Below are 56,766 nucleotides of genomic sequence, written 5' to 3'. Positions count from 1 at the left end.
GGTCGAGGTCGGTCCCTGGCGCGCCAACCCGCTCGGCGGCTCGCCGGATGCCGATCCCTATTCCCGCGCGGTGCTCGCCCGCATCGGCAATCTGACGCTCGGCGGCGGCGAGGGAATCAGCTTCAGGGCCATCGAGGACAGCACCGGGCGCCCGCTCGAGCGGCAATGCACCTACGTTCTGGCCGGCCAGACGCCGCCGGCGCGGGTGTGGACGCTGGCCGCCTATTTGCCGGACGGTCGCCTGATCGATCCGGGCGAGGGCCGGCCGGGCTGGCTGGTGTCGCGCAGTCTGCTCCGGGCCGAGGACAACGCCACCCAGATCACCGTCGGCCCTGCCGCGGCGCCCGGCAACTGGCTCTCCGTCACCGGCCGCGGCAGCTACATCCTGGCGCTGACGCTCTACGACACGCCGGCCAGCACCTCCAGCGGCCTCGGCCGCCTCGCTCTGCCGAGCCTCACGCGCGGAGCCTGTGCCGATGGGTAGGTTTCTCCTCGCCGTGGGGACCGGGCTCGTCGGCGCGGTGATCGTCCACATCGCCGTCATCTTCGCGATCCCGCCTCTGGCCGACAACAATGCCTGGGGGCGTCTCAGCCGCATCGCCGGCATGGAGACGGTGGTGCGCATCGACTCGCAGCGCCAGGCGCCCGGCGAGGCGACGCTGCGGCGCGACGGCCCTGGCGCGCACGACTTCGCCTTCATCGATCCGGCCTTCGTCACCGCCGCCTGCCGCTTTTCCCTGGAGGACGGCCTGGTGCGGGTGTCGACGCCCGCGGCGACGGATTTCTGGTCGGCCTCGATCTATTCCCGCCAGGGCGACAATCTCTATTCGATCAACGATCGCTCGGCGGTGAACGGCCGCTTCGACCTCCTGCTCGGCACGCCGGAGCAGCTCGTCGATGCCGAGGCCAACAGCGTCTCGCAGGACGAGACGGCGATTCCGGTCGGGCTCGACATCGCCGAGGGCTATGTGACGCTGCGCGTCCTGGTGGACGACGAGACCCAGCGCCCGGCGGTGGATGCCTTCGTGCAGTCCTTGCGCTGCCAGAAGGTGGACGCGGCGGGCCTTGCCGATGACACCGATCGCCGGCCCGCGGATCCCCGCCCCGCCGGCTGAAGGCCCTCCGTCGGACCTGTACCAGTTCCAGCTTTACGCCTTGAGCAGCACCGGCGCGTCCTGCCGGGCCTCGTCCGCCGGGACCATGGCCTCGCGCCGGATGCAGGGCAGGATCACGATCGTCGCCGTCGGTGCGTCGTCGCCGACGCGCCGGTCCACCTGCGGATCGGCCCTCGATCGGGGGGGAAAGCGGAGCATGACTGCCATGGCAAAGCCCTATCAGCGTCGGTCTGTCCGGCGGACTATGCCGAGCGCACCTTTCGCGAAGCTAGAAAAGCCGATCAGGGTTAATCGCTTGCTAAGACATCTTAGCTAATTCTTTCGATCGTCGGCAATGACGATCGAACTCCCGGAGCCCCATGAAGGACGACAGCCCGCGCCTCTTTAGAGCCCTAGAAAAGACCGCTGGCCGCGACGGATTCGATACCATCGTCAGCGCCGCCGTCGCCAGCTACGGCTCTCTTCGCTCTCCCGGCGACAACCAGGCGCGCGATTTCGGCCGCCTCGTCGTTCCGCTCTGGGACAAGATCCAGCCGGAGACCCGCCGGGCGCTGGCCGCCGCGCTGTCGCACAGCCCGCGCGTGCCGCGGCCGATCGTCGAGCTCTTGATCGCCGAGCCGCTGGAGATTTCGGCGCCCTTCCTGATGTCCAGCCCCGCGCTCGGCGCCACCGACCTCCTGGCGCTGCGGACCAGCCGTGACCGCCGCCTGCGCAAGATCATCGCCGGTCGAGCGGCCTCGGGCGCGACCGCCTCTGCAGATGCTCCCGCGCCCGATGCCCCCTCGCCCCAGGCACCGTCCGCGACGGCGGAGCCGGTCGCCGCCGTGCCGGCAGCCGCCGCCCCGCCGGCGCCCGCAGCCGCCGCACCCGCGACGCCAGCCGTCCCGGCCGGGCGCGTCGCGCCGGAGCAGCCGGTCGCGGCCCGCCCGTCGGAGACGAGCCCCGCCAGCGTCAGCCCGCCGGAGGACGACGTTCCGGCGCCTCTGCCCGCGCCGACCGGCGCCGCCGACCTGATCCGCGAGACCCTTCGGCGGCTGGCTCTGCCCGGCGGCCGCGACCGGGTCGCGCCGACGCTGCACGAGCTCGTCGCCCTCGCCGTCCAGCAGGACGGCGCGCGCTTCTACGAGGGCCTGCGCCAGGCGCTCGATCTCGCCGACGAAGTTCTGCAGAAGATCGCCGACGACGAGAGCGGCGAGCGCTTGGCCGTGGCGATCAAGGCGCTGGGCGCGACCCCCGCCGACGCGCTGACCATTCTGATGATGCTGAAGCCCGACATCGGCCTCGACGTGGCGAAATTCAGCCTGATGACGCGCTTCTACCGCGCCCTGAAGGCGGAGGACTGCGCGGCGCTCGCCCGTGGGCCGCGGGCCCGCCGGACCGTCGCCGCGCCGCGGCTGGAGCCGCAATACGAAGACCTGCAGCCGCTGCCGCGAACGGCGCCGCCGGCCGATTTCGGTCGCCGCGTCCAGCGGCCGTTCGGCGAGCAGAAGGGTTTTCGCTCGGGCTGAGGCCCGGCGGATCGCCGGCGACGCCGGTGCGTCCCCAGGCAGCGCAGCCCGCGGGGCTTGGCCCTCGCCCCGCTCTCCAGGCACCGCTCCGGTCCATTCAGCACCGACGAGGGTTCCCTCGCGCATCGACGGCGAGCGAAGGAAGTGTCACCCGGCCGGCGCGGCGTGAAGACGGGCCGGCCCGGCCGGCTCAGCCGTCGACGATGTCGAGATAGGTTTCCGGCGCCGCGGTCTCGATCTCCACCACCCAGAAATCGGGATCGAAGCGGGCCTCGCGGGCAAGGCGCCGCTCCAGCGCGTCGGCATCGGCGAGCGCCTCGCGCATGAAGCGCCGGCCGCCATCGTCGGCAGAATGGGTCTGGCTCGCCGGGCTGAACAGCGTCACCTCTCCGTCGCGGGCGCGCACCAGCACGAAGATCGCCCCCGCCGCCTCGGCGCCATGGCGTTCGACGGCGGCAAAGCCGCCATCGGCAAACACCCGGCGCAGGAGCTGGGAGACGAAGAGGTCGCTGGTCACCCGCATGGCGCGCTCGCCCCCGTCACGTCACCGCGCCCCGTCACTTCACCGCGCCCCTGTCACTTCACCGCACCGATGGCGATGAGGTGGTCGAGCAGGCGCTGGTCGGGCTGGCCGGTGACGTCCATGCCCTCGAGCGCCTCGAAGGTGCGGATCGCCGCCCGCGTCTGCTCGCCGACGAGGCCATCGGCCTTGAGTTCGGCGACGTCGGCATTGGCCAGCCCGCTCTGGATCCGCCGCACCAGCTCCCTCTCCGACAGGGCCTCGGTCGCCGCCGGCACTGCCTTCCCGGTCGAGCCGGTCGAGCCGGTCGCCGAGGGGTCGGCCGCGGCGCGACCGGCGCCCGGCTCCGCCGCCGGCTCGAAACTGGCCATGCGTTCGGAAATCTCGGGCCGGGCCGACGGGTTGGGCGCCGCCGCGGCGATCTGACGGATCTGCGACAGCAGCAGCGGCGAGGGCTCGCCGTCGACGCGCAAGGCGTTCTCGGTCTGGAAGGCCCGGATCGCGGCCGCCGTCGCCTGTCCCGGGCGACCGTCCGGACGGCCGGCATAGTGACCGGCGGCGGCCAGCGCCTCCTGCACCTCGAGCACCAGCGGCACCGGCTGCAGGGTCGGCTCGGCCGCGGCGGACTGGATAGCCGCATCCTCGGCCGACAGCGCGCGCGTCGTCATCATCGGCCGGGGATGGCGGCCCGGCTGGGCATAGATCGCATTGGTGGAAACGACGGCGAACAGCACCGCGACGCCGGCGATGCTGCCCGACAGAACCGGCCGGGCCACGACCGGACGGCCGATCGCGCCGAGCATGGCGGCCGAGCCGTTCAGCACCGCCCGCGCGGCGCTAGGCCGTGCGACGGCCCGACCGGTCTTTCTCGGGATGGGTTTCTGTCTCTTTGCAGGCATCGGTCAGCGCCACGATCTTATTTCTGGAGGACTCTGCTTCGGCGATTGCGGCCATGCTGTCGAGAGGAAGGCGAACGGTGACCGTGGTTCCCCGGCCGAGTTCGCTGGCGATCTCCATCGTCCCGCGGTGGAGCGCGGCGAGGCCCTTGACCAGCGAAAGGCCGAGCCCGGTTCCCTGGTAGCGCCGCGCAATCCCCTGGGAGAGCTGGGTGAAGGGCTGGCCGAGGCGCGGCAGGTCCTTCTGGGCGATGCCGATTCCGGTGTCGGTCACGGCGAGGACCAGCATGCCGCCCCGGGCGTCGGCGCGCAATGTCACGGTGCCGGCATCGGTGAACTTCACCGCATTGGCCAGAAGATTGAGCAGGATCTGGTGGCAGGCCCGGCGATCGGCGATCACTTCGGGCAGGTTCGGGGCCACCACCGCGTCGAGCGTCAGTCCCTTGCGCTCGGCCTGCGGACGGATGACGTCGGTCGCCGCGCGCAGGGCTCTCGGGACGTCGAAGCGCTCGACCTCGATCTCGTAGCGGCCGGCCTCGATCTTGGAGATGTCGAGCAGGCCGTTGACGACCGAGAGCAGGTGCTCGCCCGACTGGCGGATCAGCCCGACATATTCCTTCTGCCGGGGATCGTCGAAACCACCGAAGAGCTCCTGGTGGAGCACGTCGGAAAAGCCGATGATGGCGTTCAGCGGCGTGCGCAGCTCGTGGCTGACGGCAGCCAGGAAATGGCTCTTGGCGTCCGAGCCCTGTTCCGCCGCGGCCAGAGCGCGCGTCAGCTCGGCGGTCAGCGCGCGCTCGGCGGAGACGTCGCGGGCGATGGCGAGAATGGCGTGCAGCTGCCCGGCACCATCGCGTACCGACATGAACTTGAACGCCACGTCGCGGAAGTGCTGCGCCTGGCTGGCGGCCGACTGGACCTTGACCTCGACGACGACGGCATCGGCGCCGCCCCTCAGATCGCCGAAGGCCTTGAGATAGCGGACGCGGTCGGTGACGTGGATGGCGTGGAAGATCGCCTTGTCGCTGAGCGGCGGCACGGAGGTCTCGAACAGGCCGGCGGCGGCGGCCGAGGCCGAGAGCAGCCCGCCTTCCGGCGAGAAGCGCAGCACCGCCTCGCAGAGGCCGTTCTCGATCAGCAGCGCTTCCGTTTCCTGAAGCCCCCGGGCGATCACCGTCTTTTCCCGGCTGCGCCACAGCCGCAGCGCCTGCCAGGCGCCGTAGAGCAGGCAGAGGCCCGCCGTCAGGGCGCCATCGAAGGCAAAGCTCTGCGCCGACGCCAGGCCCAGCCACTGCGCCAGCGCCACCGCGCCGAGCGCGAGGCAGGCAATACCGGTGGCCGAGGCGGCGAGCTGCCGCCGCCCGGTCAGCGCCGCTTCGATCGGCGCCAGGAGAAGCAGAAACAGGACGGGCGAGGACAATCCGCCGCCGGCCAGGGCGACGGCCCCGACGAGCGCGGTGGCGCCGGCAATGGCGAGGAGGAGTACGAGCGTCAGGCGCCCGCTCGAGGCGAGAAGGCCGGCCAGCGCGAGACACGCGCCGGCGACCACCGCCGGCAGCGCCACGCCGCGCATGCCGATATCACCGAGGCTGGCGAAGGGCAGGACGAGCGCCGCGGCAAGGCCCATCGAAACCAGCCCGGCGAGCGCGCGACGCTGGCGCGCGCGCTCGTCGGGCTCGTCGATCCTGGGCGAGACCAGTCGCTCGAACGTGCCGGACAGCGCCGTCGCGAAGGTGCTGGAATCCAGCCCCGATGCGCTTCCGTCTGCCTCGCTGATATGCGTCATCCACAACCCGCATCTACCGTCGATGCCAGGCGCGGCCGACCGAATCTGTCCGGGCGGCCCTCTCTGGCTTGGTCTCCATCATCGCCTTAACCCTTTAAGGAAGGCATAAACGGCGGCTCGTCCGGCCGGTCCGCGGGCGACACCACAGCCGGAGGCGCGCCGTCGGCACCGGCTTCGACGGGAATCGCGCCACCGCGCCGGCCGCATCTCTCGGAGAGACTGCCGACTGCCGTACGGAGAAGGCAGGGTCTTTCGTCTGTATCCCAGGGTATTTTTTCCGCCCGGCATCGACCCGTCGGCCGATCGATTGCATTTGAGTCAAATTCGACGACAAGTTTGAACCGGGTCTTCGTGCCTTTCGGGCATGGTGCGGATCAGGCAAGGAGTGAAGGGAAGCGCCCGGCGCTCCAGGCCTCACCCGGCACGGGACACCGTGCCACAGCAACAGCCGCGCCACGTCGCAGGAGCAGGCAGCATGCGTTTCATCCTGAAGGCCGCCTTCTGGCTCGGTCTCATCGCCTTCTTCATGCCCTTCGGCGGCACGCCGAAGGAGACCTCGGCCCATCTCAGCGTCGTCGGCGCCTTCGTCGGCGCGCAGGAGGCGATCGCCGATCTCAGCGGCTTCTGCACGCGGGCCCCGCAGGCCTGCGATACCGGCCGCGAGTTCGCCGTCTTCGCCGGCGAGCGCATCGGCGACGGCGTCGCCATGGCCTACAGCCTCGTCCAGGACCGCGTCGCGCCCGCCTCCCCGCCCCCCGCCGCCGCCCCGGCCCCGGCCACGGCCACCGCCATCGCCGCGCTCCCCACCCCGACCGATCCCGTGATGACCGGCGCCGTCGATGCCGCCCCGCCCGTGCTGCGCGGCCCAGCCGCCTATCGCCCGCCGCAGCGCGCCGTCGAAACCGCGTCCGCGGTGCCGGCCGATCCCGCGCCGCTGCCCGTCGCGACCGCCCACCGTCCCGCTCTGGCGGTCCCGACCCCGGCGCCGCGGTTCTGAGTCACGCGGAGGCGCACGGCGCGACGCGCGACCTGACAAGTCCGGCCGGCGCCCCTATATCCGTTCCGAAAGCCGGCGGGCGCCATGCCCGCCGAAAGGCCATGGCGGGACGGCAATGACGACGATCGACGACATCGAGACCAATTTCGAGCTGCTCGACGACTGGGACGATCGCTATCGCTACCTGATCGAGCTCGGCCGGGAGCTGCCGCCGCTGCCCGAGGGCACGCAGAACGACACGACCAAGGTTCCCGGCTGCGTCAGCCAGGTGTGGCTGGTCAGCGACATCCTCCCAGGCGCGCCCCCGCGCCTGACCTTCGCCGGCGATTCCGACGCCCATATCGTTCGTGGCCTCGTCGCCATCGCGCTGTCGCTGTTTTCCGGCCGCACCGCCCCGGAAATCCTCGCCATCGACGCGGAGGCGACTTTTGGCCGCCTCGGCCTCCAGGAACACCTGACGCCGCAGCGCTCCAACGGTCTGCGCTCCATGGTCGGCCGGATCAAGGAAGACGCGCGCCGGGCGATGGCCGAGGCTTGAGGCTTGAGGCTTGAGGCCTGAGGCTTGAGGCCTGAGGCCTGAAAATCAGGCGGAAACCCGAGGCGCCGGGCGCCGATTGCGATCCGGCCTCGCCCTCTCAGCCCAACCCAAACCGCGCTTCAGCCGCCGCCGATCGTCGGCCGATAGTCCGGCGTCCCCCAGCGCCGCAGGCGTGCCGCGCCGCCGACGGCCTCGGCGCCAAAACCGTAGTGCCGGCCGAGCGCGGCGAGCCCCGTCTTTAGCATCAGCTTGGCCGAGCGCACCGGCCACTGCCGCTCGCGTTCCACCTGCTCCAGCCCCTTCAGGAAGCAGCAGACGTCGAGGAGCACGCCGGACAGCTCGGGGCCGACCGCCGCCAGCGCCGCGTCGACCCGCCGGCGCGCATCGAGCGCGCTGTCGCTGAGGTCGAAGCCGCCGCGGCCGGTGCCGCCGCCGCGCGGGGCCGCATCCCAGCGCTGCGTCAGGGTCGGCGCCATGCCGGCCCGCGTGAAGTCGGCCCGCAGCCGCTCGCCGGCCAGGGTCTCGGCCACGCCGAGATAGGCCTCTCCGTCCCGGCCGCCGCGCGTCGCCAGCCGGCCGAGCGGCGATTCGTCTGCATTGAAGCCCGGCAGGTCGGGCCTTGAGCCCGCAGCCTTGCGCGCGCCCGCCATCAGGCGAGGCCGCGGCGTTGATCGAGCAGCGTGCGGCATTGGCCGGCCAGGACCTCCAGCCGGGTCAGCTGCGCGTCGAAGTCGGGCCGGTCGCGCTGGTCCTCGACCCGCCTGATGGCATGCGCGACGCTGGTGCGGTCGCGGCCGAAATCGGCGCCGATGGCGGTCAGCGGCACCTGGAAGATGACATGGGCGAGATACATCGCCACATGCCGCGCGGTGCAGATCTCCGCCTCGCCGCGGTTCGCCCGGCCGATTTCCTCGAGCGGAATGGCGAGGACGGCGCTGGCGATCTGGCGCGACAGCAGGCAGCCCTCCCGCTCGGGCGACAGCGCCGCGGGATCGCGCGGCTGCGGCGCGGCGAGCGCTTCGGGAGGCGCCTTTCTGCCGCCGCCCTCTCGCGGCCGCGTGCCGTTGCGCACCCTGTGCTGCGTGAACAAGACCACTTCCGACATATTGCCTCTCCTCGGTGCCCAGCCTCTGCCCCAAGCCTTACCGCATGAGGAGCATGATAGGAAATCTTTCCTCCCCCAAGAGATCCTGACCCGGTCGCTGAAGCCGCGATATGAGGCCCAGAGGGCCAGTCCCACCGCAAGCCGCAAAGGATTTTTTTCCTCTACCAACTCCCGCGGCCCATCTTCGGGGAAATCCCCGGGGAGAATGACGCCATGGATGAAACCGGATCGGATGCGCTGGAGGCTGCCCTGCGCGCGGCGGTCGCGCGGCACAGGCGGCAGCTGCAACGCGAGGCCGACCAACGAACCGAGGCTTTCGAGCGGCGTTTTCTACTCGCCCGCCTCGGCTTCCCGCCCTGTGACCTCGATGCCGCGGCAGCCGTCCCGGCGGCCGCCGCCCTTCCGCCGGAGCTCCGGCGCCGCATCGAACAAAGGCTCACAACCGAGGCGGAGCGCCTCCTGCGCCTCGCCCGGGCCGGCAGCGCCCGCTACGACCTCAACCGGCACATCGCCGTGCACCGCAGTCTCGGCTGGCTCCAGGGCCGGCCGCCGCAACGCCACGACCGGCCGGGCGACGATCGCCAGCCCGGCCGCGCGGTCAACGCCCAATTCCGCCGCCCGGGCCGCCCGCGGCGCCGGACTCCGCGTTCCGGTCCAGGCGAGCACGCAGCTTCCTGACCCGCCATTTCCGAGATCGCACCGGCGGCCGTGCGGCGCTCTCATCCTTTCGGCGGAGCGCGCCGGACTCCTCAGGCTCCCTGCTTGACAGTCTTTGTTGCCGTGCCGCACAACTTCGTCCGAACAAGTCGCCGGGGTGCTTTCTGGGAGGGAAGTGCTCGTGTTTTCCGAGCGTCGTTTCGAATCTGGGAGGATTCACCTTATGCGCCACCACGCCCTCATTCTCGCCGCCTCCGCCGCGGCCATCGCGCTGACGCCTTTCGCCGCCATGGCGCAGGAAATCTCCGACGACGTCGTCAAGATCGGCATCCTCAACGACCAGTCCGGCGTCTACGCCGATTTCGGCGGCAAGTGGTCGGTCGAGGCAGCGAAGATGGCGGTCGAGGATTTCGGTGGCACCGTGCTCGGCAAGCCGATCGAGATCGTCGACGCCGACCACCAGAACAAGGCCGACATCGCCTCCAACATCGCCCGCGAATGGTACGATGTGCAGAAGGTCGACGCGATCATGGAGCTCACCACCTCCTCCGTCGCCCTCGCCGTGCAGGGCCTGTCGAAGGAAAAGGGCAAGATCGACATCGTCACCGGCGCGGCCTCGACCGAGCTCACCGGCAAGCAGTGCAGCCCCTACGGCTTTCACTGGGCCTATGACACGCACGCGCTCGCCGTCGGCACCGGCGGCGCGCTGGTGAAGGCCGGCGGCGACTCGTGGTTCTTCCTCACCGCCGACTACGCCTTCGGCTATTCGCTCGAGCAGCAGACCGGCGATTTCGTCAAGGCCAATGGCGGCTTCGTCCTCGGCGCCGTGCGCCATCCGCTCGCCACCACCGACTACTCGTCCTTCCTCCTCCAGGCGCAGGCCTCCGGCGCCAAGGTCGTCGGCTTCGCCAATGCCGGCCTCGACACCGCCAACGCCATCAAGCAGGCGGCCGAATTCGGCATCGTCGCCGGCGGCCAGCAGCTCGCCGCCCTCCTCTTCACCCTGGCGGAAGTGCACGGCCTCGGCCTCGAGGCGGCCAACGGCATCAACCTCACCGAGGGCTGGTACTGGGACCAGAACGACGAGAACCGCGCCTTCGGCGAAAAATTCTTCGCCCGCACGCAGCGCATGCCGAACACCATCCAGGTCGGCACCTATTCCGCCGTCTTGCAGTATCTGAAGGCGATCGATGCCGCCAAGACCGACGAGACCAAGGCGGTTGCCGCCAAGCTGCACGAAATGCCGGTTTCCGATGCCTTCACCAAGACCGGCAAGGTCCAGGCCAATGGCCGCATGGCCTACGACATGTACCTCTTCCAGGTGAAGACCCCGGCGGAGTCGACCAAGCCCTTCGACTACTTCAAGGAGATCGCGACCGTGCCGGCGGCCGACGCCTATCTCTCGGTCGAGGACAGCGGCTGCGACGTCTCGGCCTTCCCGAAATAGGCTCCGGCCTTTCGCCCGCCGGCGGGCGCGATCTTCGACTGACCGGAAGGCCCGCGGCTGCTGCGCCGCGGGTCTCTTTCCCAGCCGATCCGGCCTTGCCGGCGGCGCCTGACGACGACCGGGAGAGCAGCATGGCGCCCTTGCACCATACCGCCACGACTTCAATGCCTGTAACGCCCGCCGCTCTGACGGCCATGGTGCCGAGCCACACGGGCGACGAGCTGCGGCCCGCCCGCGCCATCGCCGCGGATGCCGAGGCCGGGCGATGAGCGCTGCTGCCGCGTCGCCCGCTGCGGCCCGCGGCGAGGTCATCCTCTCCGCCCGCGGCCTCACCAAGGAATTCTTCGGCTTCAAGGCCGTCAGCAATGTCGATCTCGACGTCCGCAGCGGCACCATCCACGCCCTCATCGGCCCGAACGGCGCCGGCAAGACGACGGTCTTCAACCTCCTCACCAAGTTCTTCGCGCCGACGGCGGGGACCATCACCTTCGACGGCCGCGACATCACCCGCACCGGGCCGGCGGAAGTCGCCCGGCTCGGCCTCGTGCGCTCGTTCCAGATCTCGGCGGTGTTTCCGCACCTCACCGTCCTCGACAATGTCCGTGTCGCGCTGCAGCGCCCGGCGAACCTCGCCACCCAGTTCTGGCGCTCCAACCGGCTGCTCGACCGGCTCGATGCCCGTGCGATGGAGCTGATCGAGGCGGTGAATCTTGCCGACAGCGCCCATCTCCAGGCGGTCGAGCTCTCCTATGGCCGCAAGCGCGCGCTGGAGATCGCCACGACCCTCGCCCTCGACCCGCCGGTGATGCTGTTCGACGAGCCCATGGCCGGCATGGGCGCCGAGGACATCGGCCGCATCTCCGCCCTCATCCGGCGCATCGGAGAAGGACGCACGATCCTGATGGTCGAGCACAATCTCTCCGTCGTCGCCGACCTCTGCGACGAGGTGACGGTGCTCGCCCGCGGCGAGATCCTGTCGCAGGGCAGCTACGCCACGGTCAGCGCCGATCCCCGCGTCAAGGAAGCCTATCTGGGGTCCGAGCATGAATAGCGCCGCGCCAAAACCCCGGACTGACCGGCCGCTTCTCGAGGTGCGCGATCTCAACGGCTGGTATGGCGAGAGCCATGTCCTGCACGGCGTCTCGCTGGATCTCTACGAGGGCGAGACGATCACCCTCGTCGGCCGCAACGGCGCCGGCAAGACCACGACGCTGCGCGCCATCATGGGCCTGCTTTCGCGCCGCGAGGGCACGATCAAGATCTCGGGCCGCGACATGATCAAGGTCCCCGTGCACAAGACCGCGCATGCCGGCATCGGCTACGTGCCGGAGGAGCGCGGCATCTTCGCGACCCTGTCGGTCGAGGAAAACCTGATGCTGCCGCCGAAGGTCGCCGAGGGCGGCATCAGCGTCGAGGAGATCTACCACCTCTTCCCGAATCTGGCCGAACGCCGAAACTCGCCCGGCACGAAACTGTCCGGCGGCGAGCAGCAGATGCTGGCCCTCGCCCGCATCCTCAGAACCGGCGCCCGCATCATCCTTCTGGACGAGCCGACCGAAGGCCTCGCCCCGGTCATCGTCCAGCGCATCGGCGACGTCCTCCTGGAGCTGAAGAAAAAGGGCATGACCCTCCTCCTCGTCGAGCAGAATTTCCGCTTCGCCCGCAAGGTCGCCGACCGCTTCTTCCTGATGGAGGACGGCCACATGCTCGAAAACTTTCCGACCGCCGACCTCGATTCCAAGATGGCGCGCCTGCGCCAGGTCGTGGGGGTCTGAGATGCTCAGGATTTTTGTCGAGCAAGGCAGCAACGGCCGACACAGCTTCTTCTCCCCTCCGGGGAGAAGGTCGCGGCAGCGGGATGAGGGGCCGCCGCAGGCGGACACCCTCAAAGGATCAGTCACGACGCTGAACAGCGCTTCTGCATCTCCGTTCCCGTCCGCGCATCCCCCTCTTCCGGCCGTCGCTTCGCGCCGTCCACCTTCTCCCCCCAGGGGAGAAGAATGGCACCAGGTCGTCTGCCGCTCTCACGATGACGAGCCTGCGCCAGACCATGGGGGGCTGATGAGGCGCCGGAGCAATGCGACCTTGAAGAACGGTCGCGGCAGCAACGCTGCATTCTTCTCCCCTCCGGGGAGAAGGTCGCGGCAGCGGGATGAGGGGCCGCCGCAGGCGGGCACCCTGAAAGAACGGACCAGCGCTTCTGCGTCTCCGTTCCCGTCCGCGCATTCCCCTCTTCCGGCCGTCGCTTCGCGCCGTCCACCTTCTCCCCCCGGGGGAGAAGAATGGCGCCAGCTTGTCGGCCCGGCTCACCCAGTTTCATCGACAGGGCACCCAGTTCTGACGGGGGAAGCCAGACTATGACCATGATCCTTGGCATCCCGCTTCCCGCCCTCGCCGGCCAGCTGCTGATCGGGCTCATCAACGGCTCGTTCTACGCCCTCCTCAGCCTCGGCCTCGCCGTCATTTTCGGCCTCCTCCGGGTCATCAACTTCGCCCATGGCGCGCAGTACATGCTGGGCGCCTTCACCGCCTATCTCCTGCTGCAGCACGGCGGCATCGGCTTCTGGCCGGCGCTGATCGTCGCGCCGATCATCGTCGCCGTGGTCTCGGCGCTGATCGAGCGGACCATGCTGTCAAAACTCTACGGCCTCGATCCGCTCTATGGCCTGCTCTTCACCTTCGGCCTGGCGCTGATCCTCGAAGGCGTGTTCCGGTGGCAATTCGGCGCCGCCGGACAGCCCTATGCGCCACCGGCGCAGCTCGCGGGCGGCGTCAATCTCGGCTTCATGTTCATGCCGATCTATCGCGGCTTCGTCATCGTCGCCTCGCTCGCGATCTGCCTCGCCACCTGGTTCCTGATCGAGAAGACCCGGCTCGGCGCGTATCTGAGGGCCGCCACCGAAAACGCGCCGCTCGTCCAGGCCTTTGGCGTCAACGTTCCGCTGCTGCTGACGCTCACCTACGCCCTCGGGGCGGGCCTTGCCGCCATTGCCGGCGTACTCGCGGCGCCGATCTACCAGGTCAGCCCGCTGATGGGATCGAACCTCATCATCGTCGTCTTCGCCGTCGTCGTCGTCGGCGGCATGGGCTCGATCATGGGCGCCATCGTCACCGGCTACATGCTCGGCCTGCTCGAGGGGCTGACGAAAGTCTTCTACCCCGAGGCGTCCAACATCGTGATCTTCGCCGTCATGGCCGTCGTCCTCCTCGCCCGGCCCGCCGGCCTCTTCGGCCGGGAGGCCTGACCCCATGAGCACCCTCGTCGCCCCCAAGGCCGCAACCGCCGGCACACGCCAGCAACGCGATCCGCTCGGCCGCATCGGCCTCGCCGCAGCGCTCCTTGGGCTCGTCGGCCTCGTCGCCGCGCCCTTCTTCGTCTACCCCGTCTTCCTGATGAGTGTTCTGTGCTTCGCGCTCTTCGCCTGCGCCTTCAACCTCCTCCTTGGCTATGCCGGCCTTCTCTCCTTCGGCCACGCCGCGTTCTTCGGCGGCGCCGCCTACGTCACCGCGCATGCGGTGAAGGAATGGGGCTGGGAGCCGCTCTCGGCGATCCTCCTCGGCACGGCGGGCGCGGCCTTCCTCGGGCTCCTCATCGGGCTGCTGGCGATCCGCCGCCAGGGCATCTATTTCGCCATGATCACGCTCGCTCTGTCGCAGATGGTCGCCTTCATCTTCCTGCAGACGCCCTTCACCCATGGCGAGGACGGCATCCAGAACGTGCCGCGCGGCCACCTCCTCGGCGTCATCGACCTGAACGAGCCGCTGGCGATGTACTTCTTCGTCCTCGCCATCTTCGTCCTCGGCTTCCTCGCCGTGTGGCGCATCGTCCATTCGCCCTATGGCCACATCCTGCAGGCCATCCGCGAGAACGAGAACCGCGCCGTCTCGCTCGGCTACCGCGTCGACCGCTACAAGCTCGGCGCCTTCGTCATGTCGGCGGCGCTCGCCGGCACGGCGGGATCGACCAAGGCGCTGGTCACCCAGATCGCCACGCTCACCGACGTGCAATGGCAGATGTCGGGCGAGGTCATCCTGATGACGCTGCTCGGCGGCATGGGCACCATGCTCGGCCCCGTCGTCGGCGCCGGCCTCGTGATCCTCCTGCAGAACTATCTCGCCGCCGTCGGCTTCCCCGTCACCGTCCTCATCGGCATCATCTTCGTCCTCTGCGTGCTGCTGTTCCGCAGGGGAATCGTCGGCGAGGCCATCCGGCTCCTGAAGAAATAGGACCTTGCCAAAGCAGAATTCGAGTCTCCGAACAAGCGCTTGCCGGCGTCGCCGGATTCTGGATGGAAATATGTCAGCGTGACCTTTTCGGAAGTATAATCGCCGCTAGCCGGACCAAGGATACGACAGCAGAGAGAAGCCATCCGCCGACCGAAACGGGGCCGCCCCTCCTGCTTCACCTCAAACCTCTTGCGGGACCCTCAAGCGATGACGCAACGTCGCGATTCAATCTGCGAGGATCCGGATTCAGGATCATAGGATGCTGCGCTGACGTCTGAACCGCGGTAGCGAAACCCAGCGGCGGGACTTTTGCCCCAGCTGCGCCATCTTCAACGAGGCCACTGGCGCTCTGCCAGCGGCCTTTCTTTGCCGTCAGGGAGGACGTCGCGCCAGGGGCGCCGACGCGGCTCTTTGAGCCGCCGGCAACCGCTTCGCGCCGTCGGCGGAATCGAACTGAAAATAGGCTGATCTGACATCTTCGGCCGCCCAAGGGAGAATTTCATGACCGACACCATTGGCTTTATCGGCCTCGGCTACATGGGCCACGGCATGGCCAAGAACATCGTCGAAAAGGGCTATGCCCTCCGCGCGCTGCCCAACCGCAAGCGCGAGGCGATCGAGGACCTGGTGACGCGCGGCGCGACCGAGGCCGGCTCGGTGGCCGAGCTCGGCGCTTCCTGCGACATGATCGTCCTCTGCCTGCCCGGCTCGCCCGAGGTCGAGGCCGTGATCGCCGGCCCCGAGGGTCTCCTCTCCACCGCCAGGCCCGGCCTGATCATCCTCGACAGCTCGACCTCCAACCCCGTCTCCACGCGTCAGCTCTTCGATCTCTGCGCGGCCAAGGGCGTCACGCTCGTCGACGCGCCGCTGTCGCGCACACCGAAGGAGGCCTGGACCGGCACGCTCGACTGCATGGTCGGCGCCACACCTGACCTGATGGAGAAGGTCCGCCCGCTGATCGACACCTGGGCCGGCAAGATCGTCCACACCGGCGAGATCGGCTCCGGCCACACGATGAAGCTCCTCAACAATTTCCTCTCGCTCGGCTATGGCGCGCTCTATGCCGAGGCGCTCGCCATCGGCCAGAAATCCGGCGTCTCGCCCGAAATCTTCCACAGCGTCCTCTCCGGCGGCCGGATGGACTGCGGCTTCTACCAGACCTTCATGCAATACGTCGTCGGTCGCGACCGCGACGCCCACAAGTTCACCCTGAAGAACGCCCACAAGGACACCCGCTACCTCGTCTCCATGGCCAACGAATCCGGCATCGCCACGCACATCGCCAGCGCCGTGAAGAACTCCTACGCCACGGCGGAATCGATCGGCCGTGGCGACGATTTCGTGCCCATGCTCACCGACGTCGTCGCCGAACTGAACGGGATCAAGCGCGAGGGGTAACCCCCGTCGCCACTGCGGTTGCGGCGGACGGGAGCAGCAGAGAGATGCGCGGGATCATGGGCATGTCGCGCCCTTTCGGGGCGCGACATGCCCGGCGTTTCCCTCTCAGATAGTCATCGTCGGGCTTGACCCGACGACCCATGCCGAAGCACCCGAAACCGGCATTCCGGCAGCAGGAAATGCTCCGCTCAACACAGCATCCTGACCCGAAGCGGCGGCTCAAACGCTTCGGCATGGGTTGTCGGGTCAAGCCCGACAATGACGAAATCAGGGGTTTGCGCCTGTCGAACAAGCGCGCGACCCCATAGTGGCCCCCGTCGGGCGACATCGCAGGCCGCCTCCCTCTCAGATAGTCATCGTCGGGCTTGACCCGACGACCCATGCCGAAGCACCCGAAACCGGCACTCCCGCAGCAGGAAACGGCGTGCTCGAAAGCGATACCCTGACCCCAAGCGGCGGTCGTAACGCCTCGGCGTGGGTTGTCGGGTCAAGCCCGACAATGACTATTCGGAGAGGTTGGCGCCTGAGGGATACAGCGCGGATTTAAACGCTGCCGAGCCACCCCGTCTCACCCGTCGCCCCTTTTCTTCTCATCCAAAAGCCCGACGCCCCTCGCCGCCCTAGTGACGGCGCCGCCGCGCTGGCATAGCCTCGCGGCACCCGCCCGCGCCCTGCGCCCAGCCCCGGATTTCCATGCGCCTGTTCTTCGATCCCGCCCAGACCGCCCACCGGCCGACGCAGTACGGCGTCCATGGCCGCCTGATTACCCCGCTGGAGAACCCGGCGCGGGCCGAGACGCTGATCGCCAAACTCTCCGCCCTCGGCTTGCAACAGGAGGCGCCCGCTGATCATGGCCTGGCGCCGATCCACGCCGTCCACGCCGACCACTACGTCGCCTTCCTCACGGAGGCCTACGACCTGTTCCAGAAACTGCCGAATGCCGGACCGGAAGTGCTGCCGAACATCCACCCCTACGTCTCCTCGGGCGCCGATTTCGCGCCGCGCGGAAAGCCGCGGACCACCGGCATTCTCGGCCGCACCGGCTGGTATATCGGCGATCTCTCCTGCGCCATGATGGATGGCACCTTTCGCGCCGCCTACGCCTCGGCGCAAACCGCCATCGCCGCGGCCGAGGCGGTGCGTTCGGGCGAGCGTGCCAGCTTCGCGCTCTGCCGCCCGCCCGGCCACCACGCCTATGCCGACCGCGCCAACGGCTTCTGCTTCTTCAACAACGCCTCGATATCAGCCGAGATCTTGCGCAAGACCTATTCGCGCGTGGCGATCCTCGACATCGACACCCATCACGGCGACGGTACGCAGGCCATCTTCTACCGCCGCAGCGACGTCCTCGTCGCCTCCACCCACACCGATCCCAGCGCCTACTACCCGCATTTCGCCGGCTATGCCGAGGAGACCGGCGCCGGCGACGGCGAGGGATTTAACCTCAACCTGCCACTGCCCTTTGGGGCGGACGACGAGGCCTTCGTCGCCGCCGTCGAGAGGCTGGCGGAAAAAGTCTCCAGTTTCGGTGCAGAGGCGCTGGTGATCTCGGCCGGCTGGGACGCGCACCGCGACGATCCGCTGTCGAAGCTCGCCGTGACCACCGAGGCTTACGGCCGCATCGGCACCATCCTCGGCGGCCTCGGCCTGCCGACCGTCATCGTCCAAGAAGGCGGCTATTCGCTGGCCGCCGTCGCTGAAGCTGCGCCGCTGTTCACGGAGCGTTTTCAGGCGGCCCACGAGCTCGGCTGACCGGCAGTCAGTCCACAAAGACCCGGCTGGATGCGGCGGCGCCTGCCGAGTCCACCACGGAGATGTCGACGAAGCCCGGCTCCTTCGCAGCCCAGGAGGCCTGGCGGTCGAACTGGCCGCGCACCACCGGCGCGCCGTCGACATACCAGGTGAAGGGTGGCGCGCCGTTGCGCACCTTCAGGGAGAGGTCGGCGGCGGCGCCCTCGGCGAGGCCGAGCTCCACATGGGCGGCATCCGGCGGGAAGACGATCTCCGGCGCCGGTCCGGCGCTGCCCGGCCGCGTCGCCGAACTGCCGACGAGGCGCAGCGGCGGCGGCAGGTTGCGGCCGGCGGCGGCGAGGATGCCCGGCGGCGGCCCCGGCAGGCGCACGGGCGGGCCGATGCGGGCGAAGACGTCGCGCATCACGGGAACCGCCGAGTCCTGTCCGACGAGGCCGGCGACCGGCGCGCCGTCCGGCCGGCCGAGCCAGATGCCGACGACATGCTCGCCGTCATAGCCGATCGACCAGGCGTCGCGGTAGCCGAAGGAGGTGCCGGTCTTGTGCGCGATGGTCCCGGGCGAGCCCTTCACCGTCGTCGTCGCGCCGGCAAGGATCGAGGTGACATACCAGGCCGCCTGTTCCGACAGCACGCGCGCCGCCGGCTTCGCGCCGAGGATCGCCGCGGAACTCGCATCGATCCTCAAGGGCTTCGCCATGCCGCCATGGGCGATGCCGGCATAGATCCTGACGAGATCCTCCAGCGACAGGCCGAGGCCGCCGAGGCCGATGGCCAGGCCCGGGATCGTCCGGCTACCGAGCTCGGGCGAGGCCCCGGCGCGGCGCATGCGCTGCACCAGCCGCGACGGGCCGACGGCGGCGAGCAGCTCCACCGCCGGCAGGTTGCGCGAGAGCTGCAGCGCGCGGCGCGCGGTAATCAGCCCCTCGAAGACATGGTCGAAATTCTGCGGGGTATAGCCGGCAAAGGCCGTCGGCCGGTCGTCGACGAGGCTTTCGGGATGGGCGACGCCCCGCTCGAAGGCGAGGCCATAGATCAGCGGCTTCAGCGTCGAGCCGGGCGAGCGCTGCGCGCGCGTCAGGTCGACATAGCCCTGCCGTTTGGCGTCGAAGATGTCGGGCGAGCCGACCGAGGCGAGGATTTCGCCCGTGCGGTGGTCGGCGACGAGAATGGCGAGGCTCAGGGGCGCTGCCATCGCTGTCACACGCGCCTTGGCATAGTCTTCCAGCCGCTGCTGCAGCGAGGCGTCGAGAGTGAGCATGAGTTTTTGGGCGGTGGGGTTCTCCCGGTGCAGCCGCTCGGTCGCGTGCGGCGCCAGCATCGGCAGGTCGCGGCGCTTTCGCGGGATCGGTTCGGCCTGGCCGCGCCGCGCCTCGTCTTCCGAGAGAATGCCAAGATCGCGCATGCGCAAAATCACCCGGTCGCGGGCGCGCTGGGCACGATCGGCGTGGAGGTCCGGCCGCAGGCGTTCGGGCGCCTGCGGCAGCGCCACCAGCAGCGCCGCCTCCGCCACCGTCAGCCGCCGCGGCTCCTTGCCGAGCCAGGCGAGGCTCGCCGCACGGATGCCTTCGATATTGCCGCCATAGGGCGCGAGCTTGAGGTAGAGGCCGAGGATCTCGTCCTTCGTCCGCGACCGCTCCAGCGCGTAGGCGCCGAGCACCTGCTCGCCCTTGGAGACGAAACTGCCGGTCGGCAGGTTCTCCTGCATGCGCGCCACCTGCATGGTCAGCGTCGAGCCGCCGGAGACGATGCGACCATGCCGCACCGACTGCCACACCGCCCGCAGCACCGCCCACAAGTCGACGCCGCCATGGCTTTCGAAGCGCCGATCCTCCCAGGCGGTCAGCATTTTCACGAAGCGCTGGTCGACATCCCCCGTCCCGATATCCAGCCGCCATCGCCCGTCGCGGTCGGCAAAAGCCCGGAGCAATTCGCCGCCACGCGCCGTCACCGTGACGCCGGTCTCCGGCTCGGTCATGGCGGCGATGCGGGCCTCGATGGCACGGTCGAACCAGCGGGCTCCGGCGAGGGTCGCCGCGGCGGCGAGCACGACGAGGAGGGTGGCGACGAGGAGGGGTCTACGCATGACGCGGCCGCATCGGCTTGAAAGTCGAGAGGCACTCCCCTCTCCGGCTCGTCATCCCGGCCTTGAGCCGGGATCCATGCTGAAGCAGCGAGGAAGACGCTCGGGCGCAGGACAGGCGCCGGTCCGCCGTCCTCGAGGATCTCAGGCGATTTGGCATGGATCCCGGCTCAAGGCCGGGATGACGACCGTCATCGTATGCTGCAAGCACCGGTCCAACGACGCCCCGGCAGCGCCCAAGCCCCTCATGGTGAGCCTGTCGAACCACGAGGGGCCGGCACGACGGTGGTGCGTGCCCCTCGCCCTTCGACAGGCTCAGGATGAGGGGCATGGCAATTGTCGCGTGCGGCAGGGCCGTGGTCGCCGGCCCTAGCCGAGCCGTTGCGGCAGCGCACCCCCCTCTGCCTGCCGGCATCTCCCCCTCAAGGGGGGAGATCAGGCGCGCGAAGGGTTGCGATTGTCCGATCTCCCCCCTTGAGGGGGAGATGTCCGGCAGGACAGAGGGGGGTACCCCGCGCAAACCGATGCCGCCTCGCTCGCCCGCCCGCCGCCTACTTCAGCGCGCCGACGACCGTGACCCGGCCCTCGTCGGTGCGGCCGCGGCGTTCGGGGCGGTACATGTCCTCGACGACGGCCGCCGGGTGCACAAATTCGCCGGGCGACACGGCGCGCACGATGTAGGCGAAGCGCATCGAGGCATTGCTGCCGGCTTCCTGGTTGACCGCGACGACGAAGCGGTCGGCGCGGAACTCGGTGTGGGCGGCTTCGCTGGTCAGCTCGAGGAAGCCAAGGCTCGCCACGTCGCCGCTGCGCAGGATCGACGGGTTGTCGATCTCGAAGCCGGCCGGCAGCGGGTCGTCGATGATGAGGCGCGCCGCCTCCGTGTCGCCCGGCTGCACGTCGAGCACGGCGACGAGGCGGTCGCCCTGGCCGACCGTCGAGGGATCGGCCGTCTCGCCGTCCAGCGTGTAGTAGCTGCGGGTGATGGCATAGCCGGCGCTTTCCGCCGGCGGCGCCTCGCGCGGAACGCCGGCCAGCGTCATCTCGGCCGAGACGGGCGCCGCCCCGCGGTTGGCGAATCCGACCGGCGTCGCCAGCGCCGCCGCATCGTAGGAGGCGGCGAAGGCGCCCTCGCGGTCGTCGCCGTCGATGGTGAGGCTCGGCGGGCGGCTGTTCAGGAGCGCGTGGGCGGCGAGCAGCGACCAGGCATCCTCCTGCGTCGAGGTGTACTGCTTCTGCGACCGCTCGATGCCGACGCGCTGGACGAGACCGTCCCAATCGACGCCGTCGATCTTGGCCTCGAGCCCGAGCGTCAGCACCGCGGCGCCGTCGCGCAGCGGCGTGCCGTAGTCGCTGCGGCCGGCGAGAGCGCCGTTCTGGTCGGCCTCGGCGCCGTTCACGGCCATGCGGAACACGGTCTCCGAACGGACCCGGTCGCCATAGAGCGCCAGAGCGGCGGCCAGGTGCGCCTGGGCGAGCGGCGTCTTGAACTTTTCCGCCTCGTTGTCGGCGTAGTATCGGAGGTCGCCGATCGCCGCCCGGCCGTTGCGGGCGAGCACATAGTAGGCGTAGGCGACCGGGCCCCAGTCCGGCTGTTCCGGCAGGTAGTTGATGCTATTCTTCAGATTGTCGAGGGCGAGGGTGAAGCCCTCCTGCGGCACCTTGTAGCCCGCCTCCCGCGCCCGCGTCAGGAAGTCGGCGACATAGGCGTCGAGCCAGAGATCGCCGGCATCGGGACGCCACAGGCCGAAACTGCCGTTCGACGACTGGTTGGCCAGAACCCCGGTGATCGCCGTATTGATGCGCTCGGCGACGTCCTCGCTGCCGGAAAGGCCGGCCGAGAGGATGGTCTGGTCGAGATAGACGAGCGGCATGGCGCGGCTCGTCAGCTGCTCGGTGCAGCCATAGGGGTAGCGGTCGAGCGCCCGGACGACGCCGGCGACGTCGAAGCCGCCGAGGCCGGTGATCGACACGGTCGCGCGCACCGTCTCCGGCACGTAGCCCTCGAAGATGTCGGCATCGAGCGTCAGCCGGCCGCCATTCGCCGCCAGCTCGAAGGCGCTCTTGGTCACCGTCTCCGGCGCGATCGAGCGCACGGGCAGGCGGAAACTCTTCGTCAGCACCGTGCCGTCCGGCGTGATCATGGCCAGCTCGAAGGCGGCATCGCCGACGGCTTCGGCCGTCACCGGCACCATCACGCGCTGGCGACCGTTGGCGGCCAGCTCGAACGAGGCCTCGGCATTCGCTTCGAGGCGAACGACGCCCTCTCCGCCGGTGAGCGCCAGCTGGACGTTGCCGGTCGGGCCCTCGACATGGTTGACGTCGATGGCGATGCGCGAGGTGTCGCCGGGCGCCAGGAAACGCGGCTGGCTGACCTGGAGAACGATCGGGTCGCGCACCAGGAGGTCGGCGCTGGCCTCGCCGACGCCGGTCTTCGACCAGGCGACGGCCATCAGCTTCAGCGTGCCGTTGAAGTCCGGCACCGCTACGGGGATCGAGACCTTGCCGTCGGCGCCGACGGTGACGACGCCGGAAAACAGCGCGACGAGCTCGTCCATCGGCGGCGGCGAGACCATCGACGCCCCGGCGTCGCCGCCCGAGCGCACCGCGCCCGGCGCGCCCTGCATGCGGTCGATGAGGCGGGAGTAGAGGTCGCGGATCTCGACGCCGAGCAGCCGCTGGCCGAAGTAGAAGTCCTGCGGCGAGGGTGCGGTGAAATCGGTGATGTTGAGAATGCCGACGTCGACGGCGGCGAGCGTCACATAGGCCGTCTCGCCCTCGGCGATGCCGGCGACGGTGAGGCCGACATCGACGGTGCGGCGCGGCTCGATCCGCTCCGGCGCGTCGAGGCTGACCTGGAGCGCCCGGCTGCCGGGATCGACAGCGGCATGGACGAGGCCGATCGCCCGGCCCGGCATGCGCTTCTCCGTCAGATCCATCGGCCGGTAGAGGACGGCCGTGACGTAGACGCCCGGGCCCCAGTCGCGGGTGACGTCGAGCGTGACGTCGCCGCCCTCGGCGGGGATGTCGGCGCTCTCCCGCGCGATGACGCGCTCGTCCATGACCAGCACCTCGACCTTGCCGGCAAAGCGCGGCTCGATATGGACGGTGGCCTTGTCGCCGATGGCATAGCGCGGCTTGTCGAGCGAAACCTTCAAAATGTCCGGCGTCTCGGCCGAGGTCGCCGCCACGTACCAGCCGGCGTCGAAGGCAAAGCTTGCCGGCAGCGCTTCGCCGGCGGGGTCCTTCAGCACCAGCTCGTAGCCGCCCCATTCGACGGGGATCGCGATCTTGCCGGCGGCATCCGCGCTAAGATCCAGCGTGCCGCTGGCGACGCGCGCGACCGAGCGGGTCGGCTCATAGTTCCAGCGGCCGTTCGACTGGTACCACTGGAAATTCATCGTCACCTTGTTGACGACCCACTCGACCCCGGAAAGGTCGGTCTGCGCGGCGTCGGGACCGAGAGCGACCACGTCGAAGAGCGCCTCGCTCCCCTGCCCGACCGCACCGTCGAACAAAGGCTTGATGCCGAGGCGCGGCTTGGCGCCGGCGAGCGGCAGCTCCACCGTCTTCTCCACCGGCCGTCCGCCGGCATCCGTCACCTGCACCCGGACCTCGGCCTTCAGGGGCTTCGTCGTCACCGGCGGCTCGAACGCTTCGATGGCGATGGCCGAAGTGCCCGCCTCGTCGGTCACGTCGCCCGAGAAGGGAATGCGCATCGCGGTCGGCGCGTCGTCGGCGAGACCGAAACGGTAGCCGGGAAAGCCGTCGATCCCGTCGGCGACCTGCAGGATCGTCTCGCCCGCGACCTCCAGGCCGGTTGCGGCAGCACCGAAGAGGTAGCGGACATCGACCGAGGCGGCGGGCGGCGCGGCAGGGTCGAGGACATCGCCGTCGACGCTGAGGTCGAAGTCGATCTTCTGCGGCTCGAAATCGTCGACGAGGACGCTCTGTTGCGCCAGCGCCGGCCGCTTCGGGTCGGTGAACAGGGCAAAGGTCCAGGCGCCGCGCATGGCGTTGGCGGGAAAGGTCGTGTCCCAGGCGAAGCCGCCCGCGGTCTCGCCGGCGATCGGCTGGCGGGCGAACTCGACGCCGTCGGGGCGGGTGACGATGCCGGTCAGCGTCAGTCCCTCCACCGCCTCGCCGCGGCCGTCGCGCATCAGGCCGGTGAAGTGGGCGGTGTCGCCGGTGCGGTAGATGCCGCGCTCGGGCGTCAGGAAGACGTCGAGCGCGCCGGCCGGCTGGCGTCCCTCGACGCCGCGGTCGGTCAGATCGAAAGGCGTCGCCGTCAGGTCGAGGAAGACGAAATCCTCTTGCCCCTCGCTGCCGGGCGCCTTCGCCGCAGCGGCCATCAGCACCGCCGGCCGGTCGCCGCCGGTCCCGCGCATCAGGCCGGCGGACAGGCGCGCATAACCCTTGTCGTCGGTCACGACGCTGCCGAGCACCTCGTTGTTGGCGGCGACGAGATCGAGCTTGATGCCGGAGAGCGGCGAGGCCGTGCCCAGCGAGCGGGCGAGCACGTGGAAGCCGTCCTCGGCCGCAAAGGTCGACAGGCCGATATCGGTCAGCACAAACCACTGCGTCGCCAGCGCCTCGTAGTCGTTCTTGGCGTTCGTCGCCGTGGCCGAGAGCAGGTAGACGCCGGGCTGGAGATCCTGGACGAGGGCCGAGACGGGGATCGCGGTCACCACCTCCTCATTGGTCTTGCGGGCAACGTCGACGAACCCCTTCCACACCTGTTCACCCTGGTTGTCGGCGATGTCGTCGACCTCATAACTGGCGAACTGGCCGAGGAAGCGGCTCTCGGCGATGGTGCGGGCGAGCTGCCGGTCGCCGATGCGCACGAGCCGCGCCTGCACCGTGTCGGTGTTGACGGTGGTGATCGGGATCGTCGCCTCGCCGCCGGCGGGCAGGACATAGGCGTTGGAGGCGAAGTGGGCCGAGGGATCGCGGTCGCGGACATAGACGGAGAGGTCGCTCGGCCGCGTCGTCTTCTCGCCGCTGGCGCTGAGGATGCCCGGCCGGACCACCAGACGGTAGCGCGCGCCATGGGCGACGCCCTCGACACAGACCTGCGAGCCGCTGGCCGAGACCGGCAGGTTTTCGCCGCCGTCGACCGAGACGTAGTTGCCGATGGTCTCGGAATCGATCAGCGAGGGCGCCAGCGCCTCGGAGAAGTTCACGCAGAGGCGCGGATTGGCGGCGTTGTTGTCGACGGTGTTGTCGGTGATGCGGAAGCCGTGGCTGGCCACCGCCGCGTCGAGGCGCGTGCGCGTCTCGGCGAGATCGAGCACGGCGATGCTGGCGCGCCAGGTCTTGATGGCCCTCGCCCAGTCCTCGGAGGCGGCCATGGTCTGCGCCAGCAGGTCGAGCGCCCGTGCCATGCCGACGGCATCGGGCGCCGTCACATAGGCATTGATCGCGGCCGGCGCGCGCAGGGCATCGTTCGCCTGCTTCTGCTCGTAGTCGTCGGAGGTGAAGGCGAGCGTCGCCAGGGCCATGCCTCTCCAGGCGTCGTAGTCGGCGGGATCGCGCTTCAGCGCCTCGCGGTAGAGCCGCGCCGCCTCGCCGAAATCGCGCCTCTCCAGCGCCGTCTCGGCACTGGCGGCAATGGCCCCGTCGTCGAGCCCCGCGTCGCGCTCCTCGTCCGCGACGGCGAGACGCAGCTGAGCGGCGGCATCGCGCTGATCCTTCGGCAGGAAGGCGAGTTCCGCCTCGCGCTCGGCGATCTGGTTCTCGCTGAGCGCCGCAGCCGTCACCACACGCCCGGAGGTCGCCTTGTCGGCATAGCGCAGCTCGCCGATCTCGGACTTGAGAAAGCACCACTTCGTCGCGGTGTTGAGCGTGAAGGCCTGGCACTTCGCATCGGCGAGGCAGGCGGTCTCGCAGATATTGGCGTCGACGTCCTTCAGGATGTCGTAGTCGCCGCCGAAATAGTCGGCATGGGGAGAAGAGACGATACGCCGTTCGGCGGCCGGCTGGGCGAAGGCCGTCTGGTCTGCCAGCGCGGCCAGCAGAACTGTCGCAAGGACAGCGCCACGACGCATCCGAAATACATTCCGCATCGCTTCCCCCAAAGCACTCCCCATGTTCGGCGGAAGTTATTCTTCTTCCGTCCGGCTTTCCAGAGGAATCGGCGCGGCCTTCAATCGTTCGTTTTGCAGACCTTCAGCCCAGGGCGGCGGTCTCGGAGACGGAAGACCATGCGGTTCTGGGATCGCCCGAAGACGCCTCGCTCCGCGTGGGAACCAGATCGGCGGCCGCCCGGCGGCGCGGCATGTCGGCGGCGGCGTTGAAGGCCTCGAGAAAGGCCGCCACTTCGGTGACCGGCCGCGGCTTGCTGAAGTAGTAGCCCTGCATCTCGTCGCAGGATTCGGCCAGCAGCAGGTCGCGCTGTTCGGCGGTCTCCACCCCTTCCGCGATGACGCCGATGCCCATCGCCTTGGAGAGGCCGATGACCGCCCGGACGACCGCGAGGTTTTCCCGCTTGGCGAGGTCGCGAACGAAGGACTGGTCGATCTTCACCTTGTCGAAGGGGAAACGGCTGAGATAGCCGAGTGAGGAATAGCCGGTGCCGAAATCGTCCATGGAGATGCGGATGCCGAGCTTGCGGAAGCCGCGCAGCACGGCCAGCACGCTCTCGGTATCGTGCAGGAGCACGCTTTCAGTGATCTCGAGCTGCAGCCGGCCGGGCGGCAGGCCGGTTTCCTTCAGGATGCGGCGGACATCGGCGAACAGGGTCGCCTCGCGAAACTGCACCGGCGACAGATTGACGGAGACGGACAGCGGCGAGGGCCAATGCATGGCCTGGCGGCAGGCGGTCTCCAGGACCCAGAGGCCGATCGGCGCGATCTGCCCGACCTCCTCGGCGATCGGGATGAACTCCGCCGGCGAGATCTGCCCGCGCTGGGGATGGCGCCAGCGGATCAGCGCCTCGAAGCCGGAGATGGTCTGCTGGATGACGTTGACGAAGGGCTGGTAGAACAGTTCGAACTCGCCGTCCTCGAGGGCCGAAGCGAGGTCGGTCTCGGTGCGCCGGCGCGACTGCAGCCGCTCGTCCATCGCCGGCTCGAAGAAGCTGTAGCTGTTGCGGCCGAGGGCCTTGGCCGCGTGCAGAGCGAGATCGGCGCTCTTCAGGAGCACATAGCTCCCGCTGGCGGGATTGTCCGCCACCGTGCTTTCGCCGATGGCGACGCCGATCGACACGCCGATGGCGATGCGGTGATGATCGATGACGAAGGGTTCGGCCATGGCCGCGATGATCGCCGCGGCCATGCGCTCGGCGGAAGCCGGCTGCTCGCCCATCTGGACGACGGCGAATTCGTCGCCCCCGGTCCGCGCCACCAGATCCTCGCTGCCGGCGCAGGCGCGGATGCGGCGGCCGGCGGCCTGCAGCAGCATGTCGCCGACGAGATGGCCGAGCGTGTCGTTGACGGTCTTGAAGCCGTCGAGGTCGAGACAGAGCACGGCGGTCTGACTGATCAGGGCAGGATCGGCGCCGATCTCCTGCAGCCGCTCGGCCAGGCGGGTGCGGTTGGGCAGATCGGTCAGCGAGCAGTGGTTGGCGAGATAGTTGAGGCGCAGCGAGGCGTTGTGGCGCTCGGTGATGTCCTCGAAGGTGTAGACGTGACCGCCGGCGGCAATGCCCTGGCGGGAGACGGCGAGCATCTTGCCGTCGTCCATCTGCTGGGTGAAGAAGCTCCCGGCGCCCGTCGCGAAGATGCCGGCCAGCGCCGGCTTTCGCGCCAATTCCGAGACCGGCGTCCCCAGCGTCACCGTGCCGAAGAGTTCCACGAAGCGGCGGTTCACGACCGCCAGCCGGCCACGGCCGTCGAACATGCACAAGCCTTGCGTCATGTTGTTCAACGCGGCCTCGAAGCGGGCGTTCTGCACGGCGATGCGGCTGTCATAGGCGTCCGCCTGGGTCGCCGCATCGTCCTCGATCTCGCCGAAATGCCGGGCGATGCTGTTCTGCATCACGGCCAGGGCCGACATCAGTTCGGCGATCTCGCGACTGCCGCGCGGCCGGATGGCGTTGTTGAAATTCCCGGCGGCGATCGACTGGGCGATCGACACCGCATGCGTCAGCGCCGGAACGATGGTGCGACTGAGCGCCAGGCAGATGGCGAGGGCCGCCAGCAACGCCATGGCCATCGCCAGATAGTTGCGGTCGATCGAGGCGTCGACCATGTTGCCGACGCTGCGGCGCACGCCGTAGGCATCGGCCGCGAACACCCGGACCGCGGCCTCCACCTCCTCGCCGGCAAGGCCGAGCTCCTTCAGCAAGAGGCGCCCGGTCAAAGCGCCGCTCGATGCCTGCAGGCGCGCCAGGCGCCGCCCGATGGATTCGGTGGCGCTGCGCCCCTCGGCCGAGATCGAGCCTTGCGCCGCCACCGACAGGTCGGCGATCAGGGCCGTCAGCTCCGCTCCCAGATATTCGCGCTGCGGCGGCGTCAGGGCCGTCGGCGCGGCCTCCCCTGCTTTGTCCCGCTGGAAGGTCGCGTCGAGCTGAAGCATCGCGTTCTGAGCCGAACGCAGCGAATTGGTCGAGACCAGGGCATCGTCGTAGATGCTGGCCGCCAGGGTCCCGATCGCGCGCTGCGAATGCTGGGCGACGATCCCGACAACCATCGTCACCAGCGTCAGCGCCAGGCAGCCCAGCAGGATCTTCAGCTTTATCGACATCAGGAAGCCTGTTTCGCTTCCGCGCGCCACCCTGCTCGACAGTCTTTAGCGGACTTCGAGAATCCGACGCAACAAGATCGCGCCGCACCCTGAGTCCTGTAAATCTCAATGCCTTGCATAGTGTGCCCGAATGCTGAATGCCGAGCTTCAACTATAGATAAAATTGCCCAAAGCTTTGTTAACGTGACTATCCCGTTGATTCCTCAAATCAACTCCCGATGGCAGGTTAGCGTCGCCGCACCGGCACCTGGAAAAATCCGGGCGCCGGCGCGCCGCGTCCGGGGACGCCGGCGGGCGGGGCGGCCGTGACGGCCGGCGTCAGATCACGGCTTCGATGAGGAACGGTCCCTGGCCGCGCAGGGCCGCTTTCAGCAGCGTGACGAAGCCGTCCGCATCCGTCGCCCGCCCCGCCTCGACGCCCATCCCCTGCGCCAGGCGCACCCAGTCGAGATTCGGCCGGTCGAGGTCGAGCATGGCGCGGGCGTTCTCGCCGGGTTCGCCCGCGCCGACATTCTTCAGTTCGTCGCGCAGGATGGCGTAGGAGCGGTTGGCGTAGATGATGGTGACGATGTCGAGCTTCTCGCGCGCGTGCGTCCACAGCGCCTGCAGCGTGTACATGCCGCTGCCGTCGGCCTGGAGGCCGATCACCTTACGGCCGGGGCAGGCGATCGCCGCCCCCGCCGTGGCCGGCAGGCCCATGCCGATCGCGCCACCGGTGAGCTGCAGGAAATCGTGCGGGGCGGCCTGGTGCGTGTGGGTGAAGAAGCCGAAGCCGGAGGTGACGGATTCGTCGACGACGATCGCCCCTTCCGGCATCAGCGCACCGACCGCTTGCGCAATGGCGGCGGGCGTCAGCGCGCCCGTCGGTGTCGACGGTGCGCCGGGGGCATTCAGGAGAGCCCGAACATCCCTGCCGATCGACAGCGCCTCGGCGAGCCGCGCCAGCGCGTCCGGCCCGTCCTCGCCGAGTTCGGACAGGGTCAGCACCGCGCAGTCCCCAGGCAGCATCGACCCCGGCTTGCCGGGATAGGCGAAGAAGCCGACCGGTGCCTTGGCACTGACGAGGATCACCTGCTCGACGTCCTGAAGATCGGCCAGCGCCGAGTCGATCCGGTAGATCACCCGCTCCAGCGCCACCCGGCCGGCGCCGCGCTCCATCCGGCCATTGGCCTGCGGCGCGAGAAGCCGCGCGCCGGTCGCCTGGGCGATGCGGCTGGCGGTCTCGAGCGGCCCGGCGCGCAGCGCCATGCCGCCGACGAGAAGGAGCGTGCGCCGGCCGTTGCGCAGCGCCGCCACCGCGGCCGCGATCGCCGCGTCTGCCACGACAGGCACTTCGGGCCGGCGCGCGGTGGCGATGTCGGCGTTCGTCTCGCTCCAGGCAGCGTCGGCCGGCAGGATCAGCGTCGCGACCTGGCCGGGCGCCGTCCGCGCCGCCTCGATCGCCGCGGCCGCATCGCGCGACACGGCTCCGGCGTTGGCGCTCGTGTGCACCCAATGCGACATCGGCCGCGCCAGCTCCTCGATGTCGCTCTGCAGCGGGGCGTCGTACTGTTTGTGATAGGTCGCGTGGTCGCCGACGATGTTGACCAGCGGCGTGCCAGCGCGGCGGGCATTGTGCAGGTTGGCCAGGCCGTTGGCGAGGCCGGGGCCGAGATGCAGCAGCGTCGCGGCGGGCTTGTCGGCCATGCGCGCATAGCCGTCGGCCGCGCCCGTGACCACGCCCTCGAACAGGCCGAGGATGCAGCGCATCTCGGGCTTGCGGTCGAGCGCGGCGACGAAATGCATCTCCGAGGTTCCGGGATTGGCGAAGCAGACGTCGATCCCGTTGTGGAGAAGCGTGTCGGCGAGACTGTCGGCTCCGTTCATGGCGAAAATCCTTTGGCTGTCGGCGGTGAGAATTGGGAGGGCGCCGCCCCCGGCGGGGGCGGGCATCAGGGGGAGCGCGCGGGCAGGGTCGCCCGCGCCGAAGCGCCCCGCAAGGCGCGGCGGATCGTCCGACATCAGCTAGGGCCGGATCGGCACCCGTCGCCCCCCGGGCGGAGAATGTCGGGCGGGGGGTGCCACGCCGGACTTTACGAAGCGGCCGGGCTGGTGGACAAGGGCCCCGTCCGGCGGCCTTCGTCCAATGGTCGTCGCCCGATGGGCGTCGTCCTGCAGCCGGCCGCTTCAAAAACTTCGGCGAGGGGCCGCATCCGGCCGAACCAGCACCCGGTCCGGCTCGCCAACGGGAGAGATCTCTGGAAACCACGCTCTACGCCCCGGTCAAGGCCTTCCTCGAGACCCTCGGCTTCACCGTCAAGGGCGAGGTCGGCGGCTGCGACCTGCTCGGGCTCAGCGAAAGCGAGCCGCCGATCGTGGTGATCTGCGAGCTGAAGCTGAGTTTCAACCTGGAACTCGTGCTGCAGGGCGTCGAGCGCGCCGCGGCGGCCGACGAGATCTGGCTGGCGGCCAAACTCTCGAAGAAGGGCAAGGGGCGCGAAAGCGATGCGCGCTTCCGCAATCTCTGCCGGCGGCTCGGCTTCGGCCTGCTCGGCGTCAGCGAGCGCGGCACGGTCGAGATCCTTCTCAGCCCGGAAGCCCCGGCCCCGCGCCGCGACGGCAAGAAGCGCTCGCGGCTCGTGCGCGAGCACCAGAGGCGGCGCGGTGATCCGACGGCCGGCGGCGGATCACGCGCGCCGATCATGACCGCCTACCGCCAGGCCGCTTTGGCCATGGCCGCCGCTCTGGTCGCCGGCCCCTTGCGGCCCCGCGACCTCAAATCCATCACTCCCGACGCGCCCAAAATCCTGCAGCGCGACGTCTATGGCTGGTTCGTCCGCCAGGAGCGCGGCATCTACGCCCTCACCAACGCCGGCCACGCCGCCCTGCTCCGCTGGCCGCAGGACGTGCCGGGCGGGGTGTGAGGGCGGGCGGCAGCCGCCGGGCGTTGGCTGTTGTCGGGTGGCGGAGACGGGGGTGCCGACCCTCGTCCTTCGACAGGCTCAGGATGAGGGTTTTGGGGTTTCGGATCGCGCCTGTCGGTTGCGATGCGGCTGATGTCCGTTGAAGCGTGTGGCGCTCAGCCCATCCATCACCCTCATCCTGAGCCTGTCGAAGGACGAGGGTCGGCACCACGCCACCGCTGCGCTTTCCCGCCTATGCGTGCTATCATGGATAGCACCCTCAACAGCTCCGACGCCGCGATGGAAGCCACCGTCTACATCCTGCGCTGTGCCGACGGTTCATACTATACCGGCCTGACCAAGCAGCCGATCGAGGCTCGGGTCTGGGAGCACAATGCCGGCATCTGCGACGGCTACACAAAACCCCGCCGCCCCACCGAACTGGTCTTCACCGAAACCTACGACCGTCTTCTCGATGCCATCGCGCGCGAACGCCAGATCAAGGGTTGGTCGCGGGCCAAGAAGGAAGCGCTGATCAGGCTGCGCTATCACGCTTTGCCGGAACTGTCGCAAAACCGGCAGGGGGGAGCGGGTGCCGACCCTCGTCCTTCGACAGGCTCAGGATGAGGGTGATGGGTGAGTGGCAGGCGGCCATCCGACCGCTGCCAATCACAGGCCGCCGCGGGTCAGATCGCTCACCGCGCCATCCCCCAAACCCTCATCCTGAGCCTGTCGAAGGACGAGGCTCGGCACCGCGTTTCTCACACACGCAATGATCCGGGACTTCAGCGTGAGAGAGGGCACGCCGGCAGCTCAGACGCCGTGCCGACCCTCTTCCTTCGACAGGCTCAGGATGAGGGTGACAGGTTGAGCGTCGGGCGGAGTGCGACTACCGCCCTCCGCCCCACCCGGCCTCAGCCGAACTGCAGCGTCTTCTCGGCCGGCTGGGCCGGGGCCGGGCGGTTGCCGAGATAGTCCATTTTGCCGAGCGGGACGCCGTTGGCGCGCAGGATCGCGTAGGCGATCGAGACGTGGAAGTAGAAGTTCGGCAGCGCGAAGTTCGTGAGGTATTCGCGGCCGGTGAAGGTCATGGTGCTCGAGCGCGTCTTCAGCGTGACCATGCGGTCCGCGCTGGCATCCACGGCGGCGGCGTCGACGGTGGCGAGGAAGGCGACCGTCTTGGCGATGCGTTCCTGAAGCTCGGGAAAGGTCGTCTCGGTATCGGCGAAGCTCGGCGCCTCGATGCCGGAAAGCCGGGCGCCGGCGCCCTTGGCGGTGTCGCTGACCAGCTGGATCTGGGAGGAAAGCGGGTGCATGTCGGGCGCGAGCCGCGCGGCGACGAGGGTCGCCGGGTCGATGCCCTCGGCTTCGGCATAAGCGACGGCGGCATCGAGCAGCGCGGAGAGATTGCCGAGCATGCGCGTCATGGCGCCGACCGAGTTGGCGTGGATCGAGAGTGGCATGGGAAGCTCCTGAAACAGGGTCAAGTCGAAGCCGTCCGTCGGGCGACAGACGACGTCACGTCCGCCCCGGCGGCAGGCGCGAGGACGGCACGATGAGAAACCGTGGATCGCCGCTGGAGGCTGGCGACCCACGGGCACCCGCCCGGTCGGAAACGCGGGCGGTGCGAACGAAAAACCGAGAAGGGTGCGGACCGTCGACGACGTCGGACGGCCATCGCCGCTCCCTGCCGCTTCCAGTGCCGCCGTTTCGCCGAGGACAGCGCGTCGCTCGCGAGCGCCGCCGATGCCTCGGCCGTCTGCCTCCTCCAGATACATACCGTTCGGTACATATCGACGATGGGTCGGTCTCTGTCAATGGGAAATCGTGTGTGGGCGGCGCCGGTAAAGCGCGGCCTGCGCAACTTCGAGGAGGCAGGGCCCCGAGCGTCGATCGGCCGCAGCCTTGCCTCTCAGCCGGGCCAGGTCCTGAGCGTCATTTCGACCACCTTCATCAGCGATTCGCGGCCGGCGCCGGCGACGGCCTGGACGGCCATGCCCTGCGAGACGGTCATGATGTAGCGGGCGAGATCGACCGGATCGCAGTCGGCCGGCAGGTCACCCTCGTCCTTGGCCTGCTGCATGCGCTCGGCCAGGGTCTGCTCGCCGAACTTGCGCTTTTCGATCACGGCCTTCTGGATGGCGGTCGCCGCGTCGCTGCAGGCCATCGCCGCGTTGATGCCGAAACAGCCGCCGGGATTGCACGAGGCGGTCAGTGCCTCGACATAGCCGTTCATCATCTTCTCGACGACGGCGCGCGAGGTCGGCTCCTTCATCGCCTCGCGGAAGAAACCCATATAGCCCTGCTCGTAGCGCTCCAGCGCCTTGCGAAACAGCTCTTCCTTGTTGCCGAAGGTGCCGTAGAGGCTGGGCCTCGTGATGCCCATGCCGTCGGTCAGGTCGGTCAGCGAGGTGCCTTCGTAGCCCTTGCGCCAGAAAAGCTCCATCGCCGCCTGCAGAGCTTCGTCGACATCGAATTCCCGGGGCCGCCCCATTTTCTTGGTCTCCAGCAAAATAATTACCGATCAGTACATAATTACGGTTGACTCGGACTGCCAGCCGCCCCTATCTCTCCGCTATACCGACCGGTATGAAACGTCAACTTAACGTTTTGTCACCGGTCCCCGTCGGCGGCGCGTGTTCGCCAGAACAGGACAATCACATGACCCGTCGTTCTCTGACACGCAATGCGCTCTTGGGCGGAATCGTCGTGGCGGCCACGCTCGTCGGCCCGCAATTCCTCTTCCTGGGCAGCGATTCCGACCGGCAGGACAGCCCCGCCGCGGCCGCCGCCCCGCCCCCGGCCATGCCCGTTTCGGTCGCCGTCGTCGCGGCCCGGCCCGTCACCCGGTGGCAGGAATTTTCCGGCCGTCTCGAGGCGGTGGGACGCGTCGAACTGCGCTCTCGCGTCGCAGGCGCCGTCGAGGCGGTGCATTTCCAGGAGGGCTCGCTGGTTGCCGCGGGCGATCTCCTCGTCACCATCGATCCCCGCCCCTATCAGGCCGAGGTCGCGCGCGCCGAGGCGAATGTCGCGGCGGCCGAGTCGCGGCTTGCCCTCGCCCGCACCGAGCTCGACCGCGGCAAGAAGCTGGTGCAGTCGCGCACGGTGTCGCAGAGCGACTACGACCAGCGCATCAATGCCGAGAGCGGCGCCATCGCCGAGGTGCAGGCGGCCGAAGCGGGGCTGCGCACGGCGGCGCTGAACCTCAGCTATACCGAGATCCGCGCCCCCATCGCCGGCCGCGTCGGCCGCATCGAAGTCACCGTCGGCAATTTGATCGAGGCCGGCGCCACCGCCCCGGCCCTCACGACCCTCGTTTCTGTCAGCCCGATCTATGCCAGCTTCGAGGCCGGCGAGGACGTCGTCGCAAAGGCGCTCGCCTCGCTGCCCCAGGGCGACGACCCGCGTGAGGCGCTCGCCAGCATCCCGGTGCGCATGGACGCCGGCGGCAGCAAAGGCATCGACGGCAAGCTGCAGCTCATCGACAACACCGTCGACCCGGTCAGCGGCACGGTGCGCGTGCGGGCCGAATTCGCCAACAAGGACGGCCAGCTGATGCCCGGCCAGTTCGCCCGGCTGTCGCTCGGCGAGGCGAAGGCGCAGGACGCCCTCCTCGTCTCCGAGCGCGCCGTCGGCACCGACCAGGACAAGAAATACGTCTTCGTCGTCGGCGCCGACAACAAGGCCGAATACCGCGAGATCGCCCTCGGCGGCCGCGCCGAGGGCCTGCGCATCGTCCGCGAAGGCCTGAAGCCGCAGGAGCGCGTCGTCGTCAACGGCCTGCAGCGCGTGCGTCCAGGCGCCACCGTGGCACCGGAGGAAGTCGCGATGGAGTCCGTGGAGGGCGGTGCCGTCCAGGTCTCCGCCGCCGAACCCCAGAAATAGGCCGGATTTCGCGCCGGGCGCCAACTGGCCGCCCGGCGCGACCGTTCTTTGCATCCACGTCGCCTTCCCCGCCTTCCGTCGGTTCGGAAAAGGCGGCCGGCTGCCAGACGGACCCCGTCATGAACATCTCCCGCTTCTTCATCGACCGGCCGGTCTTCGCCGCCGTCCTGTCCTTCCTGATCTTTCTCGGCGGCCTGTTGTCGCTGTCAGCGCTGCCGATCTCGGAATATCCCGACGTCGTGCCGCCCTCCGTCGTCGTGCGCGCCAACTATCCCGGCGCCAACCCGAAAGTGATCGCCGAAACGGTGGCGACGCCCATCGAGGAGGCGATCAACGGCGTCGAGGGCATGCTCTACATGGGCAGCCAGGCGACCACCGACGGCCTGATGACCCTGACGGTGACCTTCAAGCTCGGCACCGATCCCGACCAGGCGCAGCAGCTGGTGCAGAACCGCGTCGCCCAGGCCGAGCCGCGCCTGCCCGAGGAGGTGCGCCGCCTCGGCGTCACCACGATCAAGAGCTCGCCCGACCTGATGCTCCTGGTCCACCTGACGTCCCCGAACGGCCGCTACGACGTCACTTATCTCCGCAACTACGCGCTTCTCAACGTCAAGGATCGGCTGGCGCGCATCGACGGCGTCGGCGACGTGCTGCTGTTCGGCGCCGGCGACTATTCCATGCGCATCTGGCTCGACCCGCAGAAGACCGCCGAGCTCGGCCTGTCCGCCAGCGACGTCGTCGCCGAGATCCGGGCGCAGAACGTCCAGGCCGCCGCCGGCGTCGTCGGCTCCTCGCCGGGCCTCGCCGAGGTCGACCTGCAGCTGTCGGTGAACGCGCAGGGGCGCCTCGCTACCGAAGAAGAGTTCGGCGAGATCATCGTCAAGACGAGCCCCGGCGGCGCGGTGACGCGCCTGCGTGACGTCGCCCGCATCGAGCTCGGCGCCGCCGACTACGCGCTGCGCTCGCTCCTCGACAACCGCCAAGCCGTCGCCGTGCCCGTCTTCCAGGCGCCCGGCTCCAATGCCATCGCCATTGCCGACGCGGTCCGCGCGACGATGGAGGAGGTCAAGAAGTCGATGCCGGAGGATGTCGACTACGAGATCGTCTACGATACCACGCAGTTCGTCCGGGCCTCGATCGAGGCCGTCATCCACACGCTGCTCGAGGCCATCGCCCTCGTCGTCCTCGTCGTCATTCTCTTCCTGCAGACCTGGCGCGCCTCGATCATCCCGCTCGTCGCCGTGCCGGTGTCGATCGTCGGCACCTTCGCGGTGATGCATCTCTTCGGCTTCTCGATCAACGCGCTCAGCCTCTTCGGCCTGGTGCTGGCCATCGGCATCGTCGTCGACGACGCCATCGTCGTGGTGGAAAACGTCGAGCGCAACATCGAGAAGGGGCTCAGCCCCCGCGACGCCACCATCCAGGCGATGCGCGAGGTGTCCGGGCCGATCATCGCCATCGCCCTCGTCCTCGTCGCGGTCTTCGTGCCGCTCGCCTTCATCACCGGCCTCACCGGCCAGTTCTACCGCCAGTTCGCCCTGACCATCGCCATCTCGACGGTGATCTCGGCCTTCAACTCGCTGACGCTCTCGCCGGCGCTGGCCGCCCTCCTCCTGCGCAGCCACGACGCGCCGAAAGACCGGCTGACGCGGATCATGGATTTCTGGCTCGGCTGGCTGTTCCGCGGCTTCAATGCCGTCTTCACGCGCTCGTCCAACGCCTATGGCCGCGGCGTCGGCGGCGTCGTCACCCGCAAGACCCTGATGATGGGCCTCTACCTCGTCCTCGTCGGCGCGACCGTGGTGATGTTCCGGCTGGTCCCCGGCGGCTTCGTGCCGCCGCAGGACAAGCAGTATCTCGTCGGCTTCACCCAGCTCCCGGACGGCGCCTCGCTCGACCGCACGGAAGAGGTGATCCGCCGGATCAGCGACATGGCCCTAGCCATCCCCGGCGTCAGCAATGCCATCGCCTTTCCCGGCCTGTCGATCAACGGCTTCACCAATTCGTCGAATTCCGGCATCGTCTTCCTCAACCTGAAACCCTTCGAGGAGCGCACGACGCCGGAGCTGTCCGCCGGTGCCATCGCCGGCCAGCTGAACCAGGCCATGGGATCGATCCAGGAAAGCTTCAGCGCCGTCTTCCCGCCGCCGCCCGTGCAGGGCCTCGGCGCCATCGGCGGCTTCAAGTTCCAGCTCGAGGACCGCGCCGGCCTCGGCTACGACGCCCTCGACGGCGCGGTGAAGGCTTTTCTCGCCAAGGCGCAGGAGGCGCCCGAACTCGTCGGCCTGTTCTCCTCCTACCAGGTGAACGTGCCGCAGCTCTACGCCGACGTCGACCGCACCAAGGCGCGCCAGCTGGGCGTGCCCCTGCCCTCGATCTTCGAGACGCTGCAGATTTATCTCGGCTCGGTCTACGTCAACGACTTCAACAAGTTCGGCCGCACCTATTCGGTGCGCGTGCAGGCCGACGCCGCCTACCGTGCCCATGCCGAGGACATCGGCAAGCTCGAGGTCCGTTCGTCCGCCGGCGAGATGGTGCCGCTGTCGGCGCTGCTGAACGTCACCTCCTCGGCCGGGCCGGAGCGCGCGATGCGCTACAACGGCTTCCTCTCCGCCGACGTCAACGGCAATGCCGCGCCGGGCTATTCCTCCGGCCAGGCGCAGGAGGCGGTGACGCGCATCGCCGCCGAGACCCTGCCGCCCGGCATCGACTTCGAATGGACCGAGCTCACCTATCAGCAGATCATCGCCGGCAATTCCGCCTTCTTGATCTTCCCGCTGTCGATCCTCCTGGTCTTCCTCGTCCTCGCCGCGCAGTACGAGAGCCTGACGCTGCCGCTCGCCATCGTCATGATCGTGCCGCTCGGGCTCCTGGCTGCCCTCACCGGCGTCTACTGGACGGCGGGGGACAACAACGTCTTCACCCAGATCGGCCTCATCGTCCTGGTCGGCCTGTCGGCAAAGAACGCCATCCTGATCGTGGAATTCGCGCGCGAACTGGAGCTGGAAGGCATGACGCCGATCAAGGCGGCGATCGAGGCAAGCCGCCTTCGCCTCCGGCCGATCCTGATGACGTCGTTCGCCTTCATCATGGGCGTCGTGCCGCTCGTCACCTCCACCGGCGCCGGCGCCGAAATGCGCCATGCCATGGGCGTCGCGGTCTTCTCCGGCATGATCGGCGTCACCGCTTTCGGCCTGTTCCTGACGCCGGTGTTCTACGTGCTGATGCGCGCTCTGGCCGGCAACCGCTCGCTGCAGATGGCGGGCTCGGGCGACCACGCGCCGGGCCACCTCCTCGATGCGCCGGCCGCCCCGCCGCAGCCGGCCGAGTAGAGCACCGGGCGAAACGCGCGAAAAACGTCCGCGCACCGCCCGGCGCGCCGAACGACGGATCAAGGCGTCGGGCGATTTAGGTCATCGCCCCCAATGCCCTCACGAATTCGCAACGTCCGGCCACCCCCGGGGCCGGACGTTGCGAACAGGGCGCGCGTCCTCGGGCGCGCGCCCGCTGACATCATGGCCGCGGCAAGGGCGCCCAGGTCGCGGCGGACGCGCGGGGCCGACAAGGGCGCCCGCTCGCGTCGCCGAAAGTCCGACCTCCCCTGGCGCGGCGATGGCGAGCCTGTCAGCCGAGGCTCTTGCCGCAGGCGAATTTCCTGAGATCCATCGCCCGCACCGGGAACGGCCGGAACAGCGCCTTCAGGTCGCCGGAGGCGCGCGAGGCGCCGGAGAAGCCGCTCTCCAAGAGCGCCGCGGCGTTCTCGCCGCGCGCCTTACCCGAGGGCGCGCCGAGCACCACGGCCATCAGCTCGCGACCGCCGCGATGGGCGGTGGCGACCAGGTTGAAGCCGGAAGCGCAGACATAGCCGGTCTTCATGCCGTCGATGCCGGGATATTTTCCCATCAGCGGATTGGTGTTCTTCATCTTCCGGCCGGAGACGGTGACGCTGGGCGTGGCGAACAGATCGAGATGGCGGGGATGCGCCTTCCGGATCGCCATGCCGAGCAGAGCCATGTCGCGCGCGGTGGTGACCTGGCGCTCGTCGTGCAGGCCGTTGGCATTGACGAAATAGGTGGCGTCCATGTTGAGGCGCACGGCTTCCGCGTTCATCGCCTGGACGAACACCGCCTCCGAGCCGCCGCCGAGCGTCTCGGCGATGGCGACGGCGACGTCGTTGGTCGAGCGCACCAGCATGACGCGCAGCGCGTCGCCGAGCGTCAACGTGTCGCCGACGGGCAGGCCGAGCTTGGACGGCGGCTGCGCCGCGGCATGCGCCGTCATCACCACGGGCGTCGAGAAGCTCGCGCGCCCCGCCGCCACGGCCCGGAGCGCCAGATGCGCCGTCATCAGCTTGGTCAGCGAGGCCGGATGCCAGGACTGGCTGGCGTCCTGCTCATAGAGCACCGCACCGGTCTCGGCATCGACGAGCAGCAGCGGTGCCGCACCGGCCGCCCCCGGCGCGAGGAGAGCGGTCAGGCAGAGGATCGCGGCCGCGGACAGTCGGCGCTTCGGGGCAGATCGGTTCACGGCAATCCTCGGATTTTGGGCCGGCGCTGGTGCAACCCCCTCAGCCGCCGTCAGGATCGGCCAGACGGCGCATCGGCCGCGTGTCGGCAAAAGGTCAGACGCCGGCGCGGCGCATGCCGCCACCATCTGCCACCGACGGCCCTCCTCGCAAGCCGGCGACCCTCGGCGGCCCGCCGAAATCGCATTCTTCCCCGCGGCCGTGACACCCCGGCAACAGCGCCGCGCCGGTCCAGACGTCCGACCGCCTGCCTCCCCGGGATGCCAACTCACCCGACCTTGCCGATCCCATCCCCAACCGGCTTGACAGCCCCATCCGCCGACTTCTATATCCGCCGGGCTTCGACGGATTGATTTGCCGTCACGGGGCGGGGTAGCTCAGTTGGTTAGAGCAGCGGAATCATAATCCGCGTGTCGGGGGTTCAAGTCCCTCTCCCGCTACCATTGTTTTCATTGAGCTATTTCTGATTTTCTCTGAACTCTCAGACGTCAGTTGGGAGCCTAGTTGGGATTCTTTGTTCCAGCTTCGTGCTCTTCTCGCTTACGGATTGCTGAGATTCCAAGTGCGGGATCGCGGCTGAGATAGACCGAATCCAATATCGCTGAGACGTCCTTTGTGCTGTGTCCGGTAATCGTCGCGATTTCAGGGACGCTACATTGAGCGACGGCGAGGCGCGTCACTGCCGTTCCACGCAAATCGTGAAATGTGACACCTGAAACGCCCGCTCGTTTGCACGCCGTACGCCACGAGGCGCGGAAACCGGACTCCGTCCATGATGTCCCCGCCTCGGTCGCGAGAATAGTAATGGCCCGTTTTTGCGTTTGGTCGAGGATGAGTTTCAGGGGTGCACCGACCGGAATGGTTACCGCGACACCAGTCTTGCTCTGCTTCAGTCGGATGGCCCCGCCGGTATAAGCGGACCACGGAAGCTTCAACAGATCGCCTTGTCGCTGGCCGGTCCAAAGGGCAAGCATGAAGGCAAGGCGAAGATGATCAGGCGCCTTTGCCATGAAGGCAGCCTCGTCGGCAGCGGACCAGATGCTGTCGATCCGCTTCGACCGATACGTCTTGCCCGGACGCTGGCAGGGGTTCGCGGCGATTTTGCCCCGATCCACGGCCCATGCGAGCATGAGCGCGAGGACCGAATAGGTATAGTCCGCCTGACGGCGTGAAGTCGCGGCAAGGCTGTCGCGCCATGCCAAGAATACGCCGCGCGTCCTGACATCGGTCAGGGCCGAAAGCGGAAAGTCGCCGAAATCCTTTTCGATCCGTTTGATGTGGCGGACGTAGTCGGACCGTGTGCGAACGGCGAGATCGGCAAAGTTTGTGGTCGCCTGATAGTCATGAATGATCGATAGCAATGTGCCCTCGGGCAAGCGCAGTTTCTTCGCTACGGCTTCGTTATATGCAACGACGAACTCAGGCGAGCCGGGCTTACCCGGGAGACGCGGCCCCCCTTTCCAAGCATACCAGTATGTAATGCCGGTCCCATCCGCGAGTTTTTTGCGGATAGAGTTGATCCCCTTGAGTCTAACGCGCATCGCGTTTGGCCTTCCAAATGTCCAAAGCGTTTTGGCGCTCTTCGACCTGCCCTTCATCATGCACGATGATGATCCGACCGTCAGGCGCAATCTCCGTCCGTCGAATAGACAAGCCCAATGCGAGGGCGGCCTTTATCGCCCTCACCATATCGGCCTGCCTAAAATTACTTGGGGAGCGCGCCACAGCCAGATCCTCAGGCGATGAAGCCGTTCAAGCGCACTTCGACAGTGTCGCTCGGATTCGGGGCGGCGGTATAGGCCACGCCGACATAGGCGTTGCCGGTCGCCGTGGCGGTGAACACCTTGGTCGCGTTGTTCCAGTAGACCGGCGAGCCGATCGCGAAGACATCGGTGAGTGGCTTCACCACGGCGAACACGCCCTCGGTCACGATGACGACGGTTTCGCCCTCGGCAGCACCATCAGAGGCAACGCCGAAGAGCTTCGTTCCGACGAGGACGCCCCCGCCACTGACGACGGAATAGGGCGCGTCTACCGTCAGATTCACGCCGTGCTGTTTGAAGTTCTTCATGTTAGATTCCTTTTGAGGTTGAAAAGCGGATGATCCGAGACGCCCGTCCCGCCTGCCCCTCGGCTATCGCCCGGTCTGCTGCGGCGATTGCGTTCGCCATTTCGCGGTCGGAGCCGAAGCGGACTGTCTCGCCGCTCGAGTCGCGGACTTCGCGGACGGCAGAGAGCCGAGCCTGAAAAAGCTCGTCTCTCCATTTGATGAGGTCAGGCAGGCTCGCCATCGTCAGAGGCCGGGGTTCTTGTACGCGCCACGCCAGTCCACGACGCCCGCACCGAAGTCGAGGACAACGCGGAACTCGGTTGCCAGCACGTCCCATCCATCACGGCTGGACATCTGCGGCCCGGGAGCGCTCGACAGGTAGGCGTGTTCCAGCACGGGGTAGGATGCCGGCGAGGCCATCACGTACCATTCCTTGCCCGTGATCCGGGGCTCGACAAGCAACTGAAGCCGCCGGGTGAACGGGTTCGCGTCGCCGACCGTGGCCGGGTTGATTTCGGCCAACACCTGTTCGGCGGCAAATTCGTTCTCGGGACCGACGAGAAGGAAGGCCGGGGTAACGCCGATCGGTGTCTTCCGGTCGAGGCCCTTTGTCTTCCGCATCGCCAGACGAGCATCGGCAAGCGCGCCAAGGTCGAGCGCCGCCGCCGCGCCAAGGTTGCCGTGATCGGCGCTGAAGAGCCGCTTGCCATCCTCGCCCATGACAGGGTTCGACGCGAGGAGTGCAACGAGGAGGTTCGCTTCCGTCTCAGCTGCGGCGCGTCCCGCCAAGACATTCCAATCGCGGAAGACGCCGAGGTCGTCGTTGATGAACGCCTGACGCGTCAACGAGAAGATGGACGCATGGGTGTCGAGCTTGAAGGACTCGGCCGCCTCGCCGCGCGTGGCGCTACGGATTTCGCCGTTCTCGGCGACTTTCTCCAAAGCGCCGATGCCAGACACCTTCAGACGTGTGCCGGTGCGAAAGTCTACCATGGTCGTGCGACGAGACAGGGTCGTGCGCAGCGGGCTAGAAGCGGTCTCGTATGCCGCCATCACAGTGCGGTTGCCTACGCCCGTCAGAAGCAGCGGGAAGTCGCCCGTGGTATGCGCGGACCGGATGATGGTATCGCGGTCCATGTTGCGCGTCGTCGTGCCACGAGCCTCCAGCATCGACCGTCCCATATCGATCAGAGACGTGTCCATGTAGCCGCGTGCCGCGTCAGACGGTGTGTCGCCGGAAGTCCGGCAGTACAGCGCCTCTTCCATACGAACCCGGATCGCGGCCGGATCATCCTGCGACGGCCCAGCATGAGCTCGGATGCGCAAAGGGCGTGGGCTGATGGCCTCACGGGCACGGTCCCGGGCTTCTTCGATCGTCAGGCCTTCGTCGATCGCGTCCTCTGCCCATCCGCGCGTCATCCCCACCGCAGCGGCGAGCGTGCGGATTTGATGCTGGTCGGCTTCGGGCATCGTGTCGATGGTATCGAGTTCGTCCACGTCGCTACTCCTTCTTTTTGCTTTCGGATCGGCACCGATCGCGACGATCGACACCTCTTCAATCTGCCAATCCAAGGCAGTCCGGGTGCGTCGGCCGTTGACGCTGGACTCGGCCCAACGCGCGACGCGATAGCCGGCGCTGAAGCTAAAAAGGGTGCCGTCTTGAACACGGTGGACGATGCCAGCAACGTCAGGAGCGGTGGAAAAACGGAGGCTTGCAACGATGGCGCTTCCGTCTCGCGAGAAGCGGGAAGCCCGGCCGATCGTCGCCGAAACGCGCCTTCGATCGTGGGAATCCAGAAGCGGGACGTCCATGTCGTCCGTCAGGCGAAGACCGGCCGGGTCCAGCACTTCGTCAAACGATCCCCGTGCGTCGGTACGCGCGACGGGATGGTCCGTGGCGACGACGGCTTGAATCGTCATTGCCTCGAACGGACCGTGAACGGGCATGTCGCGGTGAAGCAGTTCGGTCATTTGACCTCCGGTGCGGAAAAGCTGAGTCCGAGCCCGGCTTCCCGTTCGCGGTCGGCGGCGATCTCGGTGTCGAGGTCTTCGACGGACCAGCCAAGCTCGGCAACGGCCTGCCGGCGCGACATCAGCCCGGCCGCGATCATCTCGCGCACGGCTTCGACATCCTTGGCCGGATCGACTTGCGCGTGACGCGGCATGATCCATTCGACGGCGCACGCGGGGGCGAACTCTTCGGGCGCGAGGTTGCCATTGAGCACCTGCAAACGGACGAAGTGCTGCCAGATCGGCCGAAGCACCTGCGGGACCAGCACCGAATACTGGTACGCTTCGATCCGCGCTCGGAAGGGGATCAAGCCCGCCCGCAATGAGCTGTAGTTCGCGCCGGAGAGGTCGTTGTCGAGGAGGTGCGTCGGGACGCCGAGGCCGGATGCCAACGCATGAAGATTGGCCTTCATGAAGGTGCCGGTGTCGTTGGCCGCCTGCGGATTGGCGAAGACAACCTTTTGCCCGCCGCGAAGTCGGACCAGCGTGCCGGGCTCCAGCGACGGATGCTCCTCTCCGATCCACGGGTCATCACCGCCGGAAATGTCGTTCTCGTCGGTGATGAAGCCGGCGAACATGGCGGCCACGCTGGCCTGCATCAGAAGGGCGTCCTTCAGCTTGGCGAACTCGCCGGCCGAGAGGACGATGGATGCGAGCGCGGACAAGCCACGAACCTGACCGGGTGCGATCGTTTCTGCGAGGTGAAGCACTTGGTCGGCAGGGACGAAGACCGGGGCAGCCCATGCGCCGAACTGGTCTTTGGTCGGATGAATTGAGTAGCCGAGACGGCCACCGGCCGCGTCGAAGCGGACGCCCTGAACGTCCGTCTCGCCGTTGTCCAAGTTGCGCGTCATGGAACGGTCGCATTGATCGGCCGGCAGCACCCTTAAGCCTTCGTCCTCGATCAGGATAAAGGCTTCGCCTGCCACCTGCTGCTCGCGCACTGCGGTCGTGAGGATGCCCGCCAAGTTCGTCCGGCCTTCCGCGTCGCAGTCTTCAGACCACCGGTCGAAGTCGGCCGTGAGCTGGTCGCGAATGGCCTTATCGGGATGCTTCGGCGTGGCGCGCGGCCCGGTGCCGATGGTGGCGACGACCTTGTTGTTGACGCCGTTCGCGACATTGGGCTCGTTGGCATATTGATGGGCGGCCCGTTGTGCCACCATACCAGCTGCGCTCATCTCGGCGTTGATGTTCCCGAAGCTCGCCATGCCGACTGCACGCCGGCCGCCGCCTGCCGCGTCCAGCCGGCGGACGTGCGTCGGCTTCCCTCGGAGACGGTTGAGGAGGGTTTGGGCGAAGCCGGCCAAGGGAGTCAGCCCGCGATCTTGTCGAGAAGGGGCTTCAAGAGATCTGTGGCCGGAAGCTCGATCTGCGCGAGCAAGCGCTGGCCCTGAGCAGCTTCGAATGCCACGATATCAGCTCGATGGGTGTCGCGAACACGCGGTTCTTGCGCAAGCCGGAAGTAGCTTGCACTCACGAGCCGGCCCGACGCGTCGGCCTTGAGGGTGACGTCGAATACCCACTCTTCCCCCGCTGCGATCTTCTCCAGAACGACTTTAAGATGACGTGCGAGTTCCGCTCCATTCCAGTCTGGCCGGGGGCGCATCCCGATATCCAGCCCGAAGAATGCGAATTCGAGGTCGCGCAATGTGCGTGTGGTGGAGGTAATCTCGTACAGCTGCAGAAGAAGCCGAGCTTTCGCGACTTCCTCCCGCGAATAATACGCGACCTTCCCGCGAGAGATGTCGTTGTTCAGCGGGGTGATAAGGCCGCTCTGAGCGAGAAGTCGCATTTGGCTATACCGTCGATTGCGATCTTCAGGCACGGCGATGCCATCGAGGTCGCAAAAGAGGTCGGATACTTGACGAAGTTTGAATGCGGGTTCCATGGGGCTCTCCAAGATGAAGCCCAACATTGCCGCAAAATGAGTTGACGCGCAACTCAATTTTTGTGAGGTTGGATTGTCGGGGGGTCGTCGTAGCCTCGCCGATAGTAGGCGGCGTCTCGTTCCATCGACGGCCGTTTAGCGAAACACGGCGGCGGGTTTCTCCAGGTTCACCGCCGCCGTGCACCCTCCTCACAATAGGAATAGATATGCTCGACCAAAATCTTGGCCGGTTGGCCGACGCGCGAGAATTCGCCGAGTATCTTCTTGCCGATGGCCGAAGGCGAGGTTATCCCCTTGCGTTGATCAAGATCGCGATCCTTTGCATGATGGCGAAAAAGGGGCTGCCAGCACCCGATGATGTGTTGGCCTTTACAAGCGGCGGAAAGCTTCATGATGCTCAGGTCCGCGACTGGCACCAATCAAACTGGTAGCAAAGACCTGTGAAATCTGCCGACATAGTCAGTCGGATATGTCGAATACAGGCATCCATACCCTGCGCCTGATCAACGCCTGCGTCACCTAGCCAACGCTTCGGTGGGAAGCTACACTGGACGGCGATCGGAAATCCGATTGCCGTCTAAGAGCCGAGGAATATATGGGGCAAAGCATTGCATTTTTGATCGGTAATTCGAAATACAGTGAATTGTCTACATTAGATTGCTGTAGAAATGACGTCGAGCAAACACGGCGCCTTATTTCGGAAACGAAGAAGTTCAGTCAAATTTTCGAGTTCATAGACGAGCCGATTTCACTTGTTAAGGATGAGATTCGGGGTCTGTCGACTGCAGAGGGTGGCTTTGACGAAGTATTCTTCTACTTTACAGGCCATGGGCTGTCAAACGAAGACGATTTCTATATGTGCTTTGAGCATTTCAAGGAATCCTCTCCGAACACTACCGGATTTTCTCGGAACGACGCATTAGATTTAATCAGGAATTTCAAGTCTGAAACATCTGTAATCGTAATAGACGCGTGTGAAGCTGGTAGAAACCTCATAAAGAGTGACAACTCACCACTTACTCGGACCTTAAAATCGGGATTTTCGAATTTTATCCAGTATTCGTCTTGCATAGAAAGCCAATACTCGCTGGCAGGAGACCAATTAAGCCTTTTTACGGATGAATTCATAAAAGCTTGCCTGCAAAAAAAGCAAGGTCCAGTCTATTACTCGGATGTCGAGAGCGCCTTACGCGATGCGTTCCTGGGACACAACAGTCAAACACCGCATTTCATACACCAAGGGACCTCGCAGGAAAAGTTTTGCGACGACGCCGGCCGTCTCGATGACTTTCGAATAGTGTATTTTACGCCAGCTGAAGGTAGTAGCACGCAGGAAGTCGCCTTACCCCTAATGTCGCCGTTTGCTTTGGCAAAAGCCGCCATCCAGGGAATTGAGGCGCGAGTTCCGAGCAAGGAAAACGCTCAGAATTTCATTGATCGCATATTTGCTTCAACGTTAAAAAACTCAAGCGATACTCCAGAGGTGTCGGATTTTTTCGATGTTCGCACAGTGAAATACGATGATTTCGACAATGTTCAAAATAAGAAATCGATTATAAGCCTAATTGACCGCCGCGGTGGCTCAGATTCGTTTGTTGAGAGTGATGTTCAGAAAATAAAGCGCCGTCAGCCTTTTGGTAACTTCGGAATCAACACGATTTCTATATTTGGAACTCCTGATGAATATGATGAGACATACAGTATTTATAATCATTGCAAATTAGAATCTGTGCATGTTGGCATATATTTCGAGCCAAAATTTATGGCGCTAAGCCGAGTTTATTCAGAAATTGTGTTCCTTCCCCGGTTGACAGAATGTCTGATACTAACGTGTAATTCAAAGGAACTTCGCTCAGGCTGGGGAACCTTCAATGAATATGAGGGCACAAAAAAATGGAGCTGGTCACACCATTCGTGGGTAGACGATCCTACTGAGGTCGCTGCTAAGTATGTCTCCAACCCATATGTCTTTACAAAAAAATATGTCCTTTCGTTCGGAGAAGAGGTGGGCGAAAAATAGCAGATAAATTCCTTTAAGGCCGTCAGCGGTAAGGCTGTATTTGCGACATCATCGCCCCTCCAGCCACTTCGAACGCGTCACAGCCGGCCTTGCGGTCGGCATGGCGGATGTCGCCACTTCCTCGGCTCGCCTTCCCATATCCAGCAACACGAGCCGCCGCGCTGCGAAGGCGTAGACCACGCAATCGAGCGCTTCGACCCGCCGGCCGGAGATGCGCTCGAATGCGCGGACAGGCTGCCCCCGCGAGTAGCGCACGATCCTGCGCTCGCCCGTGAGCTGTTCAAACCATGATGGCGAGAGGCTATGCGAGAAGCGGATCGTCCGGCCAGATTGCAGCCGTGTCATGAGTTCCGACTTCACGGCGTCTACGCCGACGAGCATCAGACGGATGTCGCGGGCTTTCGAGACCTCTACCGCCTTTCGAGAGAAGCCCGGAACGCCCTTGCCGGCGAACACGCGGCGGCCCGTTCGCGGTTTGCAGAAGGCATAGACGGCATCTGTGTGACCTCCCGAGCCGGAGTCCACGATCGCGGAGTCGATCCGCAGCAAGCCGCCATTCACATGGATGAAGGTGCGCTTCAGAAGGTCGTCCACTTCCCTCCAGGTATCACCCTGCCGAGGGCTTCCCCAAACGACATCATGCGCGAGGATCAGCGCGGCGCCATCAGCCGTCCATCCGACCGTCGAAAGCTCGATCCGGTCATCTTGGACATCGCAGCCGCACGACAGGACCAACACTTCGGCCGGAATGCGGTCGAGGCCGATCGGCTCGGCGCGTGCGGCGAGTGCGGTTTCGTCCAGCTCCTCGCCGGCATCGCGCCACGGCTCGGCAAGCAAGGTCGTCGTGAACGCCTTCAGCGTCTCGGGACTACGCTTGGCGACAAGGAACTCGGCGGCGAGCCGCCCCCATCGTGCGTTCGACAGAAGCGAGATGAGCGCATTCATGCGGTAACCGTGATGACCGACGACATGCGGCGCGGTCGCACGCCAGCGGCCATGCTCGATCATCCACGGCTTGCGATCCTCGCCGACAAGCTCCTCGCAATCGGGACACCGATAGGCGGCCTCGTCAGGCCGATCGGCCGGCCACTCGATCATCGACCATTTCAGCTCGGTGAACGTGCCGCAGCACGGGCACGGGCATTCGTAGACGCGCCGGTCGCTGGCGTCATAGGCGCGCACGATCGGCGATGTCAGTTCATCGACGGGTGTCGAGCCCATGACGATTTTCCGATCGGCATAGGACAGCGTCCGACGCTCGGCGAGGACCACAGGATCACCTTCGCCGCGCGCGTCGTGCTCGAAAGCGTCCACCTCATCTAGGAACAGAATGCGGGCGGTGTGGCCGCGAAGGTTGCGCGGCGCTCTCGCTGACACGAGCTTCAGGCTGCCGCCGGGAAAGCGCTTCTCCAGCATCACGTTCCGGTCGCCGTTGGCTGCGAGTGCGGCCCGCAAGGACGGCGACTCCGCGAAGGTCGGCTCGATTGAACCGGTCATGAACGTCCGACAGTCGGCGTCGGCCGGCAGGACCACAAGGACGGGGCTCGGATCGTTCGTGACGTAGTGGCCGATGGCCGCGACAAGAAGCTGGGAATAGCCGACACGGACGCTCTTCAGCACCGACACCCGTTCTACGGTCGGATCGCCGATCGAGTCGGCGATGGCCCGCTGATGAGGCCAGAGGCGCATTCGGCCCGGCTGCGACGACAGCGACGACGGCAGGACGATCGACTCTTCGCACCACTTCGACAGGGCGATCTTGGCCGGCGGTCGGAAGGCGCGGAAGGTGTCGCGGCGAAGGACGGCGAAAGCCTCACTCATCGGAAAGGCCCTCCAGCGCGGCACGGATTTCAGAGTCGACCCGGCGGACGGCTTCGGGATCGAGGCCGGCAAGCCGCGACGGCACGGCGAGGAGCGCGGCGCGAACGTCATGGGCGATACCCGACCATTGCGCGGCGACCTCGGCGGCGGGGAGAAGGTCACGGCGTGCGACGGCATTGGCAAGTTCGGCCTTCTCGGCTCCAGCTTCGGCAGCACGGGTTTTCGCGGCGGTCCATTCCGGTGATGTCGAGCCGCGTCCGGCTCCAGCGCGAAGACGACGGCAATAGGCGGCGACCGACTCTCGCAGATGGAAGCGACCCCTTGCCGCCTGCGGAATATCGCCAGCCCGGACCAACACGCCGATGCGCCGCGCGTCGATCCCTAACCATGAGCCAAGTTCGTCTGTCGAAACCAGTTCGTCCGGCCCGTCTCCTACAAGCCTACGAATATCCGGGTCGTCATACCGCTGCATTTTTGAAAATCCTTGCGGGAGTGAAAGACTGGGGCTCAGCGCTCCCCGCGACGGCCACCCGGGGAGAGGGACCCGTTGTCATCGGTTCGTTGACAAGGCGATCGGCTGTCATCGTTGTGTGCATCGTCGCCCGGACAGACGGACAACCCCTAAAGGGTGTTGTCCGTGTCCGTCCGGCCTGCCGACGCTTTGCGGTGTAGGACATTGCGGAGACTGTCCGGACATGTCCGACGTTGTCCGGGTCAAACAAGCCCATGCTCATCATCCAATCGGTCGAACATCGGCGGGTGAATGCTCTTGGTGAAATAGCAGCCGTCGAGGAAGCCGATGCGGCCCTTTGCGACTAACTCGCCGGCAGCCCGTCCAAATGCACGGCGACGGCTGTCTTCGGTGTCGGACGTGGACACCGTCCGTCCGTCGATGCACTCTTGTCGCCAACGATCCTCGGGAATGCCGAACTCGTCATTGGGCAGGGGTACGCCTTCGTTCGTCGTGAGGCGGACAAGCTCGGTGAGTGCCGCGCCCGCGCTTGGCGGCAAGCGTTGTTCCTTCGGCTCACTGCCGGCCGGCAATTCCTTGGCATAGGCGATGGAGCGGGGGTCCCCGTCTTCATCTTCGCCAAGATCAATCGTGCCGATGGTGAAGGCGATGTCGGCGTCCGGTGACCCGTTCCGGTTTTTCTTTAGATGCCCTCTGACGAGCTTGTCGTCGCGCTTCAAGAACATCGTCATATCCATCGCGCCATCGAACCCGCCGAAGCCTCTTGGCGTCTCTCCCCCCTTGGCGGGGTGATGGACGAAGATCACAGCCGCACCGAACTCAGTGAGCTTTCGTCCGATCGCCACGACACGCATCATCGGCGCGGCCTCGTTCTCTTCCAGACCGGGGAAGGCCATCGCCAGCGTGTCGATGATGATGACGGCCGGCCGGCTAGCTTTGACCGCCTTTCGCAGTGCCGTCAGGTCAGGCGACTCTGCGGCGAAAATACTCGACAGCCCGCCGACGACGAAGAACTGGTCGGCGGGGCCGTGCCGCTTACGCAAGGCGGCAACACGTCCCCGCATTCCGTGCTCGTCCTCAGCGGCGACATAGAACACGCCGCCCTGTTTGGTTCGCTTGCCGAAACACGGCCGTCCTTGGGCAATGGCATATCCGATATGTGGTGCGAGAAGTGACTTGCCGGCTCCGGGCTCGCCGAAGACGCAGGCGAGATCGCCCGGCGCAAGCATCCCTTTCCAGACGTAACCGCGCGACGGCATGTCGAAACAATCGTCAGGACTGTAGAAGCGGAGCCCCGCCGGCACTTCCCCGGGAACGTCCTCCTCGTCGTCCGGCAAGACCTCGAACATCTCCTCGCGCTGAATCGCACGTACGGCAGGAAGCGAGCGCGCGAAGTCGGCCATGGCATGAAAGGATGGCATCGCCCCCGGAGGCGTGTCCTCCGGTGTGTCCGCGTCCAAATAGCTGAATTTGACGAGCCGGATAGCCTCGAAGGCGTTTACGAGCCGATCCGAGAGCGGGTCCGTCGAATGGTGCGAAAAGGCGAAAACCTCATCATAGAAAACGACCCCGTTCGCCGTCGATCCGCCGATGAAGCTCCACCGGCCATCCTTGCCCGGCGTATAGGTGTCGAACAGGTGCTCAGCGAATACTTCCTCGATCGACATCGCTCGGCACACCTCGCCAACGATACCTTCCTTCTCCCGAGGGTCCGAAGCCTTCTCGGCGGACTGGCGTTTCTTGCCCTGCTTTGCCGAAAACGGCAGATCGGCATGGTTCGTCGGGTCGCGGCCCGACGCCCTGAAGCTGGCGAAGACCTCGTCGGGATCGAGCATCGGACCGGGACGATATTCCCCGACAAACTCGGCATCGGCCGACGCGGTCGGCCAGAACATCATCTGCGTCGTTCGGAAGCTGACATCGTCAATGGAGTCCATTGTCGGGTCGATCATCTCGGCGACGATCCTCCCGAGGGGACCATACTTCTCAGATTGGACGGGGCGCTTAAGAGGGATGACGATACGGACGCGCGGAGCTTCTGGCGTGTGTTTCCGGGTCGTGTGCAGGATGTGCAAAACATCCATCAGCGGCCCGTTCCTGTCCTTCAGCGTGGCGAACTGCGCTGGAGTGAGGGTGTCCGCATCAAGGGTCAGAACATCGCGCTCCGACATCCCCTCCCTGTTTCGCCGGCCGGCCTTGCAATGCCCGCCCATCCAAAACCCGGTGGCATTCTTCAGGCGATCTTGGTCCGGCTTCTCCAGTGCGAGGAAGTCGGCAAACTGTTCTGGAGTATGATGCGGCGTCGTCAGTCGCTTTGACAGTTCCGGCAGTGTGAATGTCTTGTTCTTGACGCGACCGAGGGAGTCTTGGCCTTGTGCGATACGGAAGGTGACCTCGTCGCCGCCGACGAGTAGCCGGGTGTCTGGATCGCTCCAGTCGATCATTGCAGAGTTATCTGATTTGTGGTTAAAATGCGCGGACATTGGGGTTCCTCGGCCCTACTGTTTCAATGGCAGATTGCGCCGCTCGGATTGGCTTCCGGGCGGCGTTTTCATTTCACCAAAGGGAGGATCGGCAGTTGGGAAGACGCGCGTATCGTATTGATAACGCATGGGTCGTTTTCTCCTCCGTTGGAGAAAAAGCCCAATGATTTCAAAGGAAGATTAGGGAATCATAATCCGCGTGTCGGGGGTTCAAGTCCCTCTCCCGCTACCATATCCAAAGCCCTATTACGCAGTACTTCCAGCTCCTGCCGCTATATCAAGCTACAGCGCCTAGCAAAGCGCGGGGGCATTGTGGGGGCAACCGTGTTGCGGAATGCCCCCGCTGCGATTCATGGCTAATTAACCGTAAATCGCGATGCTACTCTGGATCCAACCCGGCGAAGGAAGCCCACGATGGACCCCACAGACCGCCCCCGCCGCGAAAACATCCTCCCGCTCGCCGAGATCGAGTCCCTCGTCCTGCGAGTACTCGGAGCCCCGATCCCGGATCGCTTCGTGTCGTGGCTCGGTGTATCTCGTCGAAACGCGGATCGCTGGCTCGACGGCAGCAGCACATATCCGCCGGCCGTCATCGAAAAGATGCAGGTCTTGGCGCCGCTGTGCAGCGAGATGCTCGACGACCTTCACGACCTGGTCGAGGACTACAAACGCCTGGGGATTCCCGAGAACCTCATCAGGATGAGGATGAGGGAGTTCTCGAAAACGCTGTCGGACGAGCCGCCGCCGAAGCCGGGGGCGCCGGAGCCGGACAAGTCAGCGTGAGGTAAGGCTTCTCGTCAAGGTAGTGGACTACCCCGTGTAGCATCCATCGATCGGAACGGCATTGAGCAAGACTGTACCTCGAGAAGCTCAGCCTTTCCCAATCATCGAAGCCTTCGGATTTCCTGTCGGATCCTCGACTCCCGAGGCGCTCAGATCGCAGACGGAGCACCTCTGCCCATTCGCCGAAAACACCTGCGAGAAATACCGACAGTACGGGTTCGGCTACTGCTCCGTGACGTATGCCGCGGCCGACGACGCCGGGCGCCGGCACACCTATGCCGTCTGTGATCACAGGGTCGACGGAACGCCCCTGCTTCAGGCTGTCGCGCACCATTTCGGGAACAAGGTCGTCGAGCTTGTCCCAGAGGTGGTGCTGACCGATCCCAGGACTTCGTTCGACTATGTTGCCTTCACCCGCTCCCCCGAAGGTATCGACGACGCGATCGCAATCGAGACCCAGGCGGTAGACATCCGCGGTGGCGGCGTGGGGCCGGCATGGCGAGCCTGGCAGGACGGTCGCCAGGATGAATGGCGGGCGTACTTCACGGAAGAAGCTTCGACCAAGAACCGTAGGGATACCGTCGCCTACGGTGTCAACATGGCGAACATCTACAAGAGGCTGGGTCTGCAGGTCGCGACGAAGGGCACCTATCTGAAGGCGATCGGCGTCAAGCTCTACGTCGTCATGCAGGACAGGCCGTTCCGGTATCTGAAGAACCGCGTGAAGTTCGTGCCTGTCGAGCCGGACGACAATCCGGACATCGTCTTCATGACGTTCGACTACAGTGGTTCGGTCGATGCAGACGGACGCCTGAATTTCGGTCACGTCCAGACGGTGTGCACCACCCTGGAGAACTACACGGTGGCCCTGTCGTCCGACCACCGGGCCACTGCCGACCAGCGCGCCGGCTTCCTCGAGAAGGTAGCGTCTAAAGCATCTCGAACGGTAGCTGTATCTGCCTGAGGCCTTTCCGGCGCGAGAACGGATCCTTCAATCGGAAGGTCGCCGTACCCGAAAGGCATGCCGCGATCTCGAGGCCGATCGCCTTGCCCAGCAGAGGCGGTACGGCGTTTCCAACCTGGTCGTACTGTTCGGACAGCGACCCTTCGAAAACGAACGAGTCCCTGAACGACTGGATGCGCGCCGCCTCGCGGATACTGATCGTCCTTGTCTGTTCGGGATGGCTGTACTCGCCGCTCTTCGGGTCCCGGAAGCGGGTGATGATCGCGCGAGGCACGCCGTCCCACGTCATGCGGCTGTAGCGCCGAGTATGATCCTTCCTCTTCGCCTGCTGCATGCCCGCCGGAAGGAGATCGAAGGGAAGATCGCGCCAATCCTGCCCCGCTTTCAGACTGCCGATCCGCTTCAGGTTCTGGGGAGAAAGTCGCGGCGCGTAGTGGTTCGACAGCTTCGCAGGCGCCCCGGCTCTCGCCCAAACCTGATACGGCCGTTTCGGCTTACCGACGTAGATCGGGTTCTCTTCTCCCGAAGCGACCGGTGGCAGATCGCCGATTGCGTCGATGGCACGGAGGAAGCCGGTCTGGTCCTCCTCCGAGATCTTGCAGTTGGCTATCAGCTCGCCGATGCCTCTGCGTCCGTGCGTCGGCTCTGGGATGCCGTGATCTCTCGGAATCCCCAAGTCGTTCCGGAAACCTACGAACACCATTCTCCACCGCATCTGGGGAGCGCCGTATTGAGCGGCGAGCAGTTCCGCGAAGCTGCAGCTGTAGCCGGCCTCCGCGAACGCTTCCGAAATCTGGCGCATCGCGTCGCCGTTCTTGAACGTCATCAGTCCGGGAACGTTCTCGATCAGGATCGAGCGGGGGCGCAGTTCTGAAGCGATACGGATGAACTGCCGGAACAGGTCGTTCCTCGGGTCGTCGAGCGACCTGGCACCAATGATCGAGAATCCTTGGCATGGCGGCCCGCCAGCCAGAAGATCCAGCTCGCCGCGAACAAGGCCTGTCGCCTTCATGATCGCATCGCCGGAGAGCTGATGGACGTCGCCGACGTGGAATTCTGCTTCCGGGTGATTCCGGCGGTACGTCATGCCGCTGGCGACGTCGATATCGCTGGCGAAGACGGTCTCGAAGCCTGCGTCTGCGAGGCCGACACTCAGTCCGCCGGCGCCGCAGAAGAGATCTACAGCCGTTGGTTTGGGCATCTTGATACTCCGGACCCCACGGATCACTCTACTACACTGCTGCCGCGACCTTATCCGGAGCGGCCTTTCTATCAAGCCGATATCGGCTGTTTCCACCGCTTGTGATGTCGCACCTTCGTCGCCAGCGGATCGGATTGCCCAATGATTTCGACCCAAATCCTTCGATTTCCCTGGGCAAGTTCGGCATTCCTTGGGTCGAAATGCCGCCGACAGCTATGTCAGTCACTGCCGCCGGTCGTGACTGATATATCCGCCACCCCGAAATGCCTGGCGATCGCCCTCAGCTGATCGATCGACGCCGGCCGGCCCGCCTCCAGGCACCTGAGCAGCGCGACATGCATGCGGGTGCCCCGTGCGACGTCGTCGAGCGTCTGGCCGGCGGCGAGGCGAAGAGCGCGGATGCGATGGCCAACGGTCACATAGAGAACCCTTCGAAGTCCTCGTCCTTCGTGTAGATGCCATCGCTAATAATCTCGGCCTCGGCGTTCCGATGTGCGTCCGTCATTGCGTCCTTCGGCGCGATCAGCCACCGCCCGTCGGACAACCGCTTCCCCATGACGACGACTTCAGTAGCCCCCTGGACGTAGGAGAGGAGCACGGTTCCTTCCGGGTAGACGCGCAAGATGTGCGAGAACGTGGCTCCCGTAAGATCCCTGTATTCCGGATCCGGGTTACGCAGCACGTCGGGTCCGCTCCAGTCCATGCCGTCCGGGACGAACTTCAGGTAACCCCGTCGCGCCTTCCGGACTTCGATGACATCGGTGGGGCCTCCGTTCCAACGCTGACGGTTACTGATAAGATTGCCGTCGTGCGTTCTCATCACCATGACACTCGCTATCACTACTCGGTCGTCGCATTTTCGGTATCGTTGGACGAGCCAAACAGTGCCGTCCAACTTCCTTTCGGCCCGATTGAGGGTCGTGACGACTATGCTGTCACCCAAGGTTTCCACACCGAGATTCGTATTAGAGCGGTTCAGCGTCAGCTTGAATCGGTCCGGATTCCCTAAGCTTTGATTCTGTGATTCAAGATGCTGGCTGGGTGGGAGGCCAGCATCGGATGGGTCGACCT

General features: G+C 66.6%; 47 protein-coding genes and 1 tRNA gene (1 of these 48 only partly in view). 22 read left to right on the top strand and 26 right to left on the bottom strand.

The genetic code is table 11. From position 1 onward, the window contains the following. A protein-coding gene (locus IEX88_RS07005) for a DUF1214 domain-containing protein (protein ID WP_188849887.1) crosses the window boundary here: on the top strand, nucleotides 1-484 show its 3' portion. 101 nt of this gene lie to the left of the window's left edge; only the last 484 of its 585 coding nucleotides appear in the window; the start codon falls outside the window, past its left edge; the stop codon is at nucleotides 482-484. Further along, nucleotides 477-1,115 carry a DUF1254 domain-containing protein gene (locus tag IEX88_RS07000; protein ID WP_188849886.1) on the top strand — a complete coding sequence of 213 codons (639 nt, stop codon included), beginning with the start codon at nucleotides 477-479 and terminating at the stop codon, nucleotides 1,113-1,115. The genes IEX88_RS07005 and IEX88_RS07000 overlap by 8 nt, the downstream gene beginning before the upstream one ends. 33 nt (nucleotides 1,116-1,148) lie before the next feature. Here the strand turns inward: IEX88_RS07000 and IEX88_RS06995 are convergent, their stop codons facing one another. After that, nucleotides 1,149-1,322: a hypothetical protein gene (locus IEX88_RS06995; RefSeq protein WP_188849885.1), complete on the bottom strand. Its 174-nt coding sequence runs from the start codon at nucleotides 1,320-1,322 to the stop codon at nucleotides 1,149-1,151. Between the two features lie 152 nt (nucleotides 1,323-1,474). On the opposite strand from IEX88_RS06995, the gene IEX88_RS06990 reads away from it, so the two are divergent. Beyond that, entirely contained in the window at nucleotides 1,475-2,623 is a 1,149-nt protein-coding gene (locus IEX88_RS06990) for a hypothetical protein (RefSeq protein WP_188849884.1), read from the top strand. 190 nt (nucleotides 2,624-2,813) lie between these two features. Here IEX88_RS06990 and IEX88_RS06985 read toward each other — a convergent pair whose 3' ends face one another. From IEX88_RS06985 to IEX88_RS06975, 3 genes are read right to left on the bottom strand one after another with little or no spacing between them, the layout of a single operon-like run. Continuing rightward, complete coding sequence (locus tag IEX88_RS06985) at nucleotides 2,814-3,146, bottom strand: DUF1491 family protein (protein ID WP_188849883.1); 333 nt, start codon at nucleotides 3,144-3,146, stop codon at nucleotides 2,814-2,816. A gap of 53 nt (nucleotides 3,147-3,199) precedes the next feature. After that, nucleotides 3,200-3,967 (bottom strand): peptidoglycan-binding domain-containing protein, encoded by a 768-nt coding sequence (locus IEX88_RS06980; RefSeq protein ID WP_188849882.1) that lies wholly within the window; start codon nucleotides 3,965-3,967, stop codon nucleotides 3,200-3,202. Between the two features lie 13 nt (nucleotides 3,968-3,980). Then, a complete protein-coding gene (locus IEX88_RS06975; protein ID WP_188849881.1) occupies nucleotides 3,981-5,825 on the bottom strand; it encodes a sensor histidine kinase in 1,845 nt (614 codons plus the stop codon). A 475-nt stretch (nucleotides 5,826-6,300) separates the two neighbouring features. On the opposite strand from IEX88_RS06975, the gene IEX88_RS06970 reads away from it, so the two are divergent. Continuing rightward, a complete protein-coding gene (locus IEX88_RS06970) occupies nucleotides 6,301-6,822 on the top strand; it encodes a DUF5330 domain-containing protein (protein ID WP_188849880.1) in 522 nt (173 codons plus the stop codon). 115 nt (nucleotides 6,823-6,937) lie between these two features. Continuing rightward, nucleotides 6,938-7,360 (top strand): SufE family protein, encoded by a 423-nt coding sequence (locus IEX88_RS06965; protein WP_188849879.1) that lies wholly within the window; start codon nucleotides 6,938-6,940, stop codon nucleotides 7,358-7,360. Nucleotides 7,361-7,479: 119 nt separating this feature from the next. On the opposite strand, the gene IEX88_RS06960 is transcribed toward IEX88_RS06965, so the two are convergent. Further along, entirely contained in the window at nucleotides 7,480-8,010 is a 531-nt protein-coding gene (locus tag IEX88_RS06960) for a DUF6456 domain-containing protein (RefSeq protein WP_188849878.1), read from the bottom strand. After that, entirely contained in the window at nucleotides 8,010-8,465 is a 456-nt protein-coding gene (locus tag IEX88_RS06955; protein ID WP_188849877.1) for a helix-turn-helix domain-containing protein, read from the bottom strand. Before IEX88_RS06955 ends, IEX88_RS06960 begins: the two co-directional genes overlap by 1 nt. A gap of 213 nt (nucleotides 8,466-8,678) precedes the next feature. Between IEX88_RS06955 and IEX88_RS06950 the strand changes: the two genes are divergently transcribed. The 9 genes from IEX88_RS06950 to IEX88_RS06910 all read left to right on the top strand — a co-directional run bounded on the left by IEX88_RS06950 (nucleotide 8,679) and on the right by IEX88_RS06910 (nucleotide 17,946). After that, nucleotides 8,679-9,143, top strand: a complete 465-nt coding sequence (locus tag IEX88_RS06950) for a hypothetical protein (RefSeq protein ID WP_188849876.1) — start codon at nucleotides 8,679-8,681, stop codon at nucleotides 9,141-9,143. A gap of 202 nt (nucleotides 9,144-9,345) precedes the next feature. Then, nucleotides 9,346-10,569 carry an ABC transporter substrate-binding protein gene (locus tag IEX88_RS06945; RefSeq protein WP_188849875.1) on the top strand — a complete coding sequence of 408 codons (1,224 nt, stop codon included), beginning with the start codon at nucleotides 9,346-9,348 and terminating at the stop codon, nucleotides 10,567-10,569. A gap of 131 nt (nucleotides 10,570-10,700) precedes the next feature. Then, a complete protein-coding gene (locus IEX88_RS06940; RefSeq protein ID WP_188849874.1) occupies nucleotides 10,701-10,838 on the top strand; it encodes a hypothetical protein in 138 nt (45 codons plus the stop codon). Continuing rightward, on the top strand, nucleotides 10,835-11,620 hold the full coding sequence (locus tag IEX88_RS06935) for an ABC transporter ATP-binding protein (protein WP_188849873.1): 786 nt from the start codon (nucleotides 10,835-10,837) through the stop codon (nucleotides 11,618-11,620). Before IEX88_RS06940 ends, IEX88_RS06935 begins: the two co-directional genes overlap by 4 nt. Then, nucleotides 11,613-12,344, top strand: a complete 732-nt coding sequence (locus IEX88_RS06930) for an ABC transporter ATP-binding protein (RefSeq protein WP_188849872.1) — start codon at nucleotides 11,613-11,615, stop codon at nucleotides 12,342-12,344. The genes IEX88_RS06935 and IEX88_RS06930 overlap by 8 nt, the downstream gene beginning before the upstream one ends. Before the next feature lie 582 nt (nucleotides 12,345-12,926). Continuing rightward, entirely contained in the window at nucleotides 12,927-13,814 is an 888-nt protein-coding gene (locus tag IEX88_RS06925) for a branched-chain amino acid ABC transporter permease (protein WP_188849871.1), read from the top strand. A 4-nt stretch (nucleotides 13,815-13,818) separates the two neighbouring features. Next, nucleotides 13,819-14,796 carry a branched-chain amino acid ABC transporter permease gene (locus IEX88_RS06920; RefSeq protein WP_188849870.1) on the top strand — a complete coding sequence of 326 codons (978 nt, stop codon included), beginning with the start codon at nucleotides 13,819-13,821 and terminating at the stop codon, nucleotides 14,794-14,796. A gap of 501 nt (nucleotides 14,797-15,297) precedes the next feature. Beyond that, nucleotides 15,298-16,194, top strand: coding sequence for an NAD(P)-dependent oxidoreductase (locus IEX88_RS06915; RefSeq protein WP_188849869.1), 897 nt, complete (start codon nucleotides 15,298-15,300; stop codon nucleotides 16,192-16,194). Between the two features lie 693 nt (nucleotides 16,195-16,887). After that, nucleotides 16,888-17,946, top strand: coding sequence for a histone deacetylase family protein (locus tag IEX88_RS06910; RefSeq protein ID WP_188849868.1), 1,059 nt, complete (start codon nucleotides 16,888-16,890; stop codon nucleotides 17,944-17,946). Between the two features lie 7 nt (nucleotides 17,947-17,953). On the opposite strand, the gene pbpC is transcribed toward IEX88_RS06910, so the two are convergent. The 4 genes from pbpC to IEX88_RS06890 form a co-directional block, all read right to left on the bottom strand. Next, nucleotides 17,954-20,029, bottom strand: a complete 2,076-nt coding sequence (gene pbpC, locus IEX88_RS06905) for a penicillin-binding protein 1C (RefSeq protein WP_188849867.1) — start codon at nucleotides 20,027-20,029, stop codon at nucleotides 17,954-17,956. Nucleotides 20,030-20,577: 548 nt separating this feature from the next. After that, nucleotides 20,578-26,073: an alpha-2-macroglobulin family protein gene (locus tag IEX88_RS06900; protein ID WP_244639924.1), complete on the bottom strand. Its 5,496-nt coding sequence runs from the start codon at nucleotides 26,071-26,073 to the stop codon at nucleotides 20,578-20,580. 121 nt (nucleotides 26,074-26,194) lie between these two features. Next, on the bottom strand, nucleotides 26,195-28,711 hold the full coding sequence (locus tag IEX88_RS06895; protein ID WP_188849865.1) for a putative bifunctional diguanylate cyclase/phosphodiesterase: 2,517 nt from the start codon (nucleotides 28,709-28,711) through the stop codon (nucleotides 26,195-26,197). A 318-nt stretch (nucleotides 28,712-29,029) separates the two neighbouring features. Then, nucleotides 29,030-30,577, bottom strand: coding sequence for an acetolactate synthase large subunit (locus IEX88_RS06890; RefSeq protein ID WP_188849864.1), 1,548 nt, complete (start codon nucleotides 30,575-30,577; stop codon nucleotides 29,030-29,032). 371 nt (nucleotides 30,578-30,948) lie between these two features. Here IEX88_RS06890 and IEX88_RS06885 point away from each other — a divergent pair, with 371 nt between their 5' ends. Both IEX88_RS06885 and IEX88_RS06880 read left to right on the top strand, forming a co-directional pair. Beyond that, entirely contained in the window at nucleotides 30,949-31,614 is a 666-nt protein-coding gene (locus IEX88_RS06885) for a DUF2161 domain-containing phosphodiesterase (RefSeq protein ID WP_188850304.1), read from the top strand. Between the two features lie 279 nt (nucleotides 31,615-31,893). Further along, the gene (locus IEX88_RS06880; RefSeq protein WP_188850303.1) at nucleotides 31,894-32,220 is read left to right on the top strand and encodes a GIY-YIG nuclease family protein; all 327 of its coding nucleotides are present in this window, start codon (nucleotides 31,894-31,896) and stop codon (nucleotides 32,218-32,220) included. A gap of 287 nt (nucleotides 32,221-32,507) precedes the next feature. Here IEX88_RS06880 and IEX88_RS06875 read toward each other — a convergent pair whose 3' ends face one another. Continuing rightward, entirely contained in the window at nucleotides 32,508-33,056 is a 549-nt protein-coding gene (locus tag IEX88_RS06875; protein WP_188849863.1) for a DUF1993 domain-containing protein, read from the bottom strand. Between the two features lie 449 nt (nucleotides 33,057-33,505). Then, a complete protein-coding gene (locus IEX88_RS06870) occupies nucleotides 33,506-34,087 on the bottom strand; it encodes a TetR/AcrR family transcriptional regulator (protein WP_188849862.1) in 582 nt (193 codons plus the stop codon). 167 nt (nucleotides 34,088-34,254) lie between these two features. Between IEX88_RS06870 and IEX88_RS06865 the strand changes: the two genes are divergently transcribed. Together IEX88_RS06865 and IEX88_RS06860 are read left to right on the top strand one after the other, a co-directional pair. After that, on the top strand, nucleotides 34,255-35,478 hold the full coding sequence (locus tag IEX88_RS06865; protein WP_188849861.1) for an efflux RND transporter periplasmic adaptor subunit: 1,224 nt from the start codon (nucleotides 34,255-34,257) through the stop codon (nucleotides 35,476-35,478). A 119-nt stretch (nucleotides 35,479-35,597) separates the two neighbouring features. Continuing rightward, the gene (locus IEX88_RS06860) at nucleotides 35,598-38,810 is read left to right on the top strand and encodes an efflux RND transporter permease subunit (protein WP_188849860.1); all 3,213 of its coding nucleotides are present in this window, start codon (nucleotides 35,598-35,600) and stop codon (nucleotides 38,808-38,810) included. A 292-nt stretch (nucleotides 38,811-39,102) separates the two neighbouring features. On the opposite strand, the gene IEX88_RS06855 is transcribed toward IEX88_RS06860, so the two are convergent. Then, the gene (locus tag IEX88_RS06855; RefSeq protein ID WP_188849859.1) at nucleotides 39,103-40,005 is read right to left on the bottom strand and encodes a D-alanyl-D-alanine carboxypeptidase family protein; all 903 of its coding nucleotides are present in this window, start codon (nucleotides 40,003-40,005) and stop codon (nucleotides 39,103-39,105) included. A gap of 364 nt (nucleotides 40,006-40,369) precedes the next feature. On the opposite strand from IEX88_RS06855, the gene IEX88_RS06850 reads away from it, so the two are divergent. Next, a tRNA-Met gene (locus IEX88_RS06850) sits at nucleotides 40,370-40,446 on the top strand. 57 nt (nucleotides 40,447-40,503) lie between these two features. Here the strand turns inward: IEX88_RS06850 and IEX88_RS06845 are convergent. The 7 genes from IEX88_RS06845 to IEX88_RS06820 all read right to left on the bottom strand — a co-directional run bounded on the left by IEX88_RS06845 (nucleotide 40,504) and on the right by IEX88_RS06820 (nucleotide 46,343). After that, complete coding sequence (locus tag IEX88_RS06845; RefSeq protein WP_188849858.1) at nucleotides 40,504-41,544, bottom strand: tyrosine-type recombinase/integrase; 1,041 nt, start codon at nucleotides 41,542-41,544, stop codon at nucleotides 40,504-40,506. A 194-nt stretch (nucleotides 41,545-41,738) separates the two neighbouring features. After that, on the bottom strand, nucleotides 41,739-42,074 hold the full coding sequence (locus tag IEX88_RS06840) for a DUF2190 family protein (RefSeq protein WP_188849857.1): 336 nt from the start codon (nucleotides 42,072-42,074) through the stop codon (nucleotides 41,739-41,741). Nucleotide 42,075: 1 nt separating this feature from the next. Then, complete coding sequence (locus tag IEX88_RS27250; RefSeq protein WP_373289557.1) at nucleotides 42,076-42,294, bottom strand: phage head-tail joining protein; 219 nt, start codon at nucleotides 42,292-42,294, stop codon at nucleotides 42,076-42,078. A gap of 2 nt (nucleotides 42,295-42,296) precedes the next feature. Beyond that, the gene (locus IEX88_RS06835; RefSeq protein WP_244639922.1) at nucleotides 42,297-44,024 is read right to left on the bottom strand and encodes a prohead protease/major capsid protein fusion protein; all 1,728 of its coding nucleotides are present in this window, start codon (nucleotides 44,022-44,024) and stop codon (nucleotides 42,297-42,299) included. After that, a complete protein-coding gene (locus IEX88_RS06830) occupies nucleotides 44,021-45,370 on the bottom strand; it encodes a phage portal protein (protein WP_210319246.1) in 1,350 nt (449 codons plus the stop codon). The genes IEX88_RS06835 and IEX88_RS06830 overlap by 4 nt, the downstream gene beginning before the upstream one ends. Nucleotides 45,371-45,375: 5 nt before the next feature. Beyond that, the gene (locus IEX88_RS06825; RefSeq protein WP_188849856.1) at nucleotides 45,376-45,951 is read right to left on the bottom strand and encodes a hypothetical protein; all 576 of its coding nucleotides are present in this window, start codon (nucleotides 45,949-45,951) and stop codon (nucleotides 45,376-45,378) included. A gap of 167 nt (nucleotides 45,952-46,118) precedes the next feature. Continuing rightward, the gene (locus IEX88_RS06820) at nucleotides 46,119-46,343 is read right to left on the bottom strand and encodes a hypothetical protein (protein ID WP_188849855.1); all 225 of its coding nucleotides are present in this window, start codon (nucleotides 46,341-46,343) and stop codon (nucleotides 46,119-46,121) included. 203 nt (nucleotides 46,344-46,546) lie between these two features. On the opposite strand from IEX88_RS06820, the gene IEX88_RS06815 reads away from it, so the two are divergent. Then, on the top strand, nucleotides 46,547-47,971 hold the full coding sequence (locus IEX88_RS06815; RefSeq protein WP_188849854.1) for a caspase family protein: 1,425 nt from the start codon (nucleotides 46,547-46,549) through the stop codon (nucleotides 47,969-47,971). A 48-nt stretch (nucleotides 47,972-48,019) separates the two neighbouring features. Here IEX88_RS06815 and IEX88_RS06810 read toward each other — a convergent pair whose 3' ends face one another. The 3 genes from IEX88_RS06810 to IEX88_RS06800 form a co-directional block, all read right to left on the bottom strand. Next, on the bottom strand, nucleotides 48,020-49,903 hold the full coding sequence (locus tag IEX88_RS06810) for a phage terminase large subunit family protein (protein WP_244639919.1): 1,884 nt from the start codon (nucleotides 49,901-49,903) through the stop codon (nucleotides 48,020-48,022). After that, on the bottom strand, nucleotides 49,785-50,264 hold the full coding sequence (locus tag IEX88_RS06805; protein ID WP_188849853.1) for a hypothetical protein: 480 nt from the start codon (nucleotides 50,262-50,264) through the stop codon (nucleotides 49,785-49,787). The genes IEX88_RS06810 and IEX88_RS06805 overlap by 119 nt, the downstream gene beginning before the upstream one ends. A gap of 242 nt (nucleotides 50,265-50,506) precedes the next feature. Next, nucleotides 50,507-52,747: an AAA family ATPase gene (locus IEX88_RS06800; RefSeq protein ID WP_188849852.1), complete on the bottom strand. Its 2,241-nt coding sequence runs from the start codon at nucleotides 52,745-52,747 to the stop codon at nucleotides 50,507-50,509. A gap of 414 nt (nucleotides 52,748-53,161) precedes the next feature. On the opposite strand from IEX88_RS06800, the gene IEX88_RS06795 reads away from it, so the two are divergent. After that, nucleotides 53,162-53,530 (top strand): hypothetical protein, encoded by a 369-nt coding sequence (locus tag IEX88_RS06795; protein ID WP_188849851.1) that lies wholly within the window; start codon nucleotides 53,162-53,164, stop codon nucleotides 53,528-53,530. Between the two features lie 61 nt (nucleotides 53,531-53,591). After that, nucleotides 53,592-54,494, top strand: coding sequence for a NotI family restriction endonuclease (locus IEX88_RS06790; RefSeq protein WP_188849850.1), 903 nt, complete (start codon nucleotides 53,592-53,594; stop codon nucleotides 54,492-54,494). Here IEX88_RS06790 and IEX88_RS06785 read toward each other — a convergent pair. The 3 genes from IEX88_RS06785 to IEX88_RS26640 form a co-directional block, all read right to left on the bottom strand. After that, entirely contained in the window at nucleotides 54,460-55,695 is a 1,236-nt protein-coding gene (locus IEX88_RS06785; RefSeq protein ID WP_188849849.1) for a DNA cytosine methyltransferase, read from the bottom strand. The two genes, IEX88_RS06790 and IEX88_RS06785, sit on opposite strands and share 35 nt — an antisense overlap. 218 nt (nucleotides 55,696-55,913) lie before the next feature. Next, nucleotides 55,914-56,114: a helix-turn-helix domain-containing protein gene (locus IEX88_RS06780; protein ID WP_188849848.1), complete on the bottom strand. Its 201-nt coding sequence runs from the start codon at nucleotides 56,112-56,114 to the stop codon at nucleotides 55,914-55,916. After that, on the bottom strand, nucleotides 56,111-56,766 hold a 656-nt coding region (locus tag IEX88_RS26640; protein ID WP_210319245.1), incomplete at its 5' end, for a hypothetical protein. The genes IEX88_RS26640 and IEX88_RS06780, both read right to left, overlap by 4 nt.

The sequence above is a fragment of the Aureimonas glaciei genome (genome assembly GCF_014643375.1).
GTDB lineage: Bacteria > Pseudomonadota > Alphaproteobacteria > Rhizobiales > Rhizobiaceae > Plantimonas > Plantimonas glaciei.
This window is presented reverse-complemented; position numbering and strand designations above follow the sequence as displayed.

What these genes read in the sequence shown, in the direction of transcription:
- IEX88_RS07000 (WP_188849886.1), top strand. Translation starts at nt 477, where the DNA reads ATGGGTAGGTTTCTCCTCGCCGTGGGGACCGGGCTCGTCGGCGCGGTG.
- IEX88_RS06995 (WP_188849885.1), bottom strand. Translation starts at nt 1,322, where the DNA reads ATGGCAGTCATGCTCCGCTTTCCCCCCCGATCGAGGGCCGATCCGCAG.
- IEX88_RS06990 (WP_188849884.1), top strand. Translation starts at nt 1,475, where the DNA reads ATGAAGGACGACAGCCCGCGCCTCTTTAGAGCCCTAGAAAAGACCGCT.
- IEX88_RS06985 (WP_188849883.1), bottom strand. Translation starts at nt 3,146, where the DNA reads ATGCGGGTGACCAGCGACCTCTTCGTCTCCCAGCTCCTGCGCCGGGTG.
- IEX88_RS06975 (WP_188849881.1), bottom strand. Translation starts at nt 5,825, where the DNA reads ATGACGCATATCAGCGAGGCAGACGGAAGCGCATCGGGGCTGGATTCC.
- IEX88_RS06970 (WP_188849880.1), top strand. Translation starts at nt 6,301, where the DNA reads ATGCGTTTCATCCTGAAGGCCGCCTTCTGGCTCGGTCTCATCGCCTTC.
- IEX88_RS06965 (WP_188849879.1), top strand. Translation starts at nt 6,938, where the DNA reads ATGACGACGATCGACGACATCGAGACCAATTTCGAGCTGCTCGACGAC.
- IEX88_RS06960 (WP_188849878.1), bottom strand. Translation starts at nt 8,010, where the DNA reads ATGGCGGGCGCGCGCAAGGCTGCGGGCTCAAGGCCCGACCTGCCGGGC.
- IEX88_RS06955 (WP_188849877.1), bottom strand. Translation starts at nt 8,465, where the DNA reads ATGTCGGAAGTGGTCTTGTTCACGCAGCACAGGGTGCGCAACGGCACG.
- IEX88_RS06950 (WP_188849876.1), top strand. Translation starts at nt 8,679, where the DNA reads ATGGATGAAACCGGATCGGATGCGCTGGAGGCTGCCCTGCGCGCGGCG.
- IEX88_RS06945 (WP_188849875.1), top strand. Translation starts at nt 9,346, where the DNA reads ATGCGCCACCACGCCCTCATTCTCGCCGCCTCCGCCGCGGCCATCGCG.
- IEX88_RS06940 (WP_188849874.1), top strand. Translation starts at nt 10,701, where the DNA reads ATGGCGCCCTTGCACCATACCGCCACGACTTCAATGCCTGTAACGCCC.
- IEX88_RS06935 (WP_188849873.1), top strand. Translation starts at nt 10,835, where the DNA reads ATGAGCGCTGCTGCCGCGTCGCCCGCTGCGGCCCGCGGCGAGGTCATC.
- IEX88_RS06930 (WP_188849872.1), top strand. Translation starts at nt 11,613, where the DNA reads ATGAATAGCGCCGCGCCAAAACCCCGGACTGACCGGCCGCTTCTCGAG.
- IEX88_RS06925 (WP_188849871.1), top strand. Translation starts at nt 12,927, where the DNA reads ATGACCATGATCCTTGGCATCCCGCTTCCCGCCCTCGCCGGCCAGCTG.
- IEX88_RS06920 (WP_188849870.1), top strand. Translation starts at nt 13,819, where the DNA reads ATGAGCACCCTCGTCGCCCCCAAGGCCGCAACCGCCGGCACACGCCAG.
- IEX88_RS06915 (WP_188849869.1), top strand. Translation starts at nt 15,298, where the DNA reads ATGACCGACACCATTGGCTTTATCGGCCTCGGCTACATGGGCCACGGC.
- IEX88_RS06910 (WP_188849868.1), top strand. Translation starts at nt 16,888, where the DNA reads ATGCGCCTGTTCTTCGATCCCGCCCAGACCGCCCACCGGCCGACGCAG.
- pbpC (WP_188849867.1), bottom strand. Translation starts at nt 20,029, where the DNA reads ATGCGTAGACCCCTCCTCGTCGCCACCCTCCTCGTCGTGCTCGCCGCC.
- IEX88_RS06900 (WP_244639924.1), bottom strand. Translation starts at nt 26,073, where the DNA reads ATGCGTCGTGGCGCTGTCCTTGCGACAGTTCTGCTGGCCGCGCTGGCA.
- IEX88_RS06895 (WP_188849865.1), bottom strand. Translation starts at nt 28,711, where the DNA reads ATGTCGATAAAGCTGAAGATCCTGCTGGGCTGCCTGGCGCTGACGCTG.
- IEX88_RS06890 (WP_188849864.1), bottom strand. Translation starts at nt 30,577, where the DNA reads ATGAACGGAGCCGACAGTCTCGCCGACACGCTTCTCCACAACGGGATC.
- IEX88_RS06880 (WP_188850303.1), top strand. Translation starts at nt 31,894, where the DNA reads ATGGAAGCCACCGTCTACATCCTGCGCTGTGCCGACGGTTCATACTAT.
- IEX88_RS06875 (WP_188849863.1), bottom strand. Translation starts at nt 33,056, where the DNA reads ATGCCACTCTCGATCCACGCCAACTCGGTCGGCGCCATGACGCGCATG.
- IEX88_RS06870 (WP_188849862.1), bottom strand. Translation starts at nt 34,087, where the DNA reads ATGGGGCGGCCCCGGGAATTCGATGTCGACGAAGCTCTGCAGGCGGCG.
- IEX88_RS06865 (WP_188849861.1), top strand. Translation starts at nt 34,255, where the DNA reads ATGACCCGTCGTTCTCTGACACGCAATGCGCTCTTGGGCGGAATCGTC.
- IEX88_RS06860 (WP_188849860.1), top strand. Translation starts at nt 35,598, where the DNA reads ATGAACATCTCCCGCTTCTTCATCGACCGGCCGGTCTTCGCCGCCGTC.
- IEX88_RS06845 (WP_188849858.1), bottom strand. Translation starts at nt 41,544, where the DNA reads ATGCGCGTTAGACTCAAGGGGATCAACTCTATCCGCAAAAAACTCGCG.
- IEX88_RS06840 (WP_188849857.1), bottom strand. Translation starts at nt 42,074, where the DNA reads ATGAAGAACTTCAAACAGCACGGCGTGAATCTGACGGTAGACGCGCCC.
- IEX88_RS27250 (WP_373289557.1), bottom strand. Translation starts at nt 42,294, where the DNA reads ATGGCGAGCCTGCCTGACCTCATCAAATGGAGAGACGAGCTTTTTCAG.
- IEX88_RS06835 (WP_244639922.1), bottom strand. Translation starts at nt 44,024, where the DNA reads ATGACCGAACTGCTTCACCGCGACATGCCCGTTCACGGTCCGTTCGAG.
- IEX88_RS06825 (WP_188849856.1), bottom strand. Translation starts at nt 45,951, where the DNA reads ATGGAACCCGCATTCAAACTTCGTCAAGTATCCGACCTCTTTTGCGAC.
- IEX88_RS06820 (WP_188849855.1), bottom strand. Translation starts at nt 46,343, where the DNA reads ATGAAGCTTTCCGCCGCTTGTAAAGGCCAACACATCATCGGGTGCTGG.
- IEX88_RS06815 (WP_188849854.1), top strand. Translation starts at nt 46,547, where the DNA reads ATGGGGCAAAGCATTGCATTTTTGATCGGTAATTCGAAATACAGTGAA.
- IEX88_RS06810 (WP_244639919.1), bottom strand. Translation starts at nt 49,903, where the DNA reads ATGACGTTCGCGCCGCGCTCCTCGCCGTGCCGTCGCGGCTTGCCGGCC.
- IEX88_RS06805 (WP_188849853.1), bottom strand. Translation starts at nt 50,264, where the DNA reads ATGCAGCGGTATGACGACCCGGATATTCGTAGGCTTGTAGGAGACGGG.
- IEX88_RS06800 (WP_188849852.1), bottom strand. Translation starts at nt 52,747, where the DNA reads ATGTCCGCGCATTTTAACCACAAATCAGATAACTCTGCAATGATCGAC.
- IEX88_RS06795 (WP_188849851.1), top strand. Translation starts at nt 53,162, where the DNA reads ATGGACCCCACAGACCGCCCCCGCCGCGAAAACATCCTCCCGCTCGCC.
- IEX88_RS06785 (WP_188849849.1), bottom strand. Translation starts at nt 55,695, where the DNA reads ATGCCCAAACCAACGGCTGTAGATCTCTTCTGCGGCGCCGGCGGACTG.